At 61.5% G+C, this 57,671-nt stretch carries 45 protein-coding genes and 4 pseudogenes (2 of these 49 cut by a window edge); 28 read left to right on the top strand and 21 right to left on the bottom strand.

Annotated elements, in window-relative coordinates:
- Positions 1-1,935, bottom strand: partial view of a valine--tRNA ligase gene (locus NKJ17_RS17140; RefSeq protein ID WP_352689523.1) — the 5' portion only. Its footprint begins 909 nt before the window's first position; 1,935 of the gene's 2,844 nt are visible here — the first part of the coding sequence; its start codon is at positions 1,933-1,935; its stop codon lies beyond the left edge, outside the window.
- A 336-nt stretch (positions 1,936-2,271) separates the two neighbouring features.
- Positions 2,272-2,658, bottom strand: coding sequence for a hypothetical protein (locus NKJ17_RS17135; protein WP_502906556.1), 387 nt, complete (start codon positions 2,656-2,658; stop codon positions 2,272-2,274).
- A 338-nt stretch (positions 2,659-2,996) separates the two neighbouring features.
- Between NKJ17_RS17135 and NKJ17_RS17130 the strand changes: the two genes are divergently transcribed.
- The 4 genes from NKJ17_RS17130 (at position 2,997) to NKJ17_RS17115 (ending at position 6,093) form a co-directional block, all read left to right on the top strand.
- On the top strand, positions 2,997-3,401 hold the full coding sequence (locus NKJ17_RS17130) for a hypothetical protein (protein ID WP_352689521.1): 405 nt from the start codon (positions 2,997-2,999) through the stop codon (positions 3,399-3,401).
- Between the two features lie 160 nt (positions 3,402-3,561).
- Positions 3,562-3,774, top strand: a complete 213-nt coding sequence (locus tag NKJ17_RS17125; protein WP_031193926.1) for a hypothetical protein — start codon at positions 3,562-3,564, stop codon at positions 3,772-3,774.
- A 269-nt stretch (positions 3,775-4,043) separates the two neighbouring features.
- Complete coding sequence (locus NKJ17_RS17120) at positions 4,044-4,631, top strand: DUF309 domain-containing protein (RefSeq protein WP_352689520.1); 588 nt, start codon at positions 4,044-4,046, stop codon at positions 4,629-4,631.
- Positions 4,632-4,797: 166 nt separating this feature from the next.
- Complete coding sequence (locus NKJ17_RS17115) at positions 4,798-6,093, top strand: DUF2130 domain-containing protein (RefSeq protein ID WP_352689519.1); 1,296 nt, start codon at positions 4,798-4,800, stop codon at positions 6,091-6,093.
- A 189-nt stretch (positions 6,094-6,282) separates the two neighbouring features.
- Here the strand turns inward: NKJ17_RS17115 and NKJ17_RS17110 are convergent, their stop codons facing one another.
- Positions 6,283-6,591: a DUF736 domain-containing protein gene (locus NKJ17_RS17110; RefSeq protein ID WP_023819777.1), complete on the bottom strand. Its 309-nt coding sequence runs from the start codon at positions 6,589-6,591 to the stop codon at positions 6,283-6,285.
- 1,119 nt (positions 6,592-7,710) lie between these two features.
- A pseudogene (locus NKJ17_RS17105) lies at positions 7,711-8,021 on the bottom strand (zincin-like metallopeptidase domain-containing protein); the annotation flags it as partial.
- 153 nt (positions 8,022-8,174) lie between these two features.
- Here NKJ17_RS17105 and NKJ17_RS17100 point away from each other — a divergent pair.
- From NKJ17_RS17100 to NKJ17_RS17085, 4 genes are all read left to right on the top strand, one after another.
- Positions 8,175-9,314, top strand: a complete 1,140-nt coding sequence (locus NKJ17_RS17100) for a tyrosine-type recombinase/integrase (protein ID WP_352689518.1) — start codon at positions 8,175-8,177, stop codon at positions 9,312-9,314.
- Positions 9,314-11,098: a site-specific integrase gene (locus NKJ17_RS17095; RefSeq protein WP_352689517.1), complete on the top strand. Its 1,785-nt coding sequence runs from the start codon at positions 9,314-9,316 to the stop codon at positions 11,096-11,098. Before NKJ17_RS17100 ends, NKJ17_RS17095 begins: the two co-directional genes overlap by 1 nt.
- A gap of 224 nt (positions 11,099-11,322) precedes the next feature.
- Entirely contained in the window at positions 11,323-12,921 is a 1,599-nt protein-coding gene (locus tag NKJ17_RS17090) for a site-specific integrase (RefSeq protein WP_352689516.1), read from the top strand.
- The gene (locus tag NKJ17_RS17085; RefSeq protein ID WP_352689515.1) at positions 12,908-13,357 is read left to right on the top strand and encodes a hypothetical protein; all 450 of its coding nucleotides are present in this window, start codon (positions 12,908-12,910) and stop codon (positions 13,355-13,357) included. The genes NKJ17_RS17090 and NKJ17_RS17085 overlap by 14 nt, the downstream gene beginning before the upstream one ends.
- On the opposite strand, the gene NKJ17_RS17080 is transcribed toward NKJ17_RS17085, so the two are convergent.
- The 3 genes and pseudogenes from NKJ17_RS17080 to NKJ17_RS17070 form a co-directional block, all read right to left on the bottom strand.
- Positions 13,341-14,240 (bottom strand): ArdC family protein, encoded by a 900-nt coding sequence (locus NKJ17_RS17080; protein ID WP_352689514.1) that lies wholly within the window; start codon positions 14,238-14,240, stop codon positions 13,341-13,343. The genes NKJ17_RS17085 and NKJ17_RS17080 overlap by 17 nt on opposite strands.
- 59 nt (positions 14,241-14,299) lie before the next feature.
- Positions 14,300-14,920, bottom strand: a pseudogene (locus NKJ17_RS17075) (ArdC family protein); the annotation flags it as partial.
- Positions 14,921-15,253: 333 nt separating this feature from the next.
- The gene (locus NKJ17_RS17070) at positions 15,254-15,841 is read right to left on the bottom strand and encodes a hypothetical protein (protein WP_352689513.1); all 588 of its coding nucleotides are present in this window, start codon (positions 15,839-15,841) and stop codon (positions 15,254-15,256) included.
- 510 nt (positions 15,842-16,351) lie between these two features.
- Here NKJ17_RS17070 and NKJ17_RS17065 point away from each other — a divergent pair.
- Complete coding sequence (locus tag NKJ17_RS17065; protein WP_352689512.1) at positions 16,352-16,660, top strand: alkylphosphonate utilization protein; 309 nt, start codon at positions 16,352-16,354, stop codon at positions 16,658-16,660.
- A gap of 13 nt (positions 16,661-16,673) precedes the next feature.
- Here NKJ17_RS17065 and NKJ17_RS17060 read toward each other — a convergent pair whose 3' ends face one another.
- The 12 genes and pseudogenes from NKJ17_RS17060 to NKJ17_RS17005 all read right to left on the bottom strand — a co-directional run bounded on the left by NKJ17_RS17060 (position 16,674) and on the right by NKJ17_RS17005 (position 32,514).
- Positions 16,674-16,997 carry a hypothetical protein gene (locus NKJ17_RS17060; RefSeq protein WP_352689511.1) on the bottom strand — a complete coding sequence of 108 codons (324 nt, stop codon included), beginning with the start codon at positions 16,995-16,997 and terminating at the stop codon, positions 16,674-16,676.
- Positions 16,997-17,879 (bottom strand): annotated as a pseudogene (locus NKJ17_RS17055) (DUF7007 domain-containing protein). The gene NKJ17_RS17060 and the pseudogene NKJ17_RS17055 overlap by 1 nt, the downstream one beginning before the upstream one ends.
- Positions 17,876-18,352 (bottom strand): UCP036055 family protein, encoded by a 477-nt coding sequence (locus tag NKJ17_RS17050; protein ID WP_352689510.1) that lies wholly within the window; start codon positions 18,350-18,352, stop codon positions 17,876-17,878. The pseudogene NKJ17_RS17055 and the gene NKJ17_RS17050 overlap by 4 nt, the downstream one beginning before the upstream one ends.
- 97 nt (positions 18,353-18,449) lie before the next feature.
- Positions 18,450-20,192: a ParB N-terminal domain-containing protein gene (locus NKJ17_RS17045; protein ID WP_352689509.1), complete on the bottom strand. Its 1,743-nt coding sequence runs from the start codon at positions 20,190-20,192 to the stop codon at positions 18,450-18,452.
- A gap of 642 nt (positions 20,193-20,834) precedes the next feature.
- A complete protein-coding gene (locus NKJ17_RS17040; RefSeq protein ID WP_352689508.1) occupies positions 20,835-21,305 on the bottom strand; it encodes a Ros/MucR family transcriptional regulator in 471 nt (156 codons plus the stop codon).
- A gap of 432 nt (positions 21,306-21,737) precedes the next feature.
- Positions 21,738-21,908 (bottom strand): hypothetical protein, encoded by a 171-nt coding sequence (locus tag NKJ17_RS17035; RefSeq protein ID WP_352689507.1) that lies wholly within the window; start codon positions 21,906-21,908, stop codon positions 21,738-21,740.
- Positions 21,909-22,234: 326 nt separating this feature from the next.
- Positions 22,235-27,325: a helicase-like domain-containing protein gene (locus tag NKJ17_RS17030; protein ID WP_352689506.1), complete on the bottom strand. Its 5,091-nt coding sequence runs from the start codon at positions 27,323-27,325 to the stop codon at positions 22,235-22,237.
- A gap of 86 nt (positions 27,326-27,411) precedes the next feature.
- The gene (locus NKJ17_RS17025) at positions 27,412-27,810 is read right to left on the bottom strand and encodes a DUF3085 domain-containing protein (RefSeq protein ID WP_352689505.1); all 399 of its coding nucleotides are present in this window, start codon (positions 27,808-27,810) and stop codon (positions 27,412-27,414) included.
- Positions 27,811-27,820: 10 nt separating this feature from the next.
- The gene (locus tag NKJ17_RS17020; protein ID WP_352689504.1) at positions 27,821-28,426 is read right to left on the bottom strand and encodes a DUF1419 domain-containing protein; all 606 of its coding nucleotides are present in this window, start codon (positions 28,424-28,426) and stop codon (positions 27,821-27,823) included.
- A gap of 326 nt (positions 28,427-28,752) precedes the next feature.
- Positions 28,753-29,652, bottom strand: coding sequence for a DUF3991 and toprim domain-containing protein (locus NKJ17_RS17015; RefSeq protein ID WP_352689503.1), 900 nt, complete (start codon positions 29,650-29,652; stop codon positions 28,753-28,755).
- 180 nt (positions 29,653-29,832) lie between these two features.
- Positions 29,833-30,021 carry a hypothetical protein gene (locus tag NKJ17_RS17010; RefSeq protein ID WP_352689502.1) on the bottom strand — a complete coding sequence of 63 codons (189 nt, stop codon included), beginning with the start codon at positions 30,019-30,021 and terminating at the stop codon, positions 29,833-29,835.
- A 543-nt stretch (positions 30,022-30,564) separates the two neighbouring features.
- Positions 30,565-32,514 carry a putative bifunctional diguanylate cyclase/phosphodiesterase gene (locus NKJ17_RS17005; RefSeq protein WP_352689562.1) on the bottom strand — a complete coding sequence of 650 codons (1,950 nt, stop codon included), beginning with the start codon at positions 32,512-32,514 and terminating at the stop codon, positions 30,565-30,567.
- Positions 32,515-33,203: 689 nt separating this feature from the next.
- Between NKJ17_RS17005 and NKJ17_RS17000 the strand changes: the two genes are divergently transcribed.
- The 6 genes from NKJ17_RS17000 to NKJ17_RS16975 all read left to right on the top strand — a co-directional run bounded on the left by NKJ17_RS17000 (position 33,204) and on the right by NKJ17_RS16975 (position 42,830).
- A complete protein-coding gene (locus tag NKJ17_RS17000) occupies positions 33,204-34,847 on the top strand; it encodes an MFS transporter (protein WP_352689501.1) in 1,644 nt (547 codons plus the stop codon).
- Positions 34,848-35,681: 834 nt separating this feature from the next.
- Positions 35,682-36,218: a hypothetical protein gene (locus tag NKJ17_RS16995; RefSeq protein ID WP_352689500.1), complete on the top strand. Its 537-nt coding sequence runs from the start codon at positions 35,682-35,684 to the stop codon at positions 36,216-36,218.
- A complete protein-coding gene (locus NKJ17_RS16990) occupies positions 36,215-38,332 on the top strand; it encodes a TnsB C-terminal domain-containing protein (RefSeq protein WP_352689499.1) in 2,118 nt (705 codons plus the stop codon). The genes NKJ17_RS16995 and NKJ17_RS16990 overlap by 4 nt, the downstream gene beginning before the upstream one ends.
- A complete protein-coding gene (locus tag NKJ17_RS16985; RefSeq protein WP_352689498.1) occupies positions 38,329-39,501 on the top strand; it encodes an ATP-binding protein in 1,173 nt (390 codons plus the stop codon). The genes NKJ17_RS16990 and NKJ17_RS16985 overlap by 4 nt, the downstream gene beginning before the upstream one ends.
- Positions 39,498-41,498 carry a TniQ family protein gene (locus NKJ17_RS16980; protein ID WP_352689497.1) on the top strand — a complete coding sequence of 667 codons (2,001 nt, stop codon included), beginning with the start codon at positions 39,498-39,500 and terminating at the stop codon, positions 41,496-41,498. The genes NKJ17_RS16985 and NKJ17_RS16980 overlap by 4 nt, the downstream gene beginning before the upstream one ends.
- Positions 41,499-42,368: 870 nt before the next feature.
- Positions 42,369-42,830 (top strand): Ros/MucR family transcriptional regulator, encoded by a 462-nt coding sequence (locus NKJ17_RS16975; RefSeq protein ID WP_352689496.1) that lies wholly within the window; start codon positions 42,369-42,371, stop codon positions 42,828-42,830.
- 241 nt (positions 42,831-43,071) lie between these two features.
- Here NKJ17_RS16975 and NKJ17_RS16970 read toward each other — a convergent pair whose 3' ends face one another.
- Positions 43,072-43,284: a cold-shock protein gene (locus tag NKJ17_RS16970; protein WP_023749661.1), complete on the bottom strand. Its 213-nt coding sequence runs from the start codon at positions 43,282-43,284 to the stop codon at positions 43,072-43,074.
- Positions 43,285-43,763: 479 nt separating this feature from the next.
- Here NKJ17_RS16970 and NKJ17_RS16965 point away from each other — a divergent pair, with 479 nt between their 5' ends.
- Entirely contained in the window at positions 43,764-44,207 is a 444-nt protein-coding gene (locus NKJ17_RS16965) for a hypothetical protein (protein ID WP_352689495.1), read from the top strand.
- Positions 44,208-44,732: 525 nt separating this feature from the next.
- Here NKJ17_RS16965 and NKJ17_RS16960 read toward each other — a convergent pair.
- Positions 44,733-45,566, bottom strand: a complete 834-nt coding sequence (locus NKJ17_RS16960) for a GGDEF domain-containing protein (RefSeq protein ID WP_352689494.1) — start codon at positions 45,564-45,566, stop codon at positions 44,733-44,735.
- A 424-nt stretch (positions 45,567-45,990) separates the two neighbouring features.
- Here NKJ17_RS16960 and NKJ17_RS34055 point away from each other — a divergent pair.
- From NKJ17_RS34055 to NKJ17_RS16905, 12 genes and pseudogenes are all read left to right on the top strand, one after another.
- A pseudogene (locus tag NKJ17_RS34055) lies at positions 45,991-46,096 on the top strand (NrtR DNA-binding winged helix domain-containing protein); the annotation flags it as partial.
- Between the two features lie 398 nt (positions 46,097-46,494).
- Complete coding sequence (locus NKJ17_RS16955; protein WP_352689493.1) at positions 46,495-47,460, top strand: NUDIX hydrolase; 966 nt, start codon at positions 46,495-46,497, stop codon at positions 47,458-47,460.
- A gap of 66 nt (positions 47,461-47,526) precedes the next feature.
- Positions 47,527-48,501 (top strand): quinolinate synthase NadA, encoded by a 975-nt coding sequence (gene nadA, locus NKJ17_RS16950; RefSeq protein WP_352689492.1) that lies wholly within the window; start codon positions 47,527-47,529, stop codon positions 48,499-48,501.
- Positions 48,498-50,042 carry an L-aspartate oxidase gene (locus tag NKJ17_RS16945; RefSeq protein WP_352689491.1) on the top strand — a complete coding sequence of 515 codons (1,545 nt, stop codon included), beginning with the start codon at positions 48,498-48,500 and terminating at the stop codon, positions 50,040-50,042. The genes nadA and NKJ17_RS16945 overlap by 4 nt, the downstream gene beginning before the upstream one ends.
- On the top strand, positions 50,039-50,893 hold the full coding sequence (nadC, locus tag NKJ17_RS16940) for a carboxylating nicotinate-nucleotide diphosphorylase (protein ID WP_352689490.1): 855 nt from the start codon (positions 50,039-50,041) through the stop codon (positions 50,891-50,893). The genes NKJ17_RS16945 and nadC overlap by 4 nt, the downstream gene beginning before the upstream one ends.
- Positions 50,894-50,991: 98 nt before the next feature.
- Complete coding sequence (bioB, locus tag NKJ17_RS16935) at positions 50,992-51,984, top strand: biotin synthase BioB (RefSeq protein WP_352689489.1); 993 nt, start codon at positions 50,992-50,994, stop codon at positions 51,982-51,984.
- Positions 51,981-53,120 carry an 8-amino-7-oxononanoate synthase gene (locus tag NKJ17_RS16930; RefSeq protein ID WP_352689488.1) on the top strand — a complete coding sequence of 380 codons (1,140 nt, stop codon included), beginning with the start codon at positions 51,981-51,983 and terminating at the stop codon, positions 53,118-53,120. The genes bioB and NKJ17_RS16930 overlap by 4 nt, the downstream gene beginning before the upstream one ends.
- Before the next feature lie 11 nt (positions 53,121-53,131).
- A complete protein-coding gene (gene bioD, locus NKJ17_RS16925; protein WP_352689487.1) occupies positions 53,132-53,767 on the top strand; it encodes a dethiobiotin synthase in 636 nt (211 codons plus the stop codon).
- Positions 53,767-55,032: an adenosylmethionine--8-amino-7-oxononanoate transaminase gene (locus NKJ17_RS16920; RefSeq protein ID WP_352689486.1), complete on the top strand. Its 1,266-nt coding sequence runs from the start codon at positions 53,767-53,769 to the stop codon at positions 55,030-55,032. The genes bioD and NKJ17_RS16920 overlap by 1 nt, the downstream gene beginning before the upstream one ends.
- A complete protein-coding gene (gene bioZ, locus NKJ17_RS16915; protein WP_352689485.1) occupies positions 55,029-56,012 on the top strand; it encodes a 3-oxopimeloyl-[acyl-carrier-protein] synthase BioZ in 984 nt (327 codons plus the stop codon). Before NKJ17_RS16920 ends, bioZ begins: the two co-directional genes overlap by 4 nt.
- A gap of 58 nt (positions 56,013-56,070) precedes the next feature.
- A complete protein-coding gene (gene panD, locus NKJ17_RS16910) occupies positions 56,071-56,523 on the top strand; it encodes an aspartate 1-decarboxylase (protein ID WP_352689484.1) in 453 nt (150 codons plus the stop codon).
- A 48-nt stretch (positions 56,524-56,571) separates the two neighbouring features.
- Positions 56,572-57,671, top strand: the 5' portion of a protein-coding gene (locus NKJ17_RS16905) for an NAD-dependent succinate-semialdehyde dehydrogenase (protein ID WP_352689483.1). It continues 376 nt past the right edge of the window; the window shows 1,100 of its 1,476 coding nt (coding positions 1-1,100); its start codon is at positions 56,572-56,574; its stop codon lies off the right edge, out of view.

Here is a 57,671-nt window from a genome sequence, read left to right as displayed (position 1 = left end):
CAGCTTGGTGCCAAAGTTGCGATAGCCGGCGATGCGCGCCGGATCGAGCTTCACGTCACGGCCTTGCGCCGCCATCACCGTCAGGGTGAAACGCAACGCGTCGGCGCCGTATTCGTCGATGAGATCGAGCGGATCAATGACGTTGCCTTTCGACTTCGACATCTTTTGCCCATTCTTGTCGCGCACCAGCGCATGGATATAGACCGTGTCGAAAGGCTCGATAGGTCTGCCATTCGCGTCCTTCATGAAGTGCAGGCCCATCTGCATCATGCGAACGACCCAGAAGGGGATGATATCGAAGCCGGTGACGAGCACGTTGGTCGGATAATAGCGTGCGAGTTCCGGAGTTTGATCTGGCCAGCCGAGCGTCGAGAACGGCCACAGCGCCGACGAGAACCAGGTGTCCAGCACATCCTCGTCGCGGGTCAGGATCTCGCCCGGCTTGAAATTCTCGAGCTTGTCCTCGACCCAGCCCTTCCAGGGGCCTTCGAGCGCTAGATAATATTCGATCGCCGCGCTCAGAGCCTCTTCCTCGGTCTTTTCGACGAAGATATGGCCGTCCGGTCCGTACCATGCCGGGATCTGGTGACCCCACCAAAGCTGGCGGGAAATGCACCACGGCTCTATGTTTTCCAGCCAGTTGAAATAGGTGTTCTCCCAGTTGCGCGGTACGAACCTGGTTCTTCCTTCGCGCACCGATTCCAGCGCAGGCTTCCCCAAAGTCTTGTTGTCGACGAACCACTGTTCGGTCAGCATGGGCTCGATCGGCACGCCGCCGCGGTCGCCATGCGGGACCGTGTGCTTATGCGGCTGGACCTTGTCCAGCAGGCCGGCCTCTTCGAAGATGCGCACGACGATCTTGCGAGCCTCGAAACGGTCCTTGCCTTCCAGTTCATCCCAGGCGCCATGCAGGGCGGCGGGACGATCGAGACCTTCGAGGAAATCCTCATTGTCCTTGATGGTGATGCGCGCATCAGGCGTCAGGATGTTGACGACACGCAGGCCGCGACGCTTGCCGACCTCGAAGTCGTTGAAGTCGTGCGCCGGGGTCATTTTGACAGCGCCTGTTCCGGCCGTAGGGTCCGGATATTCATCGGCGACGATCGGGATGCGGCGGCCGACGATCGGGAGGATCACATGCTTGCCGACGATTGCCTTGTAGCGCTCGTCGTCCGGATTGACCGCAACGCCGGTATCGCCGAGCATCGTCTCAGGACGGGTGGTGGCGACGACGAGATAGTCGCGCATCTCCCACTCCGTGGGCTTGCCGTCTTCGTCGAAAGCAACCGGGTGCTGGTAGGCGACGCCTGGCTCCAGTGGGTAGCGCAGATACCACAGGTTCCCGTGAACCTCATGCTGTTCGACTTCGATATCCGAAATCGCGGTCAGCATCTTCGGATCCCAGTTGACCAGTCGCTTGTCGCGATAGATCAGGCCCTCCTTGTAGAGCGTGACGAAGACCTCCAGAACGGCCTTCGACAGACCCTCGTCCATAGTGAAGCGCTCGCGCGACCAGTCGCAGGATGCGCCGAGACGCTTGAGCTGCTTGAATATCACACCGCCCGATTCTGCCTTCCACTCCCACACCTTCTCGATGAAGGCTTCGCGGCCCATGCTATGGCGATCCGGCTGCTGCTTTTCGGCCAGCCGACGCTCAACCACCATCTGCGTGGCGATGCCGGCATGATCCATGCCAGGCTGCCAGAGCACATCCTTGCCGCGCATGCGCTCGAACCGCACCATGATGTCCTGCAGCGTGTTGTTCAGCGCATGCCCCATGTGCAACGAACCGGTGACGTTCGGCGGGGGGATGACGATGGTGAAGGTTTCCGCGCCCGGCCTGGCGTTCGCACCGGCGCGAAAAGCGTCTGCCTCATCCCATTTTTGGGCGATCTTCGGTTCGACCGTGGCGGCATCATAGGTTTTGTCGAGCATTTTGGGGAATTTTCTTCTCTGGCAATTCTTAGCGCACCAAAGGCGCGCCAACTGGAGGGCACGAGGTCTTGGTACGCGATTAGGCTACGTTGACCAAGTGGCTTGAACGAGCCGCTGGCGGGGCGTGAAAGGCGAGGTCGCATAACACGCTCCTGCCTGAAAGGTCAGCCAGATTCGGGCTATCCTCAATCGAAGCGACGCCGCCGCCGCTCCACAATCAGCGCCATCGGGAGACCTTGGACTACATGGCCTATTCAAGCGTGCGCTTATTCGCCGTCGGGTCTTGTGTGAGCCGAGGAGCCATTTGGCTGCCGGATACCAGCAGCGCCGAGCCGCCTAGAAACGGGCGAAGTGACCTGAGCTCCGAAGCTTGGCTAGCAGGATGCTGGCCGTTGCGCGGTGGTCAACCTTCGCTTGCTCACGCAGCGGAGACGCATTCCAGGCAGCCAATTCCGCCACCAAAAGCGCAGTGTCTTCGTTGATCGATGCGCATCTAAGTTGTCCGTTCTTCTCCATCACGATTATCGCAGTGCCGGTTACGCCATATCCAATCGCAGCCATCCGCTGTACGCAGACATCGCCGTCGACGCGAACATCGAACAGAACCGACCCTGCGGTTTTTTCCGCAGCGTCAGCCACACGATCACAGAACGGTCGATTGAGGCCCTCGATATTGCCGAGCGACTGCTCAAACAAGGCCAATTCAACATGCTCCGCCACCATGGCGGCGAGAGTGCGCGCCGGCTGGCGCAATCGGCAAGACACCAGCGCTGATTATCCACATACCAGCCCAACTCTCCGGCCTTTTCATGGGGCACGCCTCGGCGCGAAAGCACCGTCTTGCCTGCGGCTGAGAGAGAGAACTGCTCGACATGCCCTCGCATCAAGGCCCACGACAATCCTGTCGCCACCTCTCTTGCCGGACGGTTTTGTTTTCCTCGCATGAGCGGAGGCGATTGAATATTTGACAAACCCGTTGGCGGCTTCGACCGCATGCATGAGGCTCCAGGATGACAATTAGACTTCGCTAATATATGCTATGCGGCATATGGGGGGATGTCATGAGACAGCCACGAAGACGGATCGCGCTGGCGTGGCTTGTCTTAACTGGCAATGCGGATGCTCACGATTGGTATACCGGCAAAAAAGACCCGGTCCTGCTCTATGATTGCTGCGGCAACAAAGATTGCCATCCGATAGACCCTCGCGATGTCAGGGAGACGAAAGACGGCTATTACGTCAGCCTGCCTCGCCCTTCCTATCTGAATGAGCCACAAGAGCCAGAGTGGTTTATCCCTAGGGAGCGTGTCCAAGCCTCCCCCGATGATTCCTACCATCTCTGTGAGCAATTGATGACGTTCTATCGAACGATCATTCCGCATATGAAGTTCGAGGCCTACCAGAGGTTCAGATGGACGTGTTTCTTCGCGCCCAAGGGCACGAGTTCAATCGAGCAAGGCCGGTAGAGGTTCTTCACCGAGCTTGGTCCCGTTCCACCGGATGAACGCCTTGTCAAAATATAATCGCGTCAGCGGAAGTTAAATTTCGACTGTTTCGGCTTGCCGCAAATTAGGGTCTCGGTGGCATAACTCGGGCATGACTTTCGGGGTACTGGCAGGAAGACTGATGCGCGGGCGTGGATGGATCAAGGCGTTGCGTCAGGACGATGCCCAACAGGTGCGTGCGCACATTGCCGAACTTGAGCGCAACCTCATTGCGACCACACCTCAGGGACGCCATCGACGTTTCGAAGCCGGGAACGAACTTCGCATTGCGAAATTCCGCCTGGAGCGTCTCGAGGAATGTATCGCCGGAATAGCGGAGAAATGTGGGGGTTAGATGAGATGCTCTCGAAGTTGCCGCGCGGTACCGGCCGGGCTGTGCGTCGGGGCTGTCACAAGGCCAGCCGTCTGACGCCGCTCGGTCGGGAGCACCCTTTCAAGCTGCGCTGGGCCGCAGACGCGCGGGCACACGAGACTGCCTGGAGACAACCCGCAAGGGGTTCCTGTTCCAGAGTACCGGACGAGGGGCGACCGGCCTGCGGGCTCCGCCCGTCGCGGCCCAATCACCTCTATCGTAATTGATTGCAGTGACAAAATGCGTCTTTGATGGCTATTGGTTCGACGTTGCACCCGCGCTGGCTACCGGAAAAGAATTTTCCGTCCTATGCGTATCTTCCCGGCCGGCAGCCGCATCCCGTGCGCGATCCTGCAGGACACAGCTATCACAGCGGAGCAATTCAGATTGCTGAAGAGGCGTCGCTTGACTCGGACATTTTCCTCTGGGGTATCGACCTCTTCAATCATGGCTATTACTGGGAAGCCCATGAGGCTTGGGAAGGTCTTTGGCAGGTTGCAGATCGAGGCGCTCCGCTTCGGATGCTCTTCAAGGGATTGATCCTGTTATCGGCGGCCGGCGTGAAGATCCGCGAGGGCAAGCATGCGGCGGCGGCGCGTCATGCCGGACGCGCCGCGGCGCTCCTTCGTCGGCTGATGAACGCGCCGGATCGCGCCTTCGAATGCGCGCTCGGCATGTCACTCACCGTGCTTGCCGAACAGGCCGAAGCCGCAGCAAAGATTCCGGCAGCCTTGCAGGCGACAGCGCTGGGTCAGCCTCAAGCCGTGTTTGATTTCATTCTCGGGTCACGTTCCCGCGGAATGCCGATCAGATCGCAAAAGAGAAACAGTCATTCGTAGAAGACGGCGGATTCACCGTGCCGTTTTGCCGGGAATTCGACGACGAAATCGGCGTTCCGTCCTTACGCTGGGGATAACACCCCTGTTCGCTCTTTGTTCTTTTCCAAAAAAGAGCGGTAATATATAGTCTGAAACTACATCAGCCCTCAGTGAGTCAGCGCGCCAAATGACTGTGCAGCCCAGGATTCTCAATGAACCGACAATCAGCTGCCCAAGCTGCAAAACGGAGATCAAGCTCAACGAGTCGCTCGCGGCGCCGCTGATTGCCGCGACTCGCGAGGACTATGAACGGCGTTTGGAGCAGAGCAACGCGTCCATGGCGGCCCGGGAGGAAGAGCTTAAACGTGAGCGGGCCGCGATCGACGCCGCCAAAGAGGACATCGGCAACCAGGTGGCTGAGCAAATCAAGCTTGAGCGTGCCGCAATCGCTGTCGAGGAAGCCCGCAAGGCAAAATTGCTGCTTTCGGTAGATCTGGAGGACAGGGATAACAAGCTTGCCGAGCTGGAGGCGACGTTGAAGGCGCGCGACGAAAAGCTCGCCGAGGCCCAGCAGCAACAGGCGGAATTCCTCAAACAGCAGCGTGCGCTTGACGATGAAAAGCGCGAGATGGCGCTGACCATCGAAAGGAAGATCCAGGAAGGATTGGACGCCGTTCGCGTAAAGGCTAGGTCCGAAGCCGAAGACGGCCTCAAAATGAAGGTTGCCGAAAAAGAAGAACAGATAGCCGGCATGCAGCGCCAGATCGAGGAGCTGAAGCGCCGTGCGGAACAGGGTTCTCAGCAGCTGCAGGGCGAGGTCCTCGAGCTTGAGCTCGAGTCTCTCATTGCCAGCCGGTTCCCGATGGACACCATCGAACCGGTCGCCAAGGGCGAGTTCGGCGGAGATGTCCTACACCGCGTGGTCGGACCCGCCGGCCAGCCATGCGGCGCCATTTTATGGGAATCGAAACGCACCAAGAACTGGAGCCAGGGCTGGCTTGGGAAACTCAGAGGAGATCAACGAGCCGCGAAAGCGGATATTGCGCTGATGATCTCCGAAGCGTTGCCTCCCGGCGTGGAAACCTTCGATCTTGTGGACGGAGTTTATGTCGCCCATCCCAAGTGTGCGATCCCGATCGCCATCATGCTTCGGCAATCCCTGATCGAGCTGGCGAACTCCCGCCTCGCCCAGGACGGCCAGGCCACCAAAATGGAACAGGTCTACGGCTATCTGACCGGTCCGCGCTTCCGCCACCGTGTCGAGGCGATCGTGGAGAAATTCTCGGATATGCAGGAGGACCTCGCCAAGGAACGCAAGGTCACAACACGCCTGTGGGCCAAGCGCGAGGCGCAGATCCAAGGGGTGATCGAGTCGACTGTCGGCATGTATGGTGACCTGCAGGGTATCGCCGGAAAAGTGATGCAGGAGATTGAGGGGCTGGATGTGCTGGCGCTTGAAGCCTCTTCGCCTGAAACTGAATAGGAGACCTTCAGGTCGGCCAAGGCGATCAGGACTCCTCAAAACGACTGAGCCCAACTGAGACGCCACCAAAAGACGGGATCCGAGTCCCTGCTCCGCAGCCATCGCTTCCTCACGCTTTCTCGTTCCGCCTGCGGCTTGGTTGGGAACAGCCGAAGGCCCCGCCTTGCGGCGGAGCCCTCGTCGAGGCGATCAGTCCCGGTTGGGGCGAGACCAGATCAGCTGCAGGCCTTCCTCTCCTTCCACCTCGATCAGGGTAGCGTAGATCGGAGCGGGGAAGCTCGGGTCGTCCAGCTTGACCGAGAGATAGTCGCGGCCCTCGTTGGAGACCTTCTGCCAGGCGGCTCCGAGATCGACGCTACCCGAGTAGACGCGGAAGTGGGGGCCTTTGTCGGAAGGGTTCTCGACGCGGATCAGCTTGGCTTTGACGTTGAGGTTGAGGGTTTTGATGGCTCCGGAAAAGCCGTTGCCGTTTGAGGTGAATGTGCCGATGGTAGCCATTTGTCGTCTCCGTGAGTTTCTCGGGCCGCGACCACCGCGACCTCGATGGGTTTGTTGGCACGTGTGGCGTTGGGCCGGCACCCTGGGGGGGCCCCATGGGGCGGGGTAATTGGGGTGGTCCTTAGGGCCGCAACGACAGTGAAGGGCAGCCAGGGGGAGGCTTTCTTGTTCCGCGCGGAATGGCGGCGCAGTCGCCAGGGGAAGAAAGTCGCGACCGGCTGTTGCGGGTTTAAGAACGAGGCGCAGCGAAGCGAAGGCCGGCCTTCGGTCAGAGCAGCCCCATCGAGGACGCAGGTGGTGGGCCTTTCCATGAAACCGCCGGCCAGACGACGGTCGAGCTCCCATCGGCATGATCACCGCAACTTCGACTAACGTCAGGCACCATCAAGCCTGGCCGTCCCCGTCACGCGTCATTGTAGAACGACGGACAGCTCGGAAAGAGCCGCACCCGCCTCCTGATATCGGTCGAACGATGACGGGCCGCGAGGCGAGTCCCAGGAGCCCGATAATCTGCTGTTCAAGCAGGAGCGGCCGCATAGCGGACATCGATAGGCATCTTTGGGCTGGACGCCGGCACCAGCCGGCTGATCAGGGTTCGGCCTCGGGTTACCGCCCGAACGGGGCCAGCCGCAAGGCGGGGCTCACCCTGATGTGCTCTGCCGAGCGAACGACGCTTGCCAAACTGGACCATCACACGCCGCACATCCTTCATTTGGCCAAAGGTCGAGCTGGCCCTAGCCGGCCACGTCAAGATGTCAACCTAGTTGAGGCAATCCCGCCGAGTTATGCGCTTCTCTATGGTCTCGCGGCTCGGCTTATCCGCATGGAAATCCCGGTCGACGGTGCCGGGGGTAAAGCGGGAATCGATGCCCGATGCTTGCCCTCAGCGACGTTGGGGAGATTTCGCGCAAAGGGCAGCACATTCGGCGAGGCAACCAGCGAAGATGGTCGTAGACAACGACCGCTTCCCAGCAAGTATCGGCGAATATAGGGCAAAAATAACCGTGTGCCGCCATCAGGACGAAGGGGTCGATTGCACTCCCGCGCCCAAACTGATGACGCGAAAGCGGATCGGGGAGGGCTCGGCGCTCTCCCCTTGCAACAGCGGAGCGCGTAACATCAGGCCGCACTCGCCATTTCTTCCGCCTGGGGCTGGAATTCGTGGAGATAATTGACCGGCGTTGTGCGTGGGCGGCCGCCTGAAAGATCGCCCGCTTGTCGCTGCCCAGCAGGCTGGCCCAGCCCTGAATATAGGCGGCATGATCGGGCCTCGGCTCCAGCTCAGGGACGATATCGAGGTCTGCGCAGAGCATCGCGGCACCAAGCTCGACGAGCAATTCTTCGCGCGCCCGATCCGTGCGATCCTTGTGGTAGCGGCTGAGATCCCTGTTCAGCCGCTGAGGAGCCGATGTCCAATGCAGGGTCTCGTGTTAGGTCCCATCTTTATCGCGTCCTTTCTGTCATCTTCCCGCACTGGAATCAGGACAGTCTTTCACTTGTAGGACGCTGTTCCGCCGCTTTGCGGGGACGTGCCCGAGGGCCTGTCCCCGCAAAGCGGCGGGTCGCCCGAATTGGAGACCTGTTTGGCAGAGCTGCTGTTCACCACCGATGACTTTGCGCCGAACGGTATTCCTCGGCCGCACGTTCCGATGCTGCTCGATCGCGAGATGCGGCTGGTTGAACCAGCCTGTGCCTGGTTATTGCATGTTGCCCTCGTGAGAGGACGGACGCGCAGCATCCAGACGTGGCGGACTTACGGCGAGGTTCTCTACGACTGGTGGCAGACGCTCGAAGCCAATGAGTGGGCCTGGAATGTGATCGGGGTGGCGGAAATCGCTGCCTACCGCGATCGAATGCTCTCCGGTCGCAGCGATCATACGAGGCGAGCGTTTGCACGGAGCACCATCAATGGCCGGATCAGAACGCTCGCTCTGTTCTACCGATGGTGTGTCAATGCTGGCCTGACCGAAAATGCTCCGTTCACTGCGAGCGAACTGGCCTTGTCGCGGAGCCGGCCGCAAGGCTTTCTTGCGCACGTTGACGCGACAGGCGGACAGCAGGTCGTCAACGAATTGACTGTCCGACATACGCCGACGCTTCCCAGGCCGCTTTCGCCAGCCATGCTGCGGCGTGTAATGGCCAATTTGGGATCACGCGACCGACTGATCGTTGAATGGGCCGTCGCCACAGGCATGCGCCGGATGGAAGTCGCCGGATTGGGACAACGGGCGATTCCGCGATCCAACTCGGATGCCCTGACAGCCATCAAGATCGAGGAGACCAAGGGTGGCAAGCCGCGGACCGTTTATCCACCATCGCCTCTGGTCGATCGGACACGCGCCTATATGCGTGAAGAGCGCACCATCATTGTCCGGCGTGCGCGATCGCGACATGGCGACTATAGGGAACCGGACGCGGTCTTCCTTACGGAATCCGGACGCGCGATCAGTCCGCGGCGCATCGGTGCAATGTTCGCGGCAGCTGCGGCTGCCGAAGGTGTCACCGCGAGCTTTCATGCGTTGCGCCACACCTTCGCAACGGCGATGCTCCGGTTCCTGCAACGGCGGGCACAGCACGAGCCGGAGCTCAATCCCCTCCTGACCCTCCAGGTGATCCTGGGGCATGCCGACCTCACCACGACCGCAATTTATTTGCGCGTTCTGGCAACCGATCTTACTTTTGTGGAGGCATCGGTCGATGAGCTGTATGAGGCTCTTCTGTGATGGCCCGGCGGCGCAAGGATTATCGGCTCGCGCCATCACCGGTACCGCTGGCGGGCGTGCCCGGTTCTCTGATCGTCAACTTCCTTGATCCCGACGGCAAGCTGGAGCGCAGCTTCGACTTCTCGGTCTATCGCAACAGGCCTGGGGTCGCGGCCGAAATAGCACTCGCCTTCCGACAGCATCATGCGGGCCACAGCGCCGCAACACGCAGGGGCGCCTTCCACATACTCCGTCGCTGGTTCGGGTTCCTGGATGAGCGAATGCCCTCTCTCGTCTCAATGCGCGAGGTCACCTCGGACGTGTTAAGATCGTTCATCGCATGGCTCAATGCCAAGTCATGGGCAAAAAGCACGCGTCACGCCGCCTGGTCGCAGCTCAAGCAAATGGTCCGTTGGTTGAAGCGGAACTGGCCAAGGCTAGTTGCACCAAATCTTGAGATCCCGTTCAACGCCTTCCCAAGGAAAAACGCAGAGACGCGCCCTCGCGACGCCTTGACCCGATCGGAAATAGAAGCGGTGCTAGTCGCGGCCAGGAGAGACATCGAGGAGAGCTGGTCGACTTTCCAAACAGGACAAGCCCTGCTCTCGCAGGTCGATCGCAAGGCCATCGCGCGGGAGCACGATCTTAGCCGCCTCGATCTCGACGATCTCGGCGTGATGCTTGCTGTCATCGTTGAGCATTATGGCGGCGTCGTTCCTCCGCAGAACGTCACATTGGAAAGGGGTGCGGGCCGGTGGCGGCTTTACTTCGCAGCGCTCAGGCATGGCGGGACCCCAAAGCTCGCCAGCTATCTTCATACCCTGCCCGAAACGCTCATTCCCTACATGATCGCTATCGGAGCGCAGAGCTATGCGAACCCAGAGGCACTTCGCGAGATGCGGCGGGACTGCATGAGCGAGCATCTGCTGCTCGATGGACGCGAGGTCATGACCTGGTCGAAAGGCCGTTCCAATCGCATGCAACGTCGCAGCTTCCTACGCGACAAGAGCCTCTCAGTGCCGAACCTGATCGACCGCGTTCTGGCGATGACAGCACCACTGCTGTCGCATGTCCCAGCGAAAGATCACGATCGGCTGTTCCTGGCGGCAAGCATAAACGGCACACGGGCGATCAAGCTGATTCCCGACTATCTGATGAGCAAACATGTTTGGCTGTTCGCCCAGCGCCATGGTCTTGCTGATGAGAGCGGCGCGCCTCTTGCATTGACCCTAGCGGCATTGCGCACAACGGGACTTACACTGGCGCATGAGGCGCTTGGGCACGATATCCTGAAAACCCAGATACTCGCCAATCACTCTACGCCAGACACGACGCAGCGATATGTCGATCGGCCGATTGCACGCAGGGCGCAAGAACGGGTCATCGGCAATCTTCAGGCCCGCTTCATCGACGTTGTTCGAGGCGCGGATGGCAGCCATAAGCACATCGAACTCGACACGCAGGTGATCGACGCCAGACACGCCACCGCTGCAGGGTTCACCTGCAGCGATCCTCTGGCAGGTGTCGTAGAAGGTCAGAAGGCAGGACGTCTTTGCACGGCCTGGCTTGGCTGCTTCACCTGCCCGAACGCCGTGATCCCGCTCGATCCGGACGTTTTGGCGCGCTTGCTGTCCACCCGGGACGCCCTCGTTGCTGCGCGCAAGACATTGGCGCCAGACCGTTGGAGGCTCCTCTATGCACCGAAACTGGAAATCCTCGAGAACGACATCCTGTCCCGCTTCTCTCCCGAACTGCACCTTGCGGCGTCAGGCATGACGGCGCCAGCTTTGCCGGTGATTGAATGAAAGCGCGGCTTGATAAGACTACCTCGATAGCAACGTGGATGGATGCAGCGGTATCGCCGAAGAGCCGCTTTGGCGACGACGAATGGCTGCTTGATATCCGAACGGCTGGTCGTCGCGCCGATCAGAACAGAATAGGCTGGCTGCTGCCGGTACCGAAGGAAGCGCTGATCAGCACAAAGGCCTGGATTGCCCTCCACGTTGCGGCAAAGCAGTTCCTCTGGTCCATGACCGTCAATCCGCCCACAGGTCGAAAACGACTGTCGGCAAGCTCGGTGCAGAGCAAGAGCATCAACCTGAAAACCATGATCAGGTGGATGGCGATAGATGGACTGGAGACGTTCAGCAGCATCGATGCTGCGGCGGTGGAGCGGTTGCGGGCCTGGCTTTTGACGCGGCCCGGATACAGCGGAAAGCCCATTACCGCCAACACCATTGTCAATTACATGGTGGTGCTGAAGGACCTTTATCGGCAACGCGCAAAGCTCGAAGATGCACCGTTGATCGATCCTCTACCACAGGAAACAACCTACGAAGCGGCGGGACTGACGCCGGCAACGAGAGGTGCGATCCCCTTCATCCCCGACGCCATCGCGATCTCCCTGCTGAACATCGCCTTACAGTGGGTCGAAGAGCATGGTCCGACGATCGTGAAAGCGGAAACCATCCGTCGCGAAGCGCGGGCCTTTGGATTGACACAGCGCCATCGTCGCGGCCCATCGCATTTTGTCCGTAGCGCCTTAGCCCGTGCCGCATTGGCGGGGCCGGCAGGCGAACCCTTGTTGGGCGCCTATGCGGTCCGCCATGCCGCCAATCACCTGGTCGAGGCCTGCTATATCGTCATTGCCGGCTTCGTCGGCATGCGCGTGAGCGAAATCCTCTCGATGGAGGTTGGCGCAATCGAGTTCCGCGCCATCGGCGAAACCGGCGTCAAGCAGGCCTATGTCGTGGCCAGGCTCTTCAAGACCGTCGACCAGCATGGCGGGCGGGCGGAGCGCTGGATCGCTCCAGAACCTGTCGTGACAGCGGTCAAGCTGCTCGAGCAATTGAGCGCGCCGTTCCGGGAGGTGTCTGGCAAGCGCGAGCTGTTCCTTGTGAAAAATACGCAGTACGGCGAGATCGTACCGGTCACCCAGATGCACATCGGCTGGCGGATCAATGACTTTGCCCGTCATGTCGGAGTGCCATTGCATGAAGGAAAACCTTGGCCCTTCAGCACTCACCAGTTCCGCAAAACCTTCGCGCGCTTCATCGCGCGTAAAGACCGATCGCAGCTCCTCGGTCTGGCCGAGCATTACAAGCACGCGTCGGTCGCGATGACCGCGCGCGGATATGTCGGCAGCGACTTCGATCTTCATCAGCTCGTCAACCATGAAAGCCGCGAAGAGACAGCGACAGCACTGGAAAGGCTGTTGGTGAGCGACCGGCTCGCGGGACGGATGGGCGAACGGATTGCCGCGGGCAACGCGCGCTTCCGGGGACGCGCCGGCGAGCAAGTGAGGCGCGATTACATAGAGTTCGTGCTGAAGGAAACGGACCTGCGGATCCATGCCTGTGACTACGGCTGGTGTGTCTTCCAGTCGGAAACCAGCCGATGCGGCGGCGAAGTTGCGCCGAGCGAGGCAGGCCGGAGCCCATCGGTCTGCCTGGAGTGCGCCAACATGGTGATCGAGGCGCGTCATGCGCCGTATTGGCGGGACCGGCGAGCCCGCAATGAGGCCTTGATGCCGGGCGCCAATCCGATGACGGCCGCCGTTCTCACAGAAGCGATCAACCAATGCGAAAACGTGTTGAACAAGATCGGAGGAGATGATGAGCACATCTGATCCGCCATCCGCGTCAACAACGTCCGCCGCTCGTGCCTATCGCGCGGCTCTTGCCCGTCTGGCCCGCGGCGAAGGACGCCACCCTAATCATCAGGGCCGAGTGGTACGGATCAATCCGGCTTCCGTTGCGCGGGAGGCAGGCAAGAGCCGCAATCCGCTCTACACGACCCACCGCGACATCCTCGATGAAATCGAGGCAGCTTCGCAGGCACCGGGGCCGGCCAAGGATCTGGCTGCAACAGTGCAAGAGATGGGAGCAGAAATTGCGCTCCTGCGATCGGACGCCCGTCGGCACGCCGAAGAAAAACGCAAGTTGGCGACCGAGAACCTTTCCCTTCTGCACAGAGCAAGGGTTGCCGAAGCGCAACTGGCTTCATTGCAGCGGCGAGCGGCAACGGCGCCCGCCGCTGAACTGTCTGTCAGGCCGCTGCGCTGACCTGGCTGGATGGTTGCCGGGCATGCATCCAGTCGGCCGCCTGTTGAGCCTTGCTGGCGGCGGTGAAGATAGCGGAAGAGTCATTGCGCAGGACCTTTAACCAACTTGAGATGTACGAGGCGTCATCAGGTCGAGGACCCGCCACAATACCGAGGTCTGCAAGGATCATCGATGACCCCACCTGGGCAATAATCTCCTCCATGGCATAGGCCTCGGAGCCGAACCGTCCGGATAGATCGCGGTCAAGTCGATGCTTTGCTGCCGTTGCATGGAGCCCTTCATGAAAAAGCACACTATAATGAGAGGCAGCATCCCTGAATGAACTGAAACTTGGGAGATGCACCCGATCAGCCGATGGCAAATAATAGGCTTCATTGCCGCCATAGACGGTATTGATGCCAAGGTTGGCGTAGAAAGCATCGGCATGGGCGACGCGTTCTTCTTCTGAGTGCGCAGCAATAGGTTCCGGCTCGTAGCCATCGACCTGCGCGCAGTTGAACACGGAATAGTCGCGAGCAAAGAAGCGGCGGCGCTCCGCTCCATCATCCGAACCGCTGTCATCCTCGTCACCGTCACCGCCGATCTGCTTCCAGAAAACGACCGTCGTGGAGCGCTCGCCTTTACGCACCTGAGCGCCAAGCGCCTGCCACTGCCGATAGGTTCCCCAGAGGCCTGTTGGATACGCGGCGCTTTGCGCCGCGACCCACAAGGCGAGTGTGTTCACGCCCCGATAGGCCTTGCCGGAGGCGACGTTGACGGGCCGCGCCGTCGCGGAGCCGTTGTGGTGCCAAGGCATGACATACTCGCCGGCGCCGGCTTCGATAGCCGCAACAATCTCGGCTGTTATGCGGGCGTAGACATCCGCGCGATCGAGAGAAGCCATGGTCAGGCCCTCCCAGCAACAGGCGTCGCGACAAGGAGGACACTTGCGATGAAACCTAACTCGTGTGCTCTCGTGGCGACAAATGAAGCCATATCCCGGAAAACTTCCGGTGAGGGCAGCTGCACATGGTCGGTAGAGGGACAATAATAGGCCTTGTCTCCGCCATACCGCACAACCGCTCCAGTGTTGTCGAAAAAACGGTCGGCGTGCTCGAAGCGCTGGACAGGATCGGCAGCAGGCTCTGGCGCCGTATGATAGTGCGGCGGCAGACCTTCAATCTGGTCGGCGCAAAACACCGTGTAGGCCTTGAGGAACGGAATACCCCGCTCGACTTCCTCGCCATGCGCGTCGGTTTCCGTCCTGGTGAAGCGGCTGGCGTAAACAACCATGGAGCCGGTCTCGCCCTTGCGAACATGACCCCCGAGCTCCGCACTCTGCTTGAACGTCATCCAGACCGGAGAGACAAAGCCCCTCGCGACCGCCTCCGACCACAAAAGCAGTGTATTGATCCCTTGATACGGGAGGCCGTTGTGACGGAGCGGCCGTGTGATGCGACCGGTCGTATTCGCAACGCTCCACGGTTTGACCCATGGGCGCACGCCCTTCTGCAGATCCGCGACGATACGATCGGTGATTTTCGCGTAGATGTCGACGCGGGGCTTGTTGTTGTTCCTGTCCATTTCAAACCTCCATTCGAGGCCGCGCCAATCGCGGCCGTCACGAGGTCCGCACGCGCAGGACCGCAGGTCCGCGAACCCGCGGAGGAAAGATGGGGAAGCTGAGAACCATCGCTTGCGGGCCGCAACGCCAGTGGAGGACGGCGCAGCCGTTTCGCGGGACGAGGACCGGAGCAGGACCATCATTCGTGACGGCCGCGATTGGCGCGGTCTTAATCACTTGCCGTGTCCACTTTGAGCCGGGTGCCTTTGGCACAGCAAAGAGGCCGGCTCCCGAACGGACACCAGCCTCAGTATGAGAAGATCGGGCGGAGCCGAAGCTCCGCCCGATGGCAGTTAGCCAAGGGCCGCCATCTGGAGATCGGCTGCCTGCCGGTTGACGGTCTGGCCTGGGTTCTCGGTCTGGCGTTCGTAGGGCTTCCAGCTCTCGCCGACGATGTGCTCGTAGGCGGCAACGGCGCCCTCGGCCGCCATGCGCAGCGCGTGTGCCTGAAGGCCCATTTCGGCGGCGAATTCGCGCTTGCGTTGGGCCTTGCTGTCGAAGCCGACCGGACCGTCAATGTCCTCGTCGCGGGTGTCATTGGCGAGCCTGGCCGTGGCATCCTTCGCCTCGGTGACGGCCTTCGAGTAGAACTGGCCTGCTCCAAAGGCGGAGCCGACATGGGACCCGACGATTCGTTGCAGGTGGATCTGCATGGCCTTTTCGGAAAGGCCCTCGGCGAGCGTATCGGCGCTTTCGATCAGACTGCGCTCGTGGAATTCACGGATGCCGTCACTGTCGAGGATGGAGAGGCCGAAGCTTTCGGAAATGAGGGTGGCCTGGCGGCCATCCGGGCAGCAGAGCCGGACCATTTCGAGGGTTGTGCCCTTGCGGAGCTGGACGACGCGGGCCTTGGCCTTGGTGGAGCGGGTTGAACTGGACATTGAGCTTTCCTTTCTAGCGATGCCCTTCAGGTGTTCCGGCCCTTGCCGGTCTTTCCTGCGGGTGCGGTCAAAAGGAACCGGAGGAAGCTGGACGCTTCAGGGTCCGGAGCCTGCCAGGCGAGCGAGGTTGGCTTGCGGACAAGCGGGGTCAGTTCTTCACTGGCCCTGCGCGGGACGCGGGCCAGCCTTGCCGAGATCGGCGGGATCCGGCCGCCCCGCGGCGCGATAGCGGCCTTGAAGCGGACAGCCGCCGGTTCAGACCGCAGCAAACCCGCCGGGAAGACAGGCAAGGGATGAATTCGGACATCGGCATGCGCGAGGAAATGCAGTGTTCAATCCCGCCGCCAATCCGCCTGCCCGCCAAGCTGCGCGAGGGTCGACAGCGGTTTGAACTTCGGCTCCTGCCGGTATAGATGAGCTGCGCCGGTCCGCCGCTGCGGATCAACTCTTTGGCCTGCTCCCATGTCGGGCTGGCAGCGTAGCGTGTTCAACTCCGAAACGAGGCCAGCAATGACCGATCAGAATGACGACTACGTCTATGACGACACGACAGGGGAATGGCGACCAGCATCGGAGATGGCTGCCATTGCAGCTTCTGCCGGGAAAATTGAAGTGCGCGATGCCGCCGGCAATGTGCTCGCCGACGGCGACTCCGTCGTCCTCGTCAAGGACCTCAAGGTCAAGGGTGCCGGCCAGACCCTGAAGCAGGGGACAGTGATCAAGTCGATCCGGCTCACCGACAATCCCGAAGAAATCGATTGCCGGCATGATGCGATCAAGGGGCTGGTGTTGCGAACGGAGTTCGTCCGCAAACGCTGAGCAGGCCGGGGTATCAGGCGCGGATCAGGTTCGGTGGCAGTCTGGCACGCAGTGCCTTGATAGCAGCATCTTGCCTGGCCAGTTTGCGTGAGAGCGCGTCGATCTCGTGCTGCCTCTGCAGTGTGATCGCTGCGAGTTTCAATCGATACCTTTCGAGTAAGGCCCGGGCATCAGCAGGGTTTCGGCGTCGGTGGCCGATACGCTGGAGCTTGAGCTGCGGAATGATCGCCGTCATCTGCCTCATGATCTGCCGGTCGATCATATCGAACTGGCGCTGTGTGTGGCGCCGAGCCTCCTCCATGCGAAAGAGCTGTGCGCGGCGATCGGGGACAGACATTATGCGTCCCTGACCTGCCAATCCATGAAACTCGATGGCCCGGCATAGACACGATGGCGCGCAACGTCGATGACGAATCCAAAGCGGCCGACATGGTATTCGTCGGTCGCCACGAGAAAGCGACGCTCCTCCGTGCCCGGTCCGCGCTTGCCGCCAGGGCTGGCGATAACCTCGGTGAAACCGGCCTGGTGCTCGGAACGGATCGCCGACACCACGACCCAGCCCGGTGTGCTTCTCGAAAAATGCCCGCTCGTCCTTTTTCGCGGATTGGCCGGGTTCGAGCACCCTCCCGTGGATCGCCTCCCAGGCATCCGGGTACCAGTCGCGTATCGACTTTTCCGCACAAGCCTTCTCGAAGTCCGTGAAGAGCTGGGGGAAGGCTTGGGCGACGGCCGCCCAATGGCAGTCCTCTTCATACCAGCCGCCATTGGCACGGAGCATGTCATGGACTTTGCGATTTCGCTCCGCCGACAGATGGAACCCGCCATGGCCTGCGGTCGAGTGAGCCACGACGCCCTCGGCATAGACGGTCGCTCCCTGCGACGTTCCCCATGGCGTGTGGGCACGGGAGTGGATTTCGCGACGTCCGAGAGGCGCGCGCTGCTGCTGGTGGAGGGCGCTCTCCTTGACATGCGCGCGAAACGCCGCCTTGTTGGCAAGCTCTCCGGCATGGCCGTAGAAATCGCCGCGCGTCCATTCGGCCATGGGCCGGCGGATACGCCAGCCCGTGACAAGATAGTGCCGGCCATCACGGGCTGGAGCCATGGCGAAGGCGTGCTCGCCGACAAGGGCAACGCAAAGCCCATCGGCGCTTCGGCCAAAAGTAACTTCCGGAGAACCGGGGGGTTCGACGACATGGGTTTCAAAAGTTCGCGCAGTCATGCTGCAGTCCTCCCTTCTACGGTGTCCGCCGCTACGGTGTCGGCCACGACCTGCTGAAACACGGCGTTCGGATAGCCGTGGCGGCTCAGCCATTCCTCGGCGGCCGCGCGATTGGCGGCAAGATGGACAAGCTCCGCATCGTCGCCGGCGCGGTCGAGCACCAGGACGGAGCCGATGGCGGGCCGCTGCTTGACCGAAAACTTCAGGTCGCTGTTCACCGAAAACGTCTGGTGGACGCGCAGCACAATGGTTCCCTGACTGCCATAGTCGCCCTTGTGCAGGGTGATCGAGGCGGGCAGCGTCGTACTGCCGACGCGGGCCTCGGCCTGTTTGCGGATCAGGCGACCGCCGCCGTTGAGATTTTCCCAGGCTGCGACCTTCTTGCGATGCCGCTCTGGCGGGCGTGGGGATCCGTCGGAATAAGTCACGATGGATGCGAGTGGAACAAGGTCATAGATTAATTGGGCGGACATAGTTTTCTCCGTGGTGCTCATGGTGGAAACAGAACCGCCGCCGGTGATGTGCCGGCGGCGGAATGATCGTTCGAAGGGAAAGGTAAGGCGCAGCCGCCTACTCGGCGGCCACCTTGTAAGGCTCGGTCTGTTCGTCCGTGAGGTCCTCGTCCTGCGCAGCGTCATCGTCGCCGACATGGTCATGTGCAGCATCGACGATCGCATCGCCGTCGAGCTCGTCCTGGTCCTCCGGCGTGCCGTCGTCAGGCTGTTCCCTGGCCTCGTTCTTCTTCAGCCAGGAGGTCAGCTTTTCCGGAGTGGGCCCAAACCGCGCCGACGAGTGGACGAAGCGGCCTTCCTTGAAATGCTCGACCAAGGCCGCACGGGTATCCTTGACCTTCTGACGGGGCAGGACGGATGTATCCGCGCAGGCGCTTTCCAATGCCTGCCGCGACAGGCATGACAGGAAATCCTCCGTCCCCATGTTGGCCAGGAAGCTGTCGGCGGCGATGACGTCGCCGGAGACACGGGCGACAACGCCGCTGTCCGAGCGATTTTCCCTGCAGGACAGAACGTCGATCAGCAGGGAACGCACGGCAATGCGCAGCGTGTCCATGTCGAACGCGAGCTTGCCCTCCTGGTCGAACAGGCGCGCGGCATGTTCGCCGAGGCCAGCCGCCCCGTAATAGGAGATGTCACGGGCACCAGATGCCACTGTCACATTCTGGCCGGCGAAGGCGAGAACGAGCAGCGCCATCAGCGTGTCGTCCTCGATCGGTGCGCGCGACAGCGCCTCATGCAGTGCGTCGGTACGAAGGTCGCCGATCATCTCCAGGCCTTTGCGCGTCACGTCCGGACGCGGCTTTGCCGTAACGACCATATCATCGCCATCGGCCTCGACATCAGCGCCATTCTTGTCCTTGGACTTTTTGACCGCCGGCATACGATACGCGACCGACTGTACCTTGCCGTCGCGGTCGAGATACATGGCGGTGTGATCGGATTTCGACGGCTTACCGTACAGACGCTCGGCCTTGGCCGGCAGCTTCGGCTCGCCCCACTGACCGGCTTCCACGATCACGCCACGCTTGGGCATAGCGTTTGCCATCCACTCCTGCTGGGCGCCAAGAAAGGCCTCGACATCCGTCGTGTAGCGGCTGTCCTCGTCGGCCGGAGCGAACAGGTCCTCGACCCAGGCAATGCCGTAGGCCTGGGCGAGATCGTCACCGAAGCTGGCGTCGCGCGCGTACATGCGGCGCTTCGTCAGGCCCTGCGCCACGCTCCACCACGACACCTGGGGATCGGCCTTGGAGGGCTTGTGCTTCTTCCAGACCTCCTTCTGTTCATCAAGCGAAGCCGAGGCGATGGTGCGCAACTGCTGCTCGTTGGGCATGTCGCCCTTGGCCATCTGCTCCAACATGGCCGGCAGAACGTTGGCCAGCAGGCGCAGCTTCCTGATCTGGCGGACGGGAAGCGCCAAAGCGACGGCGATCGCTTCCTCGGTCCAGCCGAGCGCGACCAGCCGCTCAATGGCGCGCCATTGGTCGACGGGATTGAGCTGCTCGTGAGCGAGCGTTTCCGCTAGCGAGCGCATGGCGCCGCCATCCTCGGCCCTCTCGATCACCAGCACGGCGATCTCTTCGAGACCGGCCGCGATCGCCTGCTTCACCCGACGATGGCCGGCATCGATGACGTAGCCATTGCCGCCATCGGTCTCCAGCGCGACGACAGGCGGCTGCACGATGCCGACGGCACGGATCGTAGCCAGCAGCAGCGCGTCGGCCTGCGGACTCGACTTCGAGCGTCGCGCCTTGTCAGGGTTGTCCTTCAGCGCGCGCGGGTCGACAAACTTCAGTTCCATGGAGATGCTCCTTCAAGGGTTTTGCGGGACACCGCTGATCGCTGCGTCCTTGCTCGTCTTCTTCCTGAAGACATCCCCCGGCCCGCGGAGCGGGCGGGCCGGTGCACCTGCGGCCGAGCATCCCTGCCCGGCTGGCCGAGCGGGGCTAACAGCCCTGCGCAGGACGACGCGGCCGGGATCGCGAGCGGCGCGGTTGAGCGCCAGCGTCAGCGGCCCGCCCGATCTGCGAGCGGGTTTTATTCCTCCTAAGTTTTCCTTTCCTCAACCCTGCGACGTAGACCGGGGCATGGCGATAAGCGGAACGGTTCTCTGCCTTGGCGCGGCGGCTCCGTTGCGAAAGCTCACAGGTTTTTGTTCTACGTTGGTTTTTGTGAAGAGAAACCCGGCTGCTAGCGGGGGGGTCGGCATTGTCCCATTTCGGGACCAAAGCGCTGGCATTGCGCTTGCTTCGGACGTGGTGCCGGTTGGTCCCGGTCCTGATCGGGTACTTTGATCAGGTGTAGGCTCGCCGGGCTTGAGGTGGTTGGGGTTTCTTCGCCCGGCGAGTTCCCGGCGCCCTCGCTGGAGCTTATCCGAATGGCGCCGGCCCCGGGCGGGATTGGGATCCGCCGCGCCTTGACATAGCTGAGTCGTTACGTAGCGTCAGGTGGTGGCGGACACTTTGGTTTTCCGCTTCGCGGGTGCCTTCTTGGCTGGTGCGACGGGTTCAGCCTTGCGCCCAAGCCCGATGGACTTCGCCAGTTGCGAACGCTGAGCGGCGTAATTCGGAGCCGTCATCGGATAATCGCGCGGCAAGCCCCACTTCTCGCGATAGGCGTCCGGCGTCAGACCGAAGTCCGTGCTAAGGTGCCGCTTCAGGGATTTGAACTTCTTGCCGTCTTCGAGGCAGATAATGAAATCTGGCGTCACCGACTTCTTCGGGTTGACCGCGGGAGTTTGCGGCTCAACGACAGGCGCGATCGGCGTACCAAGCCCGGACAGAGACATATGCACGGATGCGATTAGTTCAGGCAGGCCGGTAGCCGGTACAGGGTTCTTACTTACGTAGGCGGACACAATCTCCGCAGTAAGCTCGGCTAGTTCGGCGGCGCGGCGGTCGGATTCTTCTGTCAATGTGTCGGTCCTTTTGTCTGATTTGTCCCATCTCTATTTGAGCAATGTCCAGTACGCAACCGGGCCTGATCTATTCTAAGCCAATGATGGCATCCGGCATTGCGGCGCTGGGCAAGAGCGACGCCAAAATTGACGCGTTCTTTTTGGCCGGCTAGGCTGTAGACTAAAAAAACAGGCGGCCGTCAGCCAGTGACGGCCCGCTTATATGCCGATTAGCTAAAATAACGGAACGTCCAACGGACAAGTACGGAACCAAAGCGGTTATGTCAGACCTTTGCTTGCATTGCGCAAGACTTTGATCCTGCCGTCGTATGGTGAAGAACGGAAGTTGATCGGCACGACATAGGGCCATCCCGCAACGGATCGATAGCAAACTGAATTTAGGCGGCTATGGTGTGAACGCGGAAGTCGGGTCAGATCCGCTTGAAGTCCTTAAGCCCCAAGGCGCATCCGCTGGCCTTCCGTGAAGGCAAGGGCGACCGATTCCAGGTCGAATGATCGGGTAAGTTCTTCGCCGTTCCCAACAACACGGACGAACCACTCGCCCATGGCCTCGACTATCTCAACGGACGTGTGGTTTGCGCCGCCTTTGGTGTCGTCCATCGCAACTGCCTCGTGTCTGGATGGGTACAAGACGAAACAATATGACTGCTCGCCTTTCAAGCGCTAAAAGGCCGGCGCCTGCTTTTGCGGGGGGCTCTGGCAGGCGCCGGCCGGACGGTCCAATCAGGTCCGCCGCGATGATCCAGTTAGCTGATTCTTGACGTTACGTCATGTGGTCTGGCTGGCCGGAGCCGAGCATGACCGAAACGAGGCATCAACATGGGTAAGCAGTTCGGCGCGCCTTCCGCATCGCCTGCACCCGAGCCGCCTTGAACCTTTGCCGCCGGTATTGCCGGACTCTTGACCGGCAGCCTGTATCGAGCCTGCTATGCGGCTGCACGCGGATCCTGGCCATCAATCGAAGACGCAAGATCGTTTTCGATTTCCGCAAGCTGCCGGCGCTTCTCGGCGAGTTCACCAGAGAATCCGAACTCGCCGCCCTGACGCGAGCGATAGGAAGTGAGCCTGAGCTCGGCATCCTCAAGACGCTGGCGGTATTGTACCTGCTCGCCCTCGAAGCCGGCCAAGGCATGCTCGAGGCTAGAAATCGCACCAAGCGGCGTAGTGGTCACCGGCAGCTCGATTTCATAATCGGCGCCGGTGCGCATCAGCATCGTGGCATAGCGGTAGCCGTCCTTGCCGAAGCGCTCGCCGGAATATTCGAAATCGAAGCCGCCGATGGAGGCGATAGTGGTTTCGCCCTCCTGCTGAAGCTGCACGAGAGTCAGGATTTCCCTCATCAGCGCACGACCGGCGAGTTTGCGCTGCGTGAACGCCTCGCCCCCGACCACCATGCTGAACCCATCGCCGGTCGTCGGCACGAGGCGCTCGATATCCTTGCCCACCTCGCCAATGCGCCGGGTCGCGTATTCGATATCGCGCTCGGCATCGCGGATCTGCCGCCGAACGGCGTGCTCATCATCAATGTGGGCCGCGCGAAGGCGCTCCAGGCGGGCAATGTCTGCCTCCAGACCTGCCTTCTGCATCAGACGTGGATCGCCCGAGGCGATCGCCTTGGCCATAGCAAACTGGTTGGCCTGCCCCTCACCCATATCCTCCAACCGCCGAATGGACGTGTCTCCGGAGAGGGTGGCCGCGATGAACCGGGCCTTGCGCTCGTTGTTCTGCCACATCTGGGCGTCCATCGATCCTTCCGTGGCGTAGGCGAAGATATCGATGATATCGTGCTGGTTGCCCTGCCGCAGGATACGACCTTCGCGCTGCTCGATCTGGGAGGGAAGCCACGGCACATCGAGGTGATGCAACGCCTTGAGGCGGAGCTGCGCGTTGACGCCGGTGCCCATCGTTTCGGAGGAGCCGATCAGGAACCGGATTTTTCCGGCCCGCACATCACCGAACAGGCGCTGCTTGGCCTCCGACTTCCTGAAATCCTGCATGAACGCAATTTCCGATGCCGGAACTCCCCTGCGGACCAACTCGTCCCTGATCCAGCGATAGGCTGAAAAGCCTCTGGTTTTCTCGACGCTGATCGTGCCGAGATCGGAAAAAATCATCTGCGCTGCGCCAGGAAGCTCGAACGGCTTGCCGTCGGCGCGGACATAGCTGCTTTGCGCTGTTTCTTGCCAGATACGGAAGGCATTGCCGATCAGGTCGTTGAGCTTGTTGTCCGGCTCATTGTCATTGTCGGGATCAACCAGGCGCAGGTCGATAGCAGCGTGCCGGCCATCGGTGATAACCGACAGCAGGATGTCGTCACCAGCTTCTGCCGGACCGTCTCGTTCCTCGATGGCCTTGATGCGGGCGTCGAGCACCATCTGGTAGCGCTTGAAGGCGGCGGACGGCTTGGCGGTGATGATCTGACGTGCGCCGGTCGAAAGCGCCGGCACCTTCACATAGTCCCGAAGGTCTTGCGGCATCACCACATCCGCGAAGGAGCGGAACATCGCGATCAACTCCGGCACGTTGACGAAGGTGGCGAAGCGCGTCACCGGCCTGTATTTCCCGGATGGCTGCAATTCGAGTTCAGTCGTGACGTCCCCGAAGGTCGAAGCCCAGGCGTCGAACTCGTGCAGCCCGCGCTGAAGCAGGGCCTGGTAACCGAGATAGCGCTGCACCGAGAACATCTCGCCAAGCGTGTTGGTGATCGGCGTGCCGGAGGCCAGCACGAGCGCCCGGCCTGGGTTCTTCGTCTCCACGAACCGGGATTTGACATAAAGGTCCCAAGCCCGCTGCGAGCCGTTCGGATCGACGCCCTTGAGCGTCGACATGTTGGTGGCGAAGCTAAGCTTCCTGAACTCCTGGGCTTCATCGACGATGATCTGGTCGACGCCGATCTCGGAGATGGTGAGCAGGTCGTCCTTGCGGGTCGCCAGCGCCTCCAGCCGTTCCTTGAGCCCCTCCTTCAGCCGCTCGAGACGCTTGCGCGAGACGCGGTCGTCGCTCTCGACCTTGGTCAGCAGCGTCTCGTAGAGTTCCAGTTCGTCGTGGATCATCTGTTGCTCGAATGCCGACGGCACGCCGATGAAGCGGAAGGCGCTGTGCGTGATGATGATCGCGTCCCAAGCGGCGGTCGCCGCACGCGACAGGAAGTGATGTCGCTTGGCTAAAGAAAAATTCGTCTCGTCGGCCACCAGGATGCGGGCGGTCGGATAGAGCGCCAGGAATTCGCGGGCCATCTGTGCAAGGCAATGGCCGGGAACGACCAACATGGCCTTGGCGATCAGGCCAAGCCGGCGCTGCTCCATGACGGCCGCGGCAATCGTCATGGTCTTGCCGGCGCCGACGGCATGGGCGAGGTAGGTCGAGCCGGCCGAGACGATGCGCCAGATGCCGCGTTTTTGGTGCCCATAAAGAGAAAAGGCGCCGGAGGCGCCTGGAAGTTGCAGGTGATCCCCGTTGAATCTTCGGGGCGCGATGTTGTTGAAGCGGTCATTATAGACCCGCGCCAGCCGGTCGGTCCGGTCGGGATCGGACCAGATCCAGTTCTGGAAAGCGGTCTTGATCTTCTGCAGCTTTTCCTTGGCGGCTTCCGTATCCACGACATTGAGCACGCGCTTTTCAGCCGGGCCCTCCTTCACAGTGTCGAAGATCTGCGGCACGCGGCTGTTCAGCGCGTCGGCTATGAGCTCGCCGGCATGACGGCGATCGGTGCCCCATTCGGACGTGCCGGCCGCCATCCATCCCAATTGCCGCGCCTCTACCGTCCACGACGCCAGCTCCGGCATATGATGGATCCTGATCTCGGCGCCCATCGTCTCCTTGACGAAGGCGGCAACATCGGCGGCGGGTATCCATGGTGCGCCAAGACGGGCGGTAATGTCGGAAGGCCGAAGATCGGCCGGCTGAACCTCGACCAGGGCACGGACATTGCGCTCGAAGACGGGGTCGAGGGCGGCGGCGGCTTGTGCGGCCTTGAGCTTGTCGCGGACCTGGCCGGAGAGATAGGCGTCGGCCGCTTGCCAGGAACCGGTCGCAGGATCGCGGTAGATGGCGTCGCCGAGTTCGATGATGACTGCTTCGGCATCGGCGTGCAGCAGCTCGGCGATGTGATCGATATCAACATGCCCGCGTTCGTTGAGGACGACGGCAAGCGCATCGGCAGCACTTGTGATGACGGGTGCCGCGGGCGGCGCGATGACGCGCTCGGTGAAAATCGCACCCGGCCGGGCGGTATTGGTCTCAAGATCGTAGTCTTCGATGGAAGCCACCAGCCAGCAATCGGGATCGTCGAGGAAGGGCTGCAGGTTCGGCCGGCGATGCACTTCGCGGACCTCGCCGGTCTCGGTGTCCTCGCTGGTGGAAACGACGGTCGTGTTGATGGGGCCGAAGGCGCGCACAAAATTCGACCAGGCGATGCGCAGCTTGACTTGGGCCGGCTTCCAGGGCCGGTCGAACTCCTGCGCCTTCAGGACTTCACGCACGGCATCACGGATGGGGATCAATTTGCGGATGATACGCGCGTGCTTTTCGGGCACGCCGTCGCTCGCCCTGCCCTTGCGCACCGTGACGGTCACGGCAGCGCCATCGATCATCTGTGCGAGGGTGGTGTTTTTCGCGACGAAGAAACTGCCCTCGCGCACGCCGGCGCCTTCCGGCAGGGCATCGACGATATCGGCACTGTCCTCGGCGTCATGATCAATCTCGTCCGGCTCGCCGTCATAAATGGCTTCCGGAAGGAGGGAGATCGCTGCGGTGAGCGCCCGCTCCAGATCGACACCGGGATGAGGCAGGCAGGAATAGGCCTCGCCGTAAGGCCCCGAGATCGAGGCATGTGTGCCGAGCACGAAATCCGGGTGGCGCGCGAACCATCGGTTTACGCGGATCGCGCCCTCATCTGCAGTTGCTCCCCGGACCTTCTCGGTGTCGAGCCATGACAGGTCGCCCTCTGGCTCGCCGATCTTGCGCTTGCGGAAAAACAGGATGTCGACCACGACATCCGTCCCGGCGTCGGCCCGGAAACTGCCCTCGGGCAGGCGGATCGCGGCAATCAGGTCGGCGGTCTTCGCGATATGCTCGCGCGCGGTGCTGTCGGCCTTATCAAAAGTGCCGCAGCTGGTGACGAAGGCGGCGAATGCCCCCGGCTTCAACAGGTCGACGGAGCGCGCGATAAAATAGTCATGCAGCCGCAATGCCATCGACCGATACGCCCGATCGGAGCGCACGGTTCGGTCCGAAAACGGCGGATTGCCGATGGCGAGGTCGAAGCTCGCCGGCAGGTCGGTGCGGGCGAAATCGCCGGCTATGATCCGCGCTTGCGGCTGCAACAGCCGCGCGATGCGCGCGGTGACGGGATCGAGTTCAATCCCGGTGACGTGGGAGACGCCGCGCAGGGACTGCGGCATCAGCGCCGGAAACAGGCCGGTTCCGACGCCTGGTTCAAGAACCCGGCCGCCGCGCCATCCGAGACGCTGGAGGCCTGACCAGATCGCCCGGATGATGAACTCAGGCGTGAAGTGGGCATATTGGGTGCATCGCGCGAGCGAGGCATAGTCGATCTCGCCGACGGCATCTTCCAGGTCCGAGCCGATGTCGTCCCAGCCCTTACGGAATTCGAGCTCGCCCGGACGGCGGAAGACACCATTGGCAAGGTCGGACGCGCCAAAGCCGGTGAACCGGATCAGCCGCTCCTGCTCCTCACGCGTGGCAGGACGATCGTCGGCCCCGATCTCGGCGGCGAGCCTGATCGAAGCGATGTTGTCGCGGGCCCGATCCTTCCAGCCACGGGCCAGCCCACGATCGCCGGCAAGATGAAAGTTCAGTCCATGAACCCGTCGAGGCTTCGACGTCGGTTGCATGGCTGCAACCGCCGGCGTGACCGGCGAAGGTGCGGAAGAATCCGGATCATCTTCATCGCCCGGCCCGAAGTCAGCCGCGAAGGCCGTGACGCCAAGGCCAAGGCCGGACGAAATGGCCGTGCTGCCGAACAGGTCGATGGTAAAGGGGTCGTCATGAGCCATGGAAAATCTCCTTGGATTTGAGGGCGAGCAGGATCGCGCGGACGGCGTTGGCGTCCGCGTGAAAGGGCTGGCAGGTTTGCTGGGGGTTAGCGGGCGATCAGCGAGAGCGAGACTTCGGTCTCGGTGAGTTGCACGCGCAGGTGCGTGCAGCGGAGGTTGCGATCGAACAGCGGGATCAGTTGCTCGGCGTCGATGAATTCCATGCCGTCGTCGCCACCGAAATGGCGCTGCTTGTAGTGAAACCAGTCGGGGTTGCCGATCGGGTGGCATTCTTCGGAATAGAGGACGAGCGGGCGCTCGCCGTCTGCGAGTTTTCCGTTCGATATGATGTAGACACCTTGGTCTCCGACCAGCCACAGGCCGGGGATCTCGCCCTGGCCGGGCTTGAGGCCATAATAGGGATTGCGGAAACCGCCGTTGTTGGCGGCATCGGTCTTTCCGCGCTCGATGACCTTGCGAACTGCAAGAATGGGAAAAGTGAACATCGCAGCCCCCTCACGCGGCAACGGCCAGGGGAAGGTGGCGCAGATGCACCGGCAGCTTCGCCGCGATCTCATCATCGGTGAGCTCATCGAGCAGCTTCAGCACGGCGGCCTGCCGGCCGCCATAACAGTGCACCGTGCGCATGCCGTGATGCTCCGGCAGCCAGCGGTCCCCGGCATAGCCACGATACTCGTCGTGCGTGGCGCTCCAGATATGCTCGAGCCGCTCCTCGCGCGTCATCGCCTTCACCGGCCAGGACTCGCGCTCGACGATGGCATCGCGCATTTCGGCAGGCGATCGCGCCACATTCAGATCGCAGTAGGCATGGAAGTAGCGCGTTTTGCCGTCGATGCGCAGCGTGTAGAAGACGCTGGTGATGCTGTCGGTAAGGAACTCGCGCAGCGCGAACATGTCGCCCCGCATCCAGAGCGGTGGCAGGATCTCCAGCATGTAGTCGTGCTCGACGCGGCCGACTTCGAACCACTCGCCGCTATAGAGAAATCCGGCATCGACATGCTCCCGGTTCGGGCGCTGCGCATGGCGATCGAACATGCGAAACATCTGCCGGCGGTCGGCGATGCCCTGGTAGACTTTACGATTGGGAAAAAAGGGGTTCATTTGCGGGCTCCTTCAGCCTCGTCGGGCCTGAGCGCGCAGCACCCTCGTGGATGCCCATCATCTTCAGCCCTTCATGACCCCTCCCCTGCGGCCGCCTCTCCGTCCGGGCGGGTCAAGGGCCGGCGCAGCCGGGCGAAGCTTCACCCTTGCACGCGACCGGCGGGCATGCGGCAGCCGGGTTTCCTTTTCTTTTCTCCCTTTCCTTGTTGCCCTCCCCAATTTGGCGGTGCGAACCGGCTGTCATGGCAACGTGCGCACCCTTTCGAGCGGACATGACAACGGCCGGCGATCTTCAATTCTGCGCTGCGGTTGAGTGATCGGCGCTATCAGGCGGATGCCGCGTCCTGCAGCATCGCGTTCCAGTCTTCGGCGCGCGGCTTCAGCCGCTCAAAGTCACAGGCGAGCTCGCCGGCAAGCTCACGCAGCCTCGACACGAATGCCTCGCCCTGCGGGTTGGCGTCGGTGGCCGCTACAAGCCGTGTGTTCGGCCTCCCCGCCCACAGGCGAAGCGCTGTGTCCGTCGCCGGGGACCAGCCGCCGCCCGTGCTGGCATAGAGCGTATCGCGCCGGATCCGTTCGATCGCGGCCAGGCTCATGGCGTCGATGGCCGCTTCGCTGACGCAGATGCGGGTGGCTGTCTCGGACCCCAACCGGAACAACACCTTGCCGCCCCCGGCGGCAAAACCACGCCATTGCGGGCCACGCTCCTCCCAGCCGGTGACGAGACCGGCCGCGTCGCTGTGGGCGGCCCACATGCTGCCGCGCGGGCCTTCCCTCAGAACGTTCTGAGCGATCGCAGTCGCAATGACCTGTTCGGGAATGTGCCGCTCATCGCGCAGATAGCGCCAGGTCGCCGATCCGCGCCACGGCTTGCGTCGGGCCGCCCATCGCTTCGGAACTGACTGGCCGGGTTCGGTCCCCCGAGACTGTCGTTTCCATTCCGGCTCGCTCGGCACGAACCCCGCAAGCGAGGCTACCTGCAAGAGGGCTTCCAGGAAATCGCCGCCATCCAGATGCTGCACCAGCGAATAGACATCGCCCTTTCGATCCGACAACGGGTCGAACCATCCCTTGCCGTCATGGATGACGATGATGATATCGTCGCCACGACGATATTTGACCGCTTTGCGAGTGCTTTCCTTGAGGTCGACCGTAAAGCCGCCGGTCTCCAACACCGCGGCACAGCCGACCCGGCCGCGCAGCTCTTCTATATCCGCCTTTTCCATTCTTCTCTCCTGGCAGCCTGCGGTCGGCCTTTCTCCAAGTCTATCAATTCCTCTCAATTCGCGGAACACTCCACGACCGCCGCGAAGAGCAAAGGGCGCAAGGGCGCGGCTTCCGCCGCGGCGCAGCCTCCCTTGCGGCCTGCCGCTCGCAAGCGGCACGCCGTGGCATAGAGGGCCGGTTCAATGAACCGGCCGACCGCCTGTGAATGGGCAGTATTCGGCGATCGCGTCGACTTCGTCGCCGTCGAGGTCTTCGGCAGGGAGAACGCCGTACTCGTTGTCATTGACCTTGAACAGGATGACCGGCGTCATCAGGATGCGAGCGAGGTTCCAGGCGTGGCTCTGAGCGAGGCTGAGTTCGTGCGACATTTGTTTGGCTCCCGTGTTCGCGGGGACCATTCCCCGCTCGACAGGCGCCCGTCGGGTCCAGCCGGGATCGCGATCATCGCGATGGCGAAGCCTTGAGCGACGGCACGCTTGCGTAGTCCGACCCCGAAGCGGGTTGATCGGCAAGGTCCGGGCTGGAACAAGGGAATTAAGCCGAAAGAGCGGGAAATGGACCCCGCACAGGAGCCAAGTCACTCGCCACGAAACCTCGCGGATTCATGCCTGCGGCACTTTGCGGCTGAGTTATGCCGGCTTCATCAAGGTCTAGGCGAAAAAACCGTTCTTCCTGTGCCGATGACGCCGCCACGATAGTGGCGTCCGCACAAAGAACCCATCCGGGCAACACCATGGCCGCCGAGAATACGAGAGGCACATCAAGCCTGATCGGGCTGACCGCCGATAGCGTTGTCGCCTAGGACTGGCGGTGGAGGAGCTGCAAAAGCCGCGTTCCAGGTTCTTGCAGGTATCGATGGGGAGGCTGGAAAGGCGACCGGGGTAATCCTGCGCGCCCCTCGTCGATACTGATCAAGTGAGGGACGCGCCGGATTTCAGCGAGCCAGGAATGTCGCCTATCCGCACAGGTTTCCCGATCAAATAGCCTTGAGCTTCATCGCATCTGACGCGGCGCAGATAGTCGAGCTGTTGGGGAGTTTCCACGCCTTCGGCGGTTACCTCAATTCGAAGCTCATGCGCCAGGTCAATCAATGATCTTACAATCGCGGCGCAGTCGGCATCAGTCAGCATATCCTGGACAAAAGATCGGTCGATCTTGAGCCGCGAAAGAGGCAGTTTTCGAAGGTAAGTGAGTGACGAATAGCCGGTGCCAAAATCGTCAAGAGCAACTGTGACGGATAGCGAAATTAACGATTGCAATAATGAAATCGTTTCCTCAAAATTCGAAATCAGCACAGTTTCCGTGATCTCGACCTCCAGTCTTCGGGGCTCCAACCCGGCTTCAGCCAAGGCCACTTCAATTCCATCCAGCAAGGCCTTGTCCTTAAGCTGAACTACCGACAAATTTACGGAGACCCGCAAGTCGCGCGGCCAGCGCGCAGCCGCCAAACAAGCCGTTTTGACGACCCAGTGTCCGATGGAGTGAATCAAACCCGTTTCTTCAGCAATGGTTATGAACTCCGACGGAGGTATCGCGCCAAAGGTCGGATGCTGCCACCGCAGCAGCGCTTCAAAACCTCGAATGCGATCGCTCGCGAGATCGAGAAAGGGTTGAAATGCGAGCGAAAGCTGGTCATTGACCAGCGCAGAAGCCAGATCGCGTTCAAGGGCATGGCGCCTTGCAGCAGCTTCATCGTCGCCTGGGCTGAAAAACTGGATGGAGCCCGCCCCCAGCGTCTTCGCCCTGTGTAGCGCGGTGTCGACGCACCGCAGGAGTTGGTTGGCATCCAAACCGTCAGTGGGCGCCAAAGCGATGCCGAGAGAGGGCCTGCAGTATATCTCGCGCCCTTCGATCAAGAACGGGGCGCGCATGGCATCTATGATCTGTTTGGCCAAGGACCTGATTTGATCTGGCCTGATATCGCGCGCAGCGATTATTGCAAATTCGCCACCCTCCAATCTGGCGATGCCGTCGCTCTCCCGTGTCGATTTGCGAAGTCGCGCAGCGACTTCGACCAAAGCGGCATCCGCTATTGCTCGGCCAAAGTGATCATTCACCTCGTCAAAATTGCTAAGATCGAACAGAAGCAGCGCAAAGTGCTGGTCAAACTGCTTTGCGTCCACCAACGCGTTCTCCAGCCGCTCGTTGAAGCTGAACCGGTTTGGCAAACTGGTTAGAACATCCCTGCGAATGGCGTTTTCGCTTTCCGCTTGCAGAATGAAGCGTTGGGTAAATTCGGACGCGTGAGCAAGCACTGCACGAAACAGCGTGATGGCGTAACTCACTATCAGGATTGCGACGGGCAGGTTGACGGCGTCTTCCACCCACCCAATCGCGACCGCCGAACCGATGAAGATCGGTAGCGTATACGCGATGGCCGCAATGGGAATCGTGTAAAAGGAAGCGGCACCGCCTGCGATCATCCCCGCGCTCAGGCAGGTAATAACGACCTGGGCCGCGCTCGTTGCCCCGCCGAAGAACAGAACGGGAAGTGCGCCCCACCAAGTGCCGAACAAGAAGGCGTTGCGCACCAGGTTTTGCGTTGTCCGGCGAGACACCGACCTTGGTTTGACCGATAGAAACGATGATCTCGCTCTTAGGCCGACGAAACCAGCGGCGACGATGATCACACTCGCCCAGAGGATGGCTTTCGTTTGGTCGGGCGAGCCCCAGACCGCCATAACAAAAGTGGCCGCATTGAGTATATTCGCAACCATGCCAAGAGATGTGTTGCGAAGGACAATACTGACCTGCTCCGCCCTTATTCGGCCGGCAAGTGGTTCGATCGTCGAGGGCCCGCCAAAAGCCCGCAGATCTCCCGCCAGAAGCTCACCTAACCTTGCGGTAGACAGACGCTGCATCACTGATTTCACTCCCCCGCCCCAGAGTAGTGGCTGCGTGTTGGTCCGTAGCATCGAACAATTCGGAAAAAGTAAATTTCAACCGCAACTTTGGCGGGGAAAGGTCCGCGGAAATTCGAGGATAAGCGAAAACGCCCACCCAACGTGGTCCACGTTTTCGCAAGTGAAAAAATGCTTGAGGCGCTGACCGATACCCGGCTCTACCTGACGATGAGGCTCAGGCGCATTTTTGCAGAGCGGCGCGCGAAGGTGTGGCTAAGTCTAGCAGCGGTAGGGAGATGTCTCGTGAGCATGCAGGCAGTCGGCCGGGCAGATGGGACACGTCCAGCGGTCTTCGCTGGACGTCAACTGGCTTCGCTGTTCCCCAGTTTCGTGTCATTGTTGCTTGCCTGAAATCGTCCAGCCGATGCTACGGGCGCTGCCAGCCCGCGGCAGTTTGACAACCAAGCCATGGGCGCGGTAGCACCTTCCAGGGCCAAGAGTCGCAGGGCAGACCGCACCCCGTCGGGCTGCGCGACCCAGACCAGCTGACGCCAACTGGCACATACATCGCGCATCAGCACCGTGGATGCGACATCGGCTGTGTTGCGCGAGCGATATCGGAACTTGGTTGTGACGCAGCCGTGCGTACGCGCACTGCTGTCACCAGGTGCGTGAGCGAAAGAACGACGTGGTGGAGGTGAGAAGTCATGCGTCGAGATTCCCGCCCTTTTGCGGCAACCACACTGATCCCTCTTCAGAACCCGGTCTTTCGTTCGATCTGGACAGCCACGCAGATATCCAGCCTTGGCTGGCTCGTGCAGAGCGTTGCCATAAGCTGGCTCATGGCCACGATTTCAGCCTCCGATCTGATGGTTGCGCTCGTGCAGGCGGCATCGACGCTGCCGGCCTTCTTCTTGTCGATTGTTGCTGGAGCAATTGCAGACAGCTTCAGCCGCCGCGGCGTGATGCTTGCCGGACATTGCCTGATCGCACTGGCATCCACCGCGCTGGCTCTCTCCGTGGGGCTGGGCTCTGTCAGTCCATGGCTGATCCTGGGGCTGAGTTTCCTGGCCGGGTGCGGCTTTGCCTTGAACGATCCAGCCTGGCACGCCTCCGTCGGCGACATCCTGGAAAAGCGCGAGATACCCGCTGCGGTGACGCTGATGTCGGTGGGGTACAACGTTGTTCGAAGCATAGGACCGGCGCTGGGCGGTGTAATTTTGGCGTTTCTGGGACCGCTGTCGGCTTTTGCCTTCGCTGCTCTGAGCGACCTGGTCCCGTTGAGCGCAGTCCTGCGCTCCAAATGGCAAGTTCGCTCTTCGCCTCTTCCGCGCGAGCGGATGACGACGGCCATTCATGATGGCATGCGCTTCACCGCGATTTCCTCGGAGATCAGAGTGGCGATTGTACGTGCAACCCTGTTCGGCCTGTCAAGCATCTCGATCCTTGCCCTGCTCCCCCTCCTGGTTCGCGACCAGCTGGCAGGGGGGCCAATCGTTTACGGCATCCTTTTGGCCGGTTTCGGCACAGGCGCCTTGATCGCCGGTATTAGCAATAGCTACCTGAGACGCATCACGTCCCAGAATCGATTGATCACGCTCGCGTCCGTTGCCTGCGCAACGTGTTGCCTTTTGCTGGCTCTCACATCATCGGTGGCTGTGGCGGCGATCGCGCTTGCAATCGGTGGCGCAGGCTGGGTTGTCACCTGGACCGGAACCGACGTGTGTGTGCAGTTGGCAAGCCCAAGGTGGGTGGTTGGTCGCACTCTGTCGATCTACTACGCCTTGACCTACGGCGGTATGGCAGCGGGCAGCTGGATCTGGGGTACCGTCGCACAGAACTATTCCCTGACCTTGGCTTTGGAAGGTGCTGCAGGGGCACTTTTCCTGGTTGCAGCTGCGGGAAAGCTATTGCCGATACAGCTGTGGGAAGAATCAGATCAAGGGGCCTTCGACTTCACGCCACCAGAACTGGCACTTGATCCGAAACCCAGGAGCGGCCCCATCGTGATCAAGGTGGAGTACTTGATCGCCGAGGAGAACATCGCGGAATTTCTGCGCTGCATGCGTGAAAGGCGGCGCGTTCAGAGCCGTGCCGGTGCGCGCGACTGGACCCTCCAGCGCGACCTTCAGAAGCCGACGCTTTGGACCGAGACATTCCGCACGCCGACATGGACGGACTATCTTCGTCTAAACCATCGGCTAACGGTGACTGACAGGGAGGTAGGCGAGCGCCTTGCCGCTCTGCAGGTCGGTGGTTGTCCTCCTCATCTCGCACTCTCGATCCAACGGTCGACAAGCCCTGCCCCCGGCAGCCAGGTTCAGCCTGTGCCTTTTGTATCGCGCCCATAAGGCGACCGGTAACTTTTCTGGGGTTGGACAGGGGTTGTCAGGCCCGAGCAGTCCATGACGTCGCTTTGTTTGGAGAGGAAACGATGGCGGTGGAATGGACAATCACGATTGAGCCGTGAACGGATTAGGCGACGTTTGGCGTCGTAAAGTCCGGATTGACAGCCGGCACCGCAAGGGCGTTCGACCGGACGGGGGAGTCTGGGCAGCAAACTTTCCGAGGGGTTTAGGCTGTTTGGCTCTCGTATCCAATCGGAAAGGTCGGCGCCGCAGAAGCCTGGGTTGCCAGTCAAATTTTTGTTTTCTCCATGCTTCACGAATTAGGATTGAATGCTTCGCTGTTGGAGGTGAAGGAAGATAGGCTGGGGTGGCGCGGCCCGAGCGACCCAAAAAACTTCACACCGTGCAGATAAGGCAGGGGACCTCGTCGTGTCGACAGGCTGACTGGCGTTGCTCATGACTCATGCGAGCGGAAAGAAACATGCTGAAAATGACGCGTGCCGAGCTTCATGGGCTGGTCTGGTCGAAACCGATGACCGAGATCGCAAGACTACATGGCGTAAGAGACCAGCACGTCGCGCAGGCCTGCGACGCCCATTCTGGGCAGAACCGATTAGCACCCTTTGCGGAAGTAGTTACCCTCACTAGAGTTCTGACTTGAGTTCCGATTCGCGGTCTCGCTATGGGGGGCCATGAATTGTGAGCAACGGACGAACGATCCGGCGGGCTGGTGAGATATCGCAGCCCGCACGAAATCCGGCGGCGCGGCCGGGATACGGTTCCTGCACGGGTTGGTATCAATCGCTCAAGGCGGGCCAGCGTTTTCCTTACGAGAGCTTGCTTGAGCGCGATGCGATGCTCGTGCTGGACACGGATGCCGCGGTTGCTGAGTTTGCCGCACAGCCGGACACTTTGTCGTGGGAAGATTGCGGACGCCAGCGGCGCTACACGCCCGATCTTCGCGTGGTGATGAGGGACGGCCGTACTGTCTATCGGCAAGTCAAGCCCGCCGCCCGGTTCGCGCTCGATCCGATGCTTGGTGGCCGGCTCGACGCGATCGAGGCCGAGTGTGCGGCGCGCGGCGCCACCCATGATATCTGGCTGGACAGCGATATCCGGCGGCAACCACGCCTGGCCAACGCGCGCCGTATCCGCGCCGCAGTAGCGTTCCTCGCCGATGATGTGCTGATTGCAGCGCAGCTCGATACGGTCGGATCGCTTCCGACGCTCGGCGCGGCTACGGATGCACTGGGCGGCAAGCCGGAGCATTGCAACATGGTGCTCGCGCTGGTCGCCGTAGGGGAACTGGAGGTCGATCTCGACGTCGCGCTTGAGCCCGGCGCAGCGTTGCGGCGCGGGGGACATCGCCCATGAGCGCGATCCCTCTTCGCTTCCAGCGTGGCGACACGTTGTCGATCCGGGAACCGCAGGGACACCTTGCCTTGTGGAACGTCATCGACCGGAAACGAGGCGGCTATCTGTTGCGGCCTCATGGAGGTGGTGACGAGCGGACATGGTCCGACGACGAAATCGACGATGCCTATGGCACCCGAAGGCTGACGCATCATCCACACAATCCCGACAGGCTGCCCAAGGAGCTGAGCGAGGTTCTTGGCAGGACTTGGGAATACTGGCCGGAGGAGGTTCGCCGCGAGGCCGAACGGCGGGAAACCTATGTCCGCATGGTGGATGCGATCAGGGGTGAATACCGGACGTTGATGGAGGCTTATGAGGCGGCGGCCTCGGCGGTGTTCGACGCCCATTGCGCGCGCTGGGAACGGGAAGATGCCGAATTTGCGGCGCGGCGGGCGGCGGAAGAGCATCGGGCCAGGAGATCCGCGAGCGGGTCGACCAGGCGCGGTGTAAAGTCGCTGGTTCGGCCCAATCCCTATACGTTGCGTGGCTGGCATGGCGTGTGGAGCCGCCATGGGCGTGACATCCGTCTGCTCATCCCGCTCTATCATCTGCGGGGCTCGCGCGCGCCAAGGCATCCGAAAGAGGATGGCGACAGGGTCGACACCTACAAGCTGATGCGGCGCGCGATCGAAGCCTGGTATCTCGGCATGCCGCGACGGCGGAAGAACTATGCCTACGGCAAATATCTGGACCTCTGCCGCGACGAGGGTGTGACGCCGGTAAGCGACCGCACATTCAGGGTGTTCATCCGCGACAATTATACCGAACGCCAGGAGTTCGAGCAGCGCTTCGGCCGCCGGGCCGCCTGGCTGAAGTTCGGCATCTTCGAGCGGACCAGGCTACCCGAGCGCCCGCTGGAAGAGGTCGAAGTGGATCATTGCCTGATCGATCTGGTGGTGGTGCATCCCGACACGCTGCGACCGCTCGGCCGACCCTGGCTGACCGTGCTGCTCGACCGCGCCACGCGGGTCATCGTCGGCGCGCATCTGAGCTTCGAGGTACCATCCTATGCGTCCTTGCAGCGCGCGCTTGCTCATGCCTTCTGGAAGAAGGACCTGTCGGCGATTGAAGGGATCGATCATGACTGGCCGTGTCATGGAGTGCCTGAATGGGTGATCTGCGACAACGGCAAGGAGTTCCGGTCGCAATCTCTGCTGTTGTCGGCATCGATGCTGGACTTCGGCGTCGTCAATCTGCCGGTGAAGATGCCGTGGCTGAAGGGCGCGGTCGAGCGGATCTTCCAGACGATCGGCGTGCAGGTGTTCAGCCATGAAGAGGGAACGACGCTGTCGCGGACAATGGATCAGTACGATCCGACGGCGCGGGCTCGGTTGCCGCTTGCCGAGGTCAACCGGATGATCCTGAAATGGATCGTCGACGACTATCACGAGACGGTCCACGACACGCTGCAATGCCGTCCGATCGAGCGCTGGCGTCAGCTCACGGCGCTTTATCCGGTACGTCCGGTTCCCGACTTCGACCATATCGTGCGGCTTACCGGGGAGACCTTCCGGCGGTGCATCTCGAATATCGGCATCCAGTACGAGGGCCTGATCTATGCCGATCGGACCAAGCTGGAGCCGTTGCTGGCACGTCGCGGCGGCCTCGAAAAGGAGTGGGAGCTGCGCTTCGATCCCTATGATCTGGGCGAGGTCTGGTTGCTCGACGACGAGCGCGGCGAGTGGCTGATGATTCCCTGCACCGATCCGTCCGTGTCGCGGGGCGTGTCCAAATACCAGCACAAGGTGCATCGCGCGATCGCGCGACGGAATCTTCCCCGGCATGCGCCGGTGACGATCGGGCACCTTGAGGAAGCGCGCCGAACGGCGGAACAGTCGGTGAGCGACCTCTATAAAAAGGGGACGAAAGCGAAAAGCGTGGCCCGCGCTGCGCGCTATGACTTCAACGGCGAGCAATTCACGCCATTGCATGGCGCTTCGGCATCGACCGCCCCAAGGGTTGTTGCGGTCGATGCCGAACTGCCGCCGCCGGCCATAGCCGCGCCCACGATCGTCGATCTGGACGCTGATATCGAGGCGCTGGTCGCGCAGTGGTCGGAGGCTGGCCGATGACAATGGCCACGATCGCCTCCGCGCCCCTCGCGCCGTCAGTGCCGGACGTAGTGCTGACCTTCGAGACATCTGTGATCCCGCATAGCCGGCATGTCGAGGCGAAAGCAGCAATCCGCGCACTTCATGGACGGTATCGCCCGCAAGGCAGCGATCGCCGGTTCAAGGCGCGAGCGCTGCTGATCGTCGGAGCCTCGGGCTCCGGCAAGACGACGGCGCTCGAAGACTACATGGCGGACTTCCCCGATCTCACGCTCGAAACCGCGTCGCAGTCGCCACCTGAGATCGCTCGTCTCCACGACGGAGACATTCGCCGGATCGTGTATGTCGAGGCGCCGGAACGCACCACCCGGCGGGCGCTCGTCGCGGCCATACTGGGCGCCTATGGCTACAAGGCGCGCGACCATTGGAACACCAGCGACGTCATCGAAAAGATCGCCTTCTACGCCGAGGAGATGGGCACGGAGCTGATCTTCATCGATGAAGGGCATCACATGGTGAACGAGGCCAACCCGGACGCGACAGCCGAAGTGACCGAGTTCATCAAATCGCTGCTCAACCGGGTGAAGGTGCAGATCGTGATCGCCGGGCTGCCGCAACTCCTCGACATCGCGGCGCCCGGGCAGAAGACCATGCAGCTTCGCCGGCGGCTCCAGCCTCCGGTTATCCTCAAACCCTATAGCTGGCTGAGCAGGAGCGGCCGAACGATGTTCTCCAGCGTACTGGGGGTCATGGAGAAGATGATGCGTCTTCCGGACCCTTCGGGCCTGGCGAAGCACGAGCTCGCCAAACGCATCTATGTCGCGTCGCGCGGCGAGATCGGAATGCTGTCCAAATATCTGAGCCAGGCGCTGACGTTGGCCCTCGCCAGAGACAAACGTTCGGTCGACCTGGAACTGCTTGGCGAGGTTCATACGAGCTGGTTCGGTGCTTATGGAGCGGCATCGGAGGAAATCCTGGACTTCGACATGATCGTCGATGACGGCCAGTTGATCGCGCTCGCCCGAGCGGACGTTGAGCGCGACAACCCGTTCCTCTGTTCGAACGATCGGTTGCGGGAGATGTGGCAACTTGGCGGATCTGCTTCCCCGCCATCGGATCAGAGCAGAACGACGCGCCTGCGCGGCACGGGGCGCGGATCATATCGCCCCTTCGGCAATGGCGAGCGATGAAAGTGTCGCTGCATCGCCTGCCGCTTCGGGTTCGACCCGCGCCGTTCGAGCCGGCGTGGGCGTTGTTCAACCGCCTGGTGTTGCGTCACGGCTGCGTCACCGGCACGGAACTGGCGCAGCAGCTTCAGATACCCAGCTATGGATACTTCGTCACCGATGTCGAGCGCGGACACACCCTCGCAACCGTCGCGGCGCTGACGGTCACTCCGCTCGAACATCTTCGTCACCGTTCCATCCTTCGCGATGGCAAACGGCTGGTTCTTGCGGGGGAAACGATCACGAAAAGCGGCAATACCGGAACCGCGTTTGGCCGGGTCTGCACGGACTGCCTGAAACTCGATATGGAGACGCGCGCCGGGCCGACAGCGCACCGGCCATGGCGGCGGTCGTGGTGGGACGTGGCGCCCATATCCACTTGTCCTATTCACGGCAGGGTGTTGCTATCGGCCTGCCCGCATTGCGGGGTCGCGTTCGATCGCAAGACGCTCTCACCGATGCGATGCCCCTGCGGGCAGGAGGTCGTGCATGGCATGAGCGAGCGGCTACAGCCAGACGACCACATCGGGGATGCCTATCTGGTGGGCCGATTGGTCGGCGCGCCGCGCATTACCCATGAGTTCCTCGACGGTCTTGCGTTCGCGGACGCGGTCGACGTGATGCGTTGGGTGGGAGCCGCCGCCCTTTGGGGAAGCACCGCGCCAAGCTGGACAAGGTCGACGCCAGGCGATCGCGCGCGTGCCATGTCCGCCGGGTTCCGCGCCTGCCTCGACTTTCCGCGCAGGTTCAATGCCGTGCTGGATCAAATGCTCGAGACGTGTCCGGTCGGCCGCCGGTCCCCGATGGGAGTGTATGGCAAGCTGCAAAACTGGCTCGGTCTGTCCGCCGAAGCGGCGTTTGAGCCATTACGGGTGGCGGTCCGCCATCACATCGAGCAGCATATCCCCATAACAGCCCAGACCAGGGTGCTGGGCCAGCCACCGACGGGCGGTGAACTCACCACCATCGGAGCGGTGGCGAAACTGTGCCGTTGCTCGGTGGGGCGTGTAACGAACGTCGCGGTGCTCCTGTCATTGATGGAGCCGTCGGCGGAGCCCACGCGCAGCCGCGTGGCGCCCAGATCGATCGAGGCGCCGCTGGTCACGTTCTTCCGCTCTTCCTGTGAAACAAGCGAGGCTCGGAAATATCTCAACATCAAACACGCGTTCTTCAAGACCCTGGTTCATCAGGGTCTTATCGCACGGGCCTTTCCGTCGGATGGCGTGCTCCCGTCGCGGTACATCATCGCTGATCTGGACCAGTTCCTGACACGGCTTCATCGCAATGCACCGCTGATGGATCATTCCCCTCCCGGATGCGCGCCGATCATGTCGGCGGTGCGCATCTGTTTTAGGTCTTCGGAAGAGATCGTCACTGGGCTTTTGCGTGGGGACTTCTGGGCCGTGGGCCGTCTTCGCCATGAACGGGGGATTCTACAGATCGTGGTGAATACCTCAGAGGTGAATGGCGCGCTCCACCGCGAAGCCGAGCCGGGGTTCATGCGGCCCGATGAGGCAGTGAAATATCTCGGCGTCACCCCCGACACGGTCTACATGCTCAAGCGTGAAAAATGGCTGCGGGATGCTAGAATGCAATCGTCGAAGCAGATGGTGCCGGCGTTTGAACGGGCTGAACTGGAGAGCTTCAAGGCGCGGTTCGTGACGCTCGCCGAGCTGGCGCGAATGCCTGTTCCGTCAACCCGACCATCCGACGTTCATCAACATCTTCTGCGGGCGGGCATCTGGCCAACCATTCCTGGCGGCAAATATATCCCACCCCTCTTCGAGCGCTCGCTCGCGGCGCCGGTGATCCGCGAGGCCTACAAGGCGCGCATCCACAAAGCATCGGAGGGCCATAAAGTGGTCGGAATCAATTATCGATTCTGCGAGTGCCTTCGCGAACAAACAATCGGTTCTCCAGTTGACGGAAGTGGTTCCGCAAATGGCCGCAAAGGCGCGTGAGACGGCTACGCTTGGATGAGCTTTTATGATTCTCTACAGACCCATGACATCGCTCGGCCGCGTGCCGGCCATTGGCAAAGAGTCGAACACGGCAAGACGGTGGAGACCGTCGCGCTCGACAACAAGAACAATTCTCCAGAGGCGATCATTATTATCGATCCGGCGGTCGGGAGGCCCGGCCGGGTTAAGCGGGGTCACGACGATGGGGCATCCAAGAGATATGCGGCATGACCCGTTCAAGGCCGGCGCTGGAATTGCCGGCCAAAAATGGCGTCTCGGCCGAGGAATCGAGCCGCCATCGCGGACGTTGCACGGAAGCAGAGCAGGCAGTGTCCCAAGCCCGGATGGCGAAGTGCGGGGCCGATGAAAGCTGCGGCAGTTGAGGACGCGTACAAGCCGTATCTGATCACGACATTCGGGGCGCCACGGAGGCGTTTCGCGGGATGCGCCCACTCACCTGCTCGCGAGGCATTTCACCGTTACGCCTCGTTACCGTCGAGATGATTGGCCGAAAACACGGGCCCGGCCGCCAGGCAGGCTTAGGACCGTAGCGCCGCAGCAAACCGGCACGCTCGCTTTCCATCTTTGACAAGCTCGGGATGCGGACGCGGGACAGGTGGCGATCGATCATCGAGAAGCGGTGGCGCCGAAAGCAAAAGGCCCGCCACCCGAAGAGGAGCAGGGGCAAGCAACAGGCGGCTGGTTCAGCCCCTGCTGCTGCAATGCCAATGAGCCTGCTGGCAGGTCGCCGCGATAAGCATGATCAGACCGCTGGTTAGCATTTGTCGGGGTTTTATTGATTTGAGCGACAACCGCCACTATGAAGCAACACTTCGCCGACTGTCTTTCAGCCCACCCGGAGATTTTTTCATGACAGAAGAAGCCGACAACAATATCGACGCCCTCATCGAGCTCACCGCTGATGTCGTCTCAGCCTATGTCTCCAACAATCCGGTCCCGGTGAGCGATCTCCCCGCCCTGATCGGCCAGGTGCACGCAGCATTGAAAGGCACGATCGGCAACGTTTCCGCAGAAATCCCTGAGGCTCTCAAGCCTGCCGTGCCGATCAGGAAGTCGGTGACGCCGGACTACCTCATCTGCCTTAACGACGGGAAGAAATTCAAGTCGCTCAAGCGCCATCTTTCGACCCGCTACGGGCTGACGCCGGACGACTATCGCGCCAAATGGGGTCTGCCGGCGGATTACCCCATGGTCGCGCCGAATTATGCTGCGTCGCGCTCGGCGTTGGCCAAGACGATGGGTCTCGGCCGCAAACCGAAAGAGGCGGAAGCGCCGGCGCCCAAGAGGACCGGCAAGAAGGCCGCAGCCTGACGTCAATCTTTGGGCTTTGTTCTGATGGGCAGCAGCCACTGGCGTAATCTGCACGGAATATCAAAAGGCGGGACCAGCCCCGCCTTCCCTTCGAACGACTCTATTTCATAGGAATCCGCAACGCCCTTGCAGCAATCTGCTGCCCCGGCCTTGCAGTTTACCCATGTTCTTGCTCGCTCTTGTCGAGCGGTCGCCAAAACATCCGGGACCTAGCCGCGTCCTTCGGGACGCAGCAGAAAAATCAGCCAGCTTTGCTGAGGCTGCCAGCAGAGGATTTGCCGGTGCGGCGGTCCTGCTCGATCTCATAATTGATCTTCTGGCCGTCAGCGAGGGTCGAGAGGCCCGCGCGCTCGACAGCGGAAATGTGGACGAAAACATCCTGACCACCATTGTCGGGCTGGATAAATCCAAATCCCTTGGTGCTGTTGAACCACTTCACGGTGCCGGTTGCCATATGCACATATTCCTTCGTAACAATTTGCAGAAAGGGCCAGCCTTTGGGCCGCCCGGTTCATATTGAGGCCGTGGAGTTAAACGCAGCAAAGCGGAAAATTGCAAGACCCGGTTTGCGCCGATGACAATACTCAGGTTTCCCAAGCCAAGCTCAAGACAACAAAAGCCTAATCCTGGTCAACCTCATGCGCGCCGCGCCGGATTGTGGAACTTCTCGCAGGTGCCTCCACAACACACCAGAGTCATCATCCGCTTGCCGAATTTTGGTGCGAGAACAAAATCGAAAACGGGCTCAGGCTGGCCAGACTTTGGCTCCCGCAAGACAGCCCTTTTCCTCGGCGAGGAGCCGCTTGTGTCGTGGCTAGACGGGCAGCAATGTCGCCGAAAACCTTTGGAAAATGCGTGGCGGCGAATAGCCCAAGCGCTGCGATCCGGCCTAAAGGACGGTCGCGATTCCCTGACATCCAACGAGAGAGCGCCATGAAGCAGCAGAACCGACCCTTTGTCGTCGAGATCAAACAGAAGCGTGCGCTCGTGAAGCGGCCAGAGTCCATCTGGGCCGGCATCGACTTGGCCGCCCTCGCGAAGGATGTCGCGGAGGCAAAGACGGACAGTGTGGTGGCTGAAGCGACGTCTCAGCCGATCTCGCCTGGTGAAGATCTTCGTTCTCGCTTGATGCTCACCACAGGGGAAGCTGTATCGGAGGTCAGGCATGTGATCCTGCCCGTGGCGCCGCCACCCGAGGGGCCATCGGTTGAAAGGGCGCTTGTTCCGGAAGTGTCGAACGCACCGGCTGGAGTTAGATGGCCCCCGAGGAAGAAGCGGCAGGAAGACGTCCCTTTGCCACGAGGGGAAAAATGGAAGCGGCGCCTGCCATGGGTGCTGCGCCCAAGCCGGCGTAAGCGCCGACGGCAGGCCGATTGAGCTCACATCTAGTTGCCCCTTACTGGGTCAGATGGGGCTAGCACAGCATTTGCGTCGGGGTGATCGACGCGAGCCGCGGGGGCAGCATTGTTGGGATGTGCACGAAGCTCGCGTCGATCGAGGCGGCATGAGCCGCCTCGGTCTCTGGTACGCAATAACGACAGGGGCCGGAACCTGCCAGAACCGAGCAATCAAGCATGTGCACGCCCATATGTTTTGCACGCCTTAATGAAAAGGAACTATCCGCACTCCGATTTGAATCAAATCGATGAGATCCCCCACATTTAGTCGATCTTTACCATTCGCGCTTAACTTTGGCGTCGCGGCAAGGTTCTGAGTACCGCCCAGGCAAAAGGCCCGCTCCAGAAAACGGAGCGGGCCTTTTTGCTCATTTGCGAAAAATACTCCGCGAGATTGCCAGTCAACGGAAGGGCTGAATGGCAAGTTGCCGCCATAGGCTTGGTGCCGCAAAAAACGACCGGCATAACCGGACTGCCGAGGCGCTTCTGTGCGCCAAGCGGTCGGTTACGGCGTCACGACACGCAACTTGGTTGCTTCATAGTCGAACGAAACACGGTTGCGCCCACGCTGTTTCGCTTCAAAAAGGCATCGTCCTGCAGTGCGAAGGACATCCTGAGCATCTGCATCGGGAGGAATTGCCGCGCCGCCGATGCTGACTGTCAACTTCATGCCCTCCTGTTGCCCTTTCACCATCGGACTAACCTCGATCAGACGGCGGATGTTTTCCGCAATTGTAATTGCCTGCTCTTTGCGCACGTCGCGTAACAAGACCCCAAACTCTTCTCCGCCGAGGCGACCGATCGAGTCTCCTGGCCGTGTCAGATAGACGAGCGCCTTTGCAATCCGAACCAGAGCCTCGTCACCTTTGGAGTGCCCGTGTTCGTCGTTGATCAGTGAGAAGTGATCTGGATCGACGAGCAGCAGTGTGTCGCATTCCCCTTCGTCACGCTTCCTGCCCATTCTTGCGATGAATTCACCACGACTGAGGAGCCCTGTCATCGGGTCGTGGCTGGTGACGAAGGTGAGCCTGTCATGCGCCTCTGTCAGAGCCGCGTACGATTTCTCCAACTTGTCACATGTTTCCTGGATCGTCTCCGCCTGGGCAAAGATATAGGCACTGACTGGCATTCCGATCAGAATGGGGATGAAGGTGCATTCCACCCAACTCAGCCAGTCGATCGGCATCTGCAGCGCAAGTCTCGCCGTAAACGACAGAGCGAAGGTCGCGACGACTGCAATGATCGTCACGACGATCGATTTGCCCACAATACGTTTGGCACGCGGCGTCATATTTGCTTCTTTAGACAATGGCGCTGAATGACCCGTTACCATGTTCATTAGGATTATTCTGGACACGCGGGCGAGGAAGCGAAACTCACGTTGGCCAAAGCTCAGGCCCGAGCAAACGCTGGTGACAGAGCGGTGAATTTTAGCGAAACTTAAAATTCGAGTTTTTTAAATCCACCGGCGTTAGTTTCCAGCTGTTACCCCTGCTTGCATGGATGGTGATCGTTGAATATGCGTGGCCTTGGTTGGGTTAGAAACATACGGCAGGCTGAAGCTCAGCAGATGCGAGATCGAATAGCATTGCTTGAATGCGAACTGATCAACGCGGCCGCTTCCAAAGGCAAATCCAATCTGCTGAACGTTGGTCACGAGCTTCGCTCACAGAAGGCCAGGTTGGAACGCCTCGAACATTGCATCGCCTGGATGACCGAGCAACCGGAATCGCCCCGACTGGGGACCAAGATTTAGTACCACCCCGTTCGAGCTGAGGCCGCCGGCATTCACGCTGCTGCAATTGCAGCGCACCGTTGAAGCGCGTTGCTGGCAGGTTCGTTCATAAGCGAAATTTCAGGCGTCTCATCGAGCTCTGGTCGACCCGGCCAAGCTAATCGATCAATACTCATGGCGGTCCGCGTCGCTCCGAAGCTGGATGCGTAAGGCGAGACATGGAATGCGCCTTCGCCTTCCGGACAGTGGCCTTGCATGATCACCACAGCGAGCAGTGAGCTGCTATGAAATCTTCGGATCATGGCCGCTTCAGGTCCGCATTGGTGCGGCCGCCGGTCCTGGCGGCGGAGCAGGCGACGCCTCCTCCCTGCTACCAGGGCGGGTGTCGCGTTTGGCGAACTTGGTGCAAGTGCGAAGAGCTAAAGTCGGGGTGGCGCGGAGTGTTGACGCGCCGACAATCATCGTAGAGAACCAATTAAATCGGTTCAGCCGCTTTCCGCGGCAGAGCTTCGCCCCAACCAGTTCAGGGATCATGGACCAGGCAAAGGAACCCAGGAAAGGCAGAGCCGGAGGCAAGGCCAATGACGTCAAAGCCGACCTGATCGCCGTCGTGGTGGCCGTGACGAATGGTGAGCCACGCGTCCTGACCATCGGGCAGGCGAATGCTTTGCCGTCCGGCCCCTTTGAACTCGACCATCGCTCCTTGCAGTCGGGGCTAAGAGCTTGGGTGGAGCGGCAGACCAGTCATCCACTGGGCTATATCGAGCAGCTCTATACCTTCGCTGACCGCGACCGGATCGGCGACGAGCAGGTGCAGCGCGTGATCTCAATCAGCTACCTCGGCCTGACGCGCGAAGACCAGACCGAAAGATCGCCAACGCATGGTTGGCACGGATGGTACGACTATTTTCCATGGGAAGATCACCGTTCGGGAATGCCGGCCATCGTGCCGGATATCCTCATTACCCGACTTCATGCCTGGGCTGACGAAGCGGACCACGCAGACATGCGTCAAGATCGCTGGCAGCGCGCGGCAATCGCTTTCGGCTTCGATGAGCGCGACTGGAACGAGGAACTAGTCCTGCAGCGATACGAACTGCTCTATGAAGCCGCGCTGGTTGCCGAAGCCAAGCACAGCCGCGGCACGGGCAACGTTCCTTCCATTCCCGGTCGTCCGATGATTGCCGATCATCGCCGTATTCTGGCAACGGCAATCGCCAGACTGCGAACCAAGATCAAGTACCGGCCCGTCGTGTTCGAGTTGATGCCAGCCACGTTCACATTGCTGCAACTGCAGCGAACCGTGGAGGCCCTGGCAGGCAGGCTTGTTCATAAGCCAAACTTTCGGCGTCTCATCGAACAGCAGGACCTGGTTGAGGAGACGGGCGAGACGATGTCCGACACCGGGGGGCGCCCGGCCAAGCGCTTCCGCTTTCGCCAGACAGTCCTGGCGGAACGAACTGTCGCAGGGACGAAATTGCCAATTTCGCGCGCTTGACATTCGTTATGCTCAAGGTAAGTATATGCCTTAATTATACTCAATCAGAGAATAATCGAACCGGCTATGTTGATCACCTCTGCACGTGCGGCCGCGCTTTACGACCGGGTGCGAAGCGTCATTCCGCCGATCGAATGGCCGGCCTTCGCTAGCGATATCGATGCCATCCTCGATCTGAAGCGGCAGCGAAACGCCGTCATCCTGGCGCACAACTACCAGACGCCGGAGATCTTCCACTGTGTCGCCGACATCGTCGGCGACAGCCTGGCGCTTGCCCGCAAGGCGATGTCGACCGAAGCCGACGTGATCGTGCTTGCCGGCGTGCATTTCATGGCCGAGACGGCAAAGCTGCTCAATCCGAAAAAGACGGTGCTCATTCCCGATCTGCGCGCAGGCTGTTCGCTGGCGGATTCGATCACCGCCGAGGACATTCGCCTGCTCAGACAACGCTATCCCAGCGTGCCTGTCGTCACCTATGTCAATACGTCAGCCGAGGTCAAAGCCGAGTCCGACATCTGCTGCACCTCAGGGAACGCGAAGGCCGTCGTCGAGTCGCTTGGTGTTCCCCGGGTGATCATGCTGCCGGACGAGTATCTGGCCCAGAACATCGCCGCCCAGACGGACGTGCAGATCATCGCCTGGAAAGGGCATTGTGAGGTGCATGAGCGCTTCACGCCGGCCGACATCCGCGAGTTGCGCGAAAGCCATCCCGGTGTGATCGTGCTCGCGCATCCCGAATGCCCGCCCGATGTGGTGGCCGAGGCCGACTTTTCCGGCTCGACCGCGGCCATGTCCGATTATGTCGGACAAAACAAGCCGGCGCGGGTGGTGCTGATGACGGAGTGCTCGATGAGCGACAATGTCGCGGTGGATCATCCCGAAGTCGAGTTCATCCGCCCCTGCAACCTGTGCCCGCACATGAAGCGGATCACGCTCACCAATATCCGCGAGGCACTCGAAGAGGACCAGCACATCGTAACCATCGCACCCGAGATCGCCCAGCGCGCGCGGCTGGCGGTCGAGCGGATGCTGGCAATTTGAGCGCCGATGTCCGTAGCTTCTTCGGGCGGCCCATCATCATCGGCGGCGGCATCGCCGGGCTGATGACCGCGCTTCACCTGGCGCCCGAACCGGTGCTTCTTCTGTCCAGGACGCCGCTCGGATCTGAGGCATCGAGTGTGTGGGCACAGGGCGGATTGGCTGCCAGCCTTGGCGTTGACGACGATCCGGTACTGCATCTCGCCGACACACTCGCCGCCGGCGATGGGCTGTGCGACGCGGAAATCGTTAGCCGCATCCTCCATGCCGCTCCGAACGCGATTGAAACCCTGGCAAACCTTGGGGTCCGCTTCGATCGAACGCCTGAAGGAGCACTGCTGCTGGGATTGGAGGCCGCGCACGGCCGGCGGCGCATCGTTCATGCCGGCGGCGACGGCAGCGGACAGGAAGTTATGCGCGCGCTTGTAGCGGCCGTGCGAAATGCTCCCTCGATTGTGGTCGTCGAGGGTGTGGAGGCTCGGCGGCTGGCGGTAGAGGACAATACGGTCCGCGGCGTTTGGGCAAGCTGTTCGATGAGTCCTGTATTCTTGGGAACAGGACGGGTCGTCCTCGCCACCGGCGGGATTGGCGGCCTGTTCCACGACACGACAAACCCGCTCGGCAATTGCGGACAGGGGCTGGCGCTTGCGGCGCGCGCGGGTGCGGTCCTTGCCGACCTGGAATTCGTCCAGTTTCATCCGACCGCGCTCGACGGGTCGGATCGCCCGATGCCGCTGATCAGCGAAGCGGTTCGCGGCGAAGGCGCGACGATTGTCGACGAAACAGGCCGGCGCTTCCTTGAAGACTTGCATGACGCTGAACTCGCGCCGCGCGACGTGGTGGCGCGCGCCATCTGGACGCATCTTGTAGATGGCCACCATGTCTTCCTCGATGGACGACAAAAGCCCGGCCTGACATTCGCGCGGCAGTTTCCGACGATCGCAGCAACCTGCCGCGCCGCCGGCATCGACCCGGCGCACGACCTCATTCCTATACGGCCGGCCCAGCACTATCACATGGGCGGCGTCGCGGTGGATCAGGAAGGACGTAGCTCCGTTGCCGGACTTTGGGCCTGCGGCGAAGTCGCCTCGACCGGACTGCATGGCGCCAACAGGCTTGCCAGCAACTCGCTGACCGAGGCGATCGTATGCGCGCGCTGGGTCGCCGAAAGCGTGGCAGGATCGCCCCTCGGTGACAGAACACGATCGACGGCGCGGGAAATTCCGGCGCCCGATCCACTACCCTTGCGCCCTCTCCTCTCACGCAGCCTTGGCGTGAAACGAGATGGCGAGAGCTTGCGCGAGGCCGTGAGCGCATTGCTTCCGCTGGCCAAACGCCACGATGCGATGTCCGATCCGGCTGCAGTTGGACTGATGATCGCAATTGCCGCCTTGCTGCGCCAGGAAAGCCGCGGCGCTCATTACCGCACTGACTTTCCCGATCGTGCGATCGTCGCCCGCCGCTCGAGGCTCACGCTCGATGAAGCCTTGGCGACGGCCGGGGAACTCGCATGTTCGTCAACGCTTGAAGAGGTTGGGCAATGAACCTTTCGCCGCTTCCCGCAATCATGCTCGAGCCTCTGGTGCGGGCAGCACTTCTGGAAGATCTCGGCCGGGCGGGTGATCTGACGACCGACGCGATCGTGCCGAAGAACCATCACGCGACGACCGTGCTGTCGGCTCGCCAGAAGGGAATTGTCGCCGGGCTCGATCTGGGGATGCTCGCTTTCCGGCTCATCGACCAGAATGTCGATATGACGGTCGAGCGACAGGATGGCAGCGAAGTCGCACAAGGAGAGATCATTGCAACGGTCAGCGGTCCCGCCCGGGCCATTCTCACGGCGGAACGAACGGCGCTCAATTTTCTCTCTCATCTGAGCGGCATCGCTACGGCAACGGCATCGATCGTCAATGCGATCCGCGAGTACAAGGCGAAGGTCGTCTGCACCCGCAAGACGACACCCGGTTTGCGGGCAGTCGAAAAATACGCCGTGCGCGCTGGTGGCGGCTCCAATCACCGTTTCGGCCTCGACGATGCAATCCTGATCAAGGACAACCACATCGCCATCGCCGGCGGGATCCGCCCGGCCATCAAGCGCGCGCGAGCAAGCGCAGGTCATCTCGTCAAAATCGAAGTGGAGGTCGATACGCTGACCCAGCTGGAAGAAGCCCTGACGCTCGCCCCCGATGCGATCCTGCTCGACAACATGTCGGTCGACGAGTTGCGCCACGCGGTGGCCATGGTTGCCGGCCGGGCGATCACCGAAGCATCGGGCCGGATTACACTCGATATGGCTGCGCAGATTGCCGCGACGCGCGTCGATTTGATCTCCATCGGCTGGCTGACCCATAGCGCGCCGATCCTGGATATCGGCCTCGACTATCGGGGCTCATGATCGCGTGAGGAACGGCACCGGGCGGATAAATTTTCCGGTCGCCGTCAAGCGGCCGGCAGAGAAGCCGTAAAGGCCAGAAACCAGGGAACAGGATAGAGATGCACGCATCGACGAAGACATTGTCACAGGCTCAAGCCCCTGACACCGGGATGTGGACCCTGGAGAAAGCTCGGGCTGTCCACGACGCGCCCTTCAACGATCTGCTGTTCCTGGCGCAAACCGTTCACCGCCAGAATTTCGATCCCAACAAGGTCCAGCTCAGCCGGCTTCTCAGTATCAAGACAGGCGGATGTCCGGAGGATTGCGGCTATTGCAGCCAGTCGGCGCATCACGAAACCGGTCTGAAGGCGTCGAAACTGATGGAAGTCAAGCGCGTCATCGCCGAAGCGACCAAGGCGCGTGACGCCGGCGCCACACGTTATTGCATGGGAGCCGCTTGGCGAAACCCCAAGGCGCGCGACATGGATGCGGTCGTCGCCATGGTCGAGGGCGTGAAGGCGCTGGGCATGGAAACCTGCATGACACTCGGCATGCTCGATCTCGAGCAGACAACTCGTCTGAAACAGGCTGGTCTTGACTACTACAACCACAACATCGATACGTCGGAGCGCTATTACAGCGAGATCATCAGCACGCGCAGCTTTGCCGACCGGCTCGATACGCTCGAACAGGTTCGCCAATCCGGCATCAAGGTCTGCTGCGGCGGCATTGTCGGCATGGGCGAAGAGCCGGTGGACCGGATCGACATGCTGGTGACGCTGGCCAATCTGCCGGAACATCCGCAGAGCGTTCCGATCAACATGCTGATCCCGATCGCCGGCACCCCGCTTGCCGAAGCCAAGCCCATCGAGCCGATCGAATTCGTGCGCGTGATCGCGCTGGCGCGCATCATGATGCCGAAATCGCACGTGCGCCTTTCGGCCGGCCGCACCGCCATGACCGACGAGATGCAGGCGCTGTGCTTTTTTGCCGGCGCCAATTCGATCTTCGTCGGCGACACGCTGCTGACGGCGGACAATCCCGGCCAGGACAGGGATACTCTGCTGTTCCAGCGTCTTGGCATCGAGCCGATGGAACGCGAGGCGCAATGAGCGGCGCACCGCTTGCCCGCTACGAGGCGACCTTGCAGGGGCTGGCGCGCAGGGACCGGCTGCGGACGCTTGCGCCGCGCACCGGCCTCGATTTCTCGTCGAATGACTATCTCGGGCTTGCCGCCTCGAGGAGGCTTGGCGATGCGGTGGCAGTGGCGATCGCGCAGGGCACGCCGGTCGGCGCCACCGGGTCGCGGCTGCTGCGCGGCAACGCGCCGGAACATGAGCAGCTGGAGGCGGATGCAGCGGCGTTCTTCGGGACCGAGCGCGCGCTGTTCTTCGGTGGCGGCTACATCGCCAACTTCGCACTGCTGACCGCGCTGCCGCAGAAGGGCGACCTGCTGGTCCTTGACGAGCTTGCTCATGCCAGCATGCATGAGGGCGCGCAGGCCGGGCGTGCCGAGGCCAGGCTGGCCGCGCACAACGACGTCGACGCTGTCGAGGACGCGATCATCCTCTGGCGTGCCGAAGGCGGCATGGGACGCGTCTGGATCGCGGTCGAAAGCCTTTACAGCATGGATGGCGACCGCGCGCCGATGGAGAGTATCGTCGCGCTTGCCGATCGGCACGAGGCATTCCTCGTCGTCGACGAGGCGCATGCCACCGGCGTCTGGGGACCGGACGGCCGCGGGCTGGCCGCCGCTTTCGAGGGCCGCGACAACATCATCGCGCTCCACACATGCGGTAAGGCGCTTGGCGCTTCCGGTGCGCTGGTCACCGGGCCGGGACTGCTATGCGACTATCTCGTCAACCGCTGCCGGCCATTCATCTACGCCACCGCGCCATCGCCGCTGATGGCAGTGGCAGCGCGCGAGGCGATTGCCATGCTGTCCGATGAGCCCCAGCGCCGTGTCCAGCTGCAGGAGCGCGTTGCCTTCGCGGGCCGCCAATTGGCCGAGCGCTGCGGCGTGAACCCCAGCGGCTCGCAGATCCAGCCATTTGTCATCGGCGACGTCAGGCGCACCATGACGGTGGCGGCGGGCCTGCAGGCGCGCGGCTTCGACATACGCGGCATTCGCCCGCCGACGGTGCCCGAGGGCACGTCGCGCCTGCGCATTTCACTGACGTTCAACGTCGACGAAGCCGACATTTCCGCCATGGTCGAGGCACTCGTCGAGGTGTTGGCCTCGACATGACCGGAGGCGCCATGACCCAACGCATCGTCATCACCGGAACCGACACCGGAATTGGCAAGACCGTGTTTGCGGCCGGGCTCGCCGGCCTGCTCGACGGTTTCTACTGGAAGCCGGTGCAATCGGGTCTCGACGGTGAGACCGACAGCGAGGTGGTTGCGCGGCTTGCCGGGCTGCCGTCGGAGCGCGTGCTGCCGGAAGCCTACCGCCTGAAAAACCCGCTGTCGCCGCATCGTTCGGCCGAGATCGACGGCGTCGCGATCAAGGCTGCCGATCTTTCTTTTCCGGTCCTGCCGTCGCCGCTGGTCATCGAGGGCGCGGGTGGGCTGATGGTGCCACTCAACCGGCGCACAAGCTTCATCGACATCTTCGCTGAGTGGCAGCTGCCGGTCATTCTGTGCGCCCGCACCACGCTCGGCACCATCAACCACACCCTGCTGTCGATCGAGGCGCTCCGCGCCCGCTCGATCCCGCTCGCTGGCATCGCCTTCATCGGCGATGAGATGGCTGATACGCAGCGGACAATCGTGGAATTCGGAGGTGTGCCGCAGCTCGGCAGGCTGCCGCACCTTGATTCGCTGACGGGCAAAACCCTCAGAGACGCCATGATCGCCGGCTTCGGCTTCGCCTCGATTGCTGGAGGCGAATGATGTCGCAGTCCCATGTGTGGCATCCCTTTACCCAGCACGCGCTTGAGAGTGCTATCCCTGAAATCGTGCTGACCGAAGGCGCCTATCTCCACAAGGCCGACGGCACGCGCATCCTGGACGCCATTTCATCCTGGTGGGTCGTCACCCATGGCCACCGCCATCCCCGCATCGTCGAGGCCATCGAGACGACCGTGTCGAGCCTCGACCAGATCATCTTTGCCGGCTTCACCCACGAGCCGGCCGAACGCCTGGCCAGGGCGCTTGTCGGTCTCGCTCCCTGCGGACTCGACTGGGTGTTCTATTCCGACAGCGGCTCAACCTCGGTCGAAGTCGCGCTGAAGATGGCGCTTGGCTATTTCCGCAACATCGGCGCGCCCCGTTCGCGCATCGTCGTCATGGAGCACAGTTATCATGGCGACACGATCGGCACGATGAGCGTCGGTGCCCGCGGCGTGTTCAACGCCGCCTATGAGCCCTTGCTGTTCGAGGTCGACACCATCCCTTTCCCGGCCATGGGTCGCGAGCAGGAAACACTGGACCGGTTCGAAGCAGTCTCCCGCGACCGACGCGCCGCCGCCCTGATCGTCGAGCCGCTGGTGCTCGGTGCCGGCGGCATGCTGATGTATCCGGCCTGGGTTCTGACCGAATTGAAAAAGATCGCCGAAACCTCAGGCACGCTGCTGATCGCTGATGAGGTGATGACCGGCTGGGGGCGCACCGGGACCATGTTCGCCTGTGAGCAGGCCTCCATTTCTCCGGACATCCTGTGCACGTCAAAAGGCTTGACTGGCGGCGCGATCCCTCTGGCGGCCACGCTTGCCACCGACGCCATCTTCCAGGCTCACTATTCCGAGGACCGGCAGAAGACCTTTTTCCACTCGAGTTCCTACACCGCCAATCCGATTGCCTGCGCGGCCGCGCTCGCCAATGTCGAAATCTGGCGTGACGAGCCGGTGGCCGAGCGGGTCGCCACCCTAAGCGCGAGGCAGGCCGCCGGCCTTCGGCGCTTTCGCGACAATGCCAACTTCACCGACAGCCGGGCGACCGGCACGATAGCGGCGCTCGACCTGCGCGCTGGCGCTGCCGGCTATCTGGCAGAGATCGGACCTAAGCTGCGGGCCTTTTTCCTCGACCGAGGGCTGCTTGTTCGTCCGCTCGGCAATGTCCTTTATCTCCTGCCGCCCTATTGCATCACCGGCGAGGAACTGGACGGGCTCTACGACGCCATCGAGGAGGTCGGCGACCGCTTCGGCTCAAAGCCATGAGCAGGTCGTCCCGCATTCTCGGGTTTGGCCATCATGCGCCTGGTCGCAAAGTGGCCAATGCCGAAATCGAGAACAATCTCGGGCTCGAGCCTGGCTGGATCGAGCGGCGCACCGGAATTCGCTCGCGCTTCTGGGCAACGGACGAAGACACGCTGTCTGGCCTGGCCACGCAAGCCGGCGACATGGCGCTGGCGAACGCCGGTATTGACCGCCACGACATCGGGCTGCTGTTGCTTGCCACCTCGACGCCCGATCATCTTCTGCCGCCGAGCGCGCCCCTGGTCGCGCACAAGCTTGGCCTTGGCCGCGCAGGCGCGGTCGATCTGACCGGTGCCTGCGCCGGCTTCATCTATGCGCTGATGTTTGCGGATGGATTCACCCGCCTGCACGGCAAACCAGCGCTGATCATCGCCGCCAACATTCTCAGCCGCCGCATCAACCCGGCCGAGCGCGCCAGCGCCGTGCTGTTTGCCGATGCCGCCGGCGCCGTGGTGATCGGTCCGTGCGAGGACCCCGATCGGGGCATTCTCGGCGCTGCGGTGGATTCCGACGGTTCACGCTACGGGCTGATCCAGATTCCGGCGGGCGGAAGCAACACCCCGTTCCATGGCGACCTCGACCCCGAGCAAACCCGGATGACGATCACCGACGGCCGCGAAGTGTTCGCCAAGGCTGTCGAGATGATGACCGATTGCTCGACAGGCGCGCTTGCCGCTGCCGGAGTGGGACCACAGGATGTCGGCAGGTTCGTGCCGCATCAGGCCAATGCCCGCATTTTCGATGCCGTCGGGCGAAACCTGGGCATAGCAGATCATGCAATCGTCAAGACGATCGCCGACTACGGCAACTCTTCCGCCGCGACGATCCCGCTCTCGCTGTCGCTGGCCCATCAGATGGAGCCGTTCCGGCCGGGCGAGAAAATTCTTCTGGCGGCGGCGGGTGCGGGCCTCAGCGGCGGCGCCCTCGTCGTCGGAGTTTAGCCGAGCAACAGGCCGCCCAACGGAACGGGTCATTCATGATGGATAGGACAACAGACCAATGCGAAAACTAGTCGCCGGCAAGCTGCACGGTATCCACGTCACCGAAGCGAACCTCAATTACCACGGCTCGATAACGCTCGACCCTGACCACTGCGAAGAAGCAGGGATCCTGCCGATGGAATTCGTGGAGATATGGAACAAGAATTCCGGTGCGCGGATCTCGACCTATGTCATTCTCGGCGAACGCGGGTCGCGGTGCTGTATACTCAATGGTGCTGCCGCACGCACCTGCCAGCCCGGCGACCAGATCATTGTCTGCAACTCCATCTACCTGGACGAAGCGCATATCACCTCGCTGAAGCCGCGGATTGTTACGTTCGATCAGGACAACCACATACTCGACCGCCTGAGCTACTCCGTCGATCTTGACGGCCATGGCCGTTACAGTTTCTCCATCCTTGACGAGGCGGGTGAGGCTTTGGCCATGCCTGCCCTTGTCTCCGGAGCGTGACTTGTATCCGACACGTGTTGCGAGCTTTTCCATGAGGGGGACAACAGTTTGACCGTGACGCAGTCGCTGACCAAACATCTTAAAACTCCCGAGCTGTTTGTCGATCTGGCCGGTGTGCCCAATCGCAATGCGCAGGAAGCCACGAAGCGCTTTTCAGTGTTTAACCCCTCGACAGGCGAATTGTTGGCGCAACTTCCCGATATGGACGCTGCGGATGTTTCCAAGGCGATCGACAAGGCTGACTCTGCGCAGGAGCATTGGGCGGCGCTCACCGCGCGCGAGCGCTCCGACATGTTGTGGGAATGGCACCAATTGATCCTCACCCACAGCGAGGATCTTGCGGCCATTTTGACGGCTGAAATGGGCAAGCCGCTTGCAGAGGCGAAGTCCGAAATAGCCCACGCCGCAGCCTATCTCCAATGGTATGCCGAGGAGGCCAATCGCATCTATGGCGAGACCATTTCGCCGCCGTCTAACGACAGGCGTATGCTTGTGATCAAACAGCCGATTGGCGTGGTCGGCGCCATTACCCCTTGGAATTTTCCCGCCTCGATGGTCGCGCGCAAGATCTCGCCGGCGCTTGCCGCCGGCTGCGTGATTGTTTTGAAACCGGCCGAGCAAACACCGCTCGTTGCCGGTGCCATGTTCACTCTTGCCCGGATGGCAGGTTTTCCCGATGGCGTTCTAAACTTGATCTACGCATCGCAAGGCGATGCGGTTGGCCGCGAACTTTGCTCGAACCCCAAGGTTCGCAAGATCAGCTTCACCGGGTCGACCGAGGTCGGGCGGCTGCTCATGAGGCAGTGTTCGGACCAGATCAAAAGAACCAGCTTCGAACTTGGTGGCAATGCCCCTTTCATCGTTTTCGATGATGCTGATGTCGATGCAGCCGTCGAGGGCGCGATACAGGCAAAGTTTCGCAATGCCGGCCAGACCTGCGTTTCAGCCAATCGGCTTTACGTGCAGTCCAGCGTCTATGATGAATTCGCCAAAAAATTCACCAAGCGTGTGCGTGCATTGCGTCTCGGAGACGGTTTCGTGCCAGATGTCGCGATCGGCCCGCTGATCGATACATGCGCCCTTGCAAAGATTGAAGACCATGTTGGCGATGCCGTGCGCAAGGGTGGGAAGATCCGTTGCGGCGGCAG

Origin of the sequence: Mesorhizobium sp. M0208 (assembly GCF_040322015.1) — a bacterium.
Taxonomy (GTDB): Bacteria; Pseudomonadota; Alphaproteobacteria; order Rhizobiales; family Rhizobiaceae; genus Mesorhizobium.
Note: the sequence above shows the minus strand (reverse complement) of the source record. Positions and strands in the feature narration are given on the sequence as shown.

Coding starts and splice junctions, on each gene's coding strand:
- NKJ17_RS16985 (WP_352689498.1), top strand. CDS start 38,329: ATGACAATGGCCACGATCGCCTCCGCGCCCCTCGCGCCGTCAGTGCCG.
- NKJ17_RS17060 (WP_352689511.1), bottom strand. CDS start 16,997: ATGTCTGTCCCCGATCGCCGCGCACAGCTCTTTCGCATGGAGGAGGCT.
- bioZ (WP_352689485.1), top strand. CDS start 55,029: ATGAGCAGGTCGTCCCGCATTCTCGGGTTTGGCCATCATGCGCCTGGT.
- NKJ17_RS17110 (WP_023819777.1), bottom strand. CDS start 6,591: ATGGCTACCATCGGCACATTCACCTCAAACGGCAACGGCTTTTCCGGA.
- panD (WP_352689484.1), top strand. CDS start 56,071: ATGCGAAAACTAGTCGCCGGCAAGCTGCACGGTATCCACGTCACCGAA.
- NKJ17_RS16920 (WP_352689486.1), top strand. CDS start 53,767: ATGTCGCAGTCCCATGTGTGGCATCCCTTTACCCAGCACGCGCTTGAG.
- NKJ17_RS17070 (WP_352689513.1), bottom strand. CDS start 15,841: ATGTCCAGTTCAACCCGCTCCACCAAGGCCAAGGCCCGCGTCGTCCAG.
- NKJ17_RS17065 (WP_352689512.1), top strand. CDS start 16,352: ATGACCGATCAGAATGACGACTACGTCTATGACGACACGACAGGGGAA.
- NKJ17_RS17015 (WP_352689503.1), bottom strand. CDS start 29,652: ATGGAAAAGGCGGATATAGAAGAGCTGCGCGGCCGGGTCGGCTGTGCC.
- NKJ17_RS17130 (WP_352689521.1), top strand. CDS start 2,997: ATGAGACAGCCACGAAGACGGATCGCGCTGGCGTGGCTTGTCTTAACT.
- NKJ17_RS16960 (WP_352689494.1), bottom strand. CDS start 45,566: ATGAACATGGTAACGGGTCATTCAGCGCCATTGTCTAAAGAAGCAAAT.
- nadC (WP_352689490.1), top strand. CDS start 50,039: ATGAACCTTTCGCCGCTTCCCGCAATCATGCTCGAGCCTCTGGTGCGG.
- NKJ17_RS16965 (WP_352689495.1), top strand. CDS start 43,764: ATGAAGCAGCAGAACCGACCCTTTGTCGTCGAGATCAAACAGAAGCGT.
- NKJ17_RS17030 (WP_352689506.1), bottom strand. CDS start 27,325: ATGGCTCATGACGACCCCTTTACCATCGACCTGTTCGGCAGCACGGCC.
- NKJ17_RS17010 (WP_352689502.1), bottom strand. CDS start 30,021: ATGTCGCACGAACTCAGCCTCGCTCAGAGCCACGCCTGGAACCTCGCT.
- NKJ17_RS17135 (WP_502906556.1), bottom strand. CDS start 2,658: ATGGTGGCGGAGCATGTTGAATTGGCCTTGTTTGAGCAGTCGCTCGGC.
- bioD (WP_352689487.1), top strand. CDS start 53,132: ATGACCCAACGCATCGTCATCACCGGAACCGACACCGGAATTGGCAAG.
- NKJ17_RS16975 (WP_352689496.1), top strand. CDS start 42,369: ATGACAGAAGAAGCCGACAACAATATCGACGCCCTCATCGAGCTCACC.
- NKJ17_RS17045 (WP_352689509.1), bottom strand. CDS start 20,192: ATGGAACTGAAGTTTGTCGACCCGCGCGCGCTGAAGGACAACCCTGAC.
- NKJ17_RS17115 (WP_352689519.1), top strand. CDS start 4,798: ATGACTGTGCAGCCCAGGATTCTCAATGAACCGACAATCAGCTGCCCA.
- nadA (WP_352689492.1), top strand. CDS start 47,527: ATGTTGATCACCTCTGCACGTGCGGCCGCGCTTTACGACCGGGTGCGA.
- NKJ17_RS17085 (WP_352689515.1), top strand. CDS start 12,908: ATGAGCACATCTGATCCGCCATCCGCGTCAACAACGTCCGCCGCTCGT.
- NKJ17_RS17050 (WP_352689510.1), bottom strand. CDS start 18,352: ATGTCCGCCCAATTAATCTATGACCTTGTTCCACTCGCATCCATCGTG.
- NKJ17_RS17080 (WP_352689514.1), bottom strand. CDS start 14,240: ATGGCTTCTCTCGATCGCGCGGATGTCTACGCCCGCATAACAGCCGAG.
- NKJ17_RS16930 (WP_352689488.1), top strand. CDS start 51,981: ATGAGCGGCGCACCGCTTGCCCGCTACGAGGCGACCTTGCAGGGGCTG.
- NKJ17_RS17120 (WP_352689520.1), top strand. CDS start 4,044: ATGGCTATTGGTTCGACGTTGCACCCGCGCTGGCTACCGGAAAAGAAT.
- NKJ17_RS17005 (WP_352689562.1), bottom strand. CDS start 32,514: ATGCAGCGTCTGTCTACCGCAAGGTTAGGTGAGCTTCTGGCGGGAGAT.
- NKJ17_RS17035 (WP_352689507.1), bottom strand. CDS start 21,908: ATGGACGACACCAAAGGCGGCGCAAACCACACGTCCGTTGAGATAGTC.
- NKJ17_RS16980 (WP_352689497.1), top strand. CDS start 39,498: ATGAAAGTGTCGCTGCATCGCCTGCCGCTTCGGGTTCGACCCGCGCCG.
- NKJ17_RS16955 (WP_352689493.1), top strand. CDS start 46,495: ATGGACCAGGCAAAGGAACCCAGGAAAGGCAGAGCCGGAGGCAAGGCC.
- NKJ17_RS16970 (WP_023749661.1), bottom strand. CDS start 43,284: ATGGCAACCGGCACCGTGAAGTGGTTCAACAGCACCAAGGGATTTGGA.
- NKJ17_RS17090 (WP_352689516.1), top strand. CDS start 11,323: ATGACCGTCAATCCGCCCACAGGTCGAAAACGACTGTCGGCAAGCTCG.
- NKJ17_RS17000 (WP_352689501.1), top strand. CDS start 33,204: ATGCGTCGAGATTCCCGCCCTTTTGCGGCAACCACACTGATCCCTCTT.
- bioB (WP_352689489.1), top strand. CDS start 50,992: ATGCACGCATCGACGAAGACATTGTCACAGGCTCAAGCCCCTGACACC.
- NKJ17_RS17025 (WP_352689505.1), bottom strand. CDS start 27,810: ATGTTCACTTTTCCCATTCTTGCAGTTCGCAAGGTCATCGAGCGCGGA.
- NKJ17_RS17095 (WP_352689517.1), top strand. CDS start 9,314: ATGGCCCGGCGGCGCAAGGATTATCGGCTCGCGCCATCACCGGTACCG.
- NKJ17_RS17020 (WP_352689504.1), bottom strand. CDS start 28,426: ATGAACCCCTTTTTTCCCAATCGTAAAGTCTACCAGGGCATCGCCGAC.
- NKJ17_RS16990 (WP_352689499.1), top strand. CDS start 36,215: ATGAGCGCGATCCCTCTTCGCTTCCAGCGTGGCGACACGTTGTCGATC.
- NKJ17_RS17125 (WP_031193926.1), top strand. CDS start 3,562: ATGCGCGGGCGTGGATGGATCAAGGCGTTGCGTCAGGACGATGCCCAA.